Below are 57,083 nucleotides of genomic sequence, written 5' to 3' on the forward strand. Positions count from 1 at the left end.
CGTATGCGTCAAATGCCTGTGCAATGGTGGACAGCAGGGCCGCGCAATCAATCTCGCGCCGGCTTGTGCCGACCTGCAATCGCGCCTGTCCGGGGGCCAGGCCAGGGTCTTCGATGACACGCGGTGCGGAGTTCAGGGTCTGCGGCAGCAGGGATTGCACGGCTTGCGCGCACCTTTCCGGCACCATGATCTGCATCGGTTGTTCGATTTCCATGCGCGCCATCTCGCAAAGCTGTTCGACGATCCGGGCGGCCAGCCCGCGTTCGACCATGTCAGGCAATACGGTCTGAACCAGGCTTTCGAACATCGGTTCCAGAGACAATGTCATCCGGTTAAGCGCCTCGTGATAGGTGAAGGACATATCCTCAAGCGATCCCGCCAGTTCGGCCGAAACGCGGCCGCGGTTTTGTTCCTGCGCCTGCGCGGCATCCTCCCAACCGGCGCCGTACCCGCTTTCGAACGCGGCAAGGCGTTGTTCCTCAAGCGTTTCCTCGTCCAGGTACAGAACGGCTCCGGCGCTGGTTCGGGTGGTGAAATCCTCAAGCAGATGAGCGATGGACATCACACGCGCTCCTCACCTTCTTCAAGCCAACTGCGCAGGATCTCGACCGTTTCTTCCTGCTTGTCGCCGATCATTGCGCGCAACCGATCAACCGGGTCCCCGATGGCACTGACCCCAAGCACGGGAACGGTCCCTTGTTGGGGCAGCGGCGTGAACTCTGCCGTTCCGTCCGCCGCGATTTCACCGGTCAGGACCGACGGGGGCGGAGCCCCCCCCTCCGCAGCTGGCAACAGCGCCGGGACCATCGCAGGTTTCATCAGGATCGGACGGATCACGAACAACGCCAGCACCAGCGACACCAGCGCCAACGCTGCCATCTGGATCAGTGACATGGCGTCCAGATGGATGTTTTGCCAAAGCGAAGAGGAAACCAGCGTGCCTTGTGGCGCGACCGTCGGTAAATCCAGCGATTTCAGAGTGATGACATCCCCGCGCGCGGCGTCAAATCCCACAGCCGAGGCCACCAGCTCTTCAAGTGCGTCGAGTTCCGTCTGCGGCAGCGGTGTGAAGGATTCAGCGCCCGAGGCATCCACCGCCCGCGTTCCGTTGACCAGAACGGCAACCGTCAGGCGTTTGATCGCACCGGGGGCGGTGTGCACCTCCAGCTCGGTTTCGGAAACCTCGTAATTCACCCTCTCACGTGTCTGGGTCGCGGTCGAATTCGATTCGTCCCCCCCCGCGCCATCGCCGTCGGGCAGGTTTGAGGCCACGGTGACATCGGCTGACTGGTTGCGCGCGCTGTCGGAGCGTTCCTCGACATCTGTACTGATCGCCACCCTGCCCTTGGGGTCAAAGCGCCGCTCACGCAGGGATTCCGTCCTGGTTTCGGTATCGACGCTGACCTCGACAACGGCATTCCCCGTACCAACGCGTGCTTCGACCAGACGCAGAACCCGTTCCCGCAACTGCCGGGCTTTGTCATCTGCCGTATCGGCGGCCACGGCGGTGTCCTGCCCGCCAATCACGGACCCGTTCGAATCGATCACAGTCACGCTTTCAGGCGACAGACCACTAACGGCCGAGGCGACAAGAAACCGGATAGCCTTGGCCTGATCGCCGGTGATCTCGCCCCCCGAGGGCACCAGATAGACCGAAGCCGTCGGTGCGACGCTGCGCTGAAACGGATTGGCAGAGCCATTGGCGATATGAACGCGGGCCTGGCTGACATGCGGGCTGCCCACGATTGTACGCGCCAGTTCACCCTCTTTCGCGCGCCAGTAGGCGGCATCAAACATCTGGGAAGTGGTGCCGAAACCGTTCAGAGAATCAAGCAGTTCGTAGCCCTTGGTGCCGTTGGCAGGCAGACCTTCGCTGGCCAAAGTCATCCGCAGCTCGTCCCGCTGTGCGCCCGAAACGTAAATTGATCCGCCCCGAATCTCGTAGGCCACGCCACGCTGATCCAGCGCACGCACGATATCCCCGGCGGCCCCGCTTTCCAGACCCGCGTAAAGCAGGGTCATCGAAGGCGCTGTCGCAAGGCGCGACATTCCGAGGATCCCGAGAAACACCAGTACAACCGCACCGGCAACGACGATTTGTTTACGCCTGTCCAAACTTGCCCAGACAGTTCCGATCTGCTGCACGCTCACCTCCGACTCGCCGACATTCTGCCCGGCGCATCCTCTGTGTGGACGATTGCCCTTAACAATCGGTTAGTCCCTGCGAGGTTATGACAGGACAGATCACAGGAATGAGGACGTCATGACCGACGCAACGGCTGAACAGGCGGAAGCCCCGGAAAAGAAGGGGAAAAAAGGAATGATCGTCGGGGTGATTCTGGCCATCGCCGGTGCCGCCGGTGGGTATTTCCTGACCTCGTCCGGGCTGCTGCCGCTGGGGAACAAGGCCGAGAAGGCGGAAAGCCATGACTTGGAAAAGGAAGAACCGGCCAAGGCATTGGCGGATGTTGCCTTTCTCGATTTGCCGCCGGTGATCGTTTCGGTGAATTCCGGCGGCGCGCGGCATCTGAAGTTTCACGCACAGCTTGAGGTTAACGCCCCGTACATGACTGACGTGGAAAAAATGCGACCGCGAATCATGGATGTCCTGAACGGGTATCTGCGGGCCGTCGAATTGAAGGATCTTGAGGATTCACTGGCGTTGATGCGCATCCGGGGCCACCTGCTGCGCCGCATCGAGATTGTCGTTGGCGAAGGTCGCGTGCGCGACGTGCTGGTGATGGAATTTGTTCTGAACTAGGAGGCGAAATTGGAGCTGATTGCGGATATTTTGCTGGTCGCCGGCGCCATGGGTGCGGGTCTGTATTGTTTTGTGCTGTCGCGCCGTCTCAAGCGTTTTGCCGATCTTGAAAAGGGCGTCGGCGGCGCGGTGGCGGTGCTGTCGACCCAAGCGGAAGAGCTGCGGAAATCACTGGATGATGCGCTCAACGCCTCTGATCAGTCAGGCGACCAGCTTAGGGCGCTGACGGGGCGCGCCGAAACGGTGGCACAGCGGCTGGAACTCATGATGGCGTCAATGCACGACGTCGTGCCCGAAAAAGACGCTGATCCCCAACCTGAGGCAGAGGTTTCAGAGACAAGCACCATCACCGAAGTTCCGGAGAGCGTGAAGCACGAAGGCAAACCCGAGCCGCAGGCCAGCGAAGCCGCTGCGCCCCAAGAACAGGCACGCGCACCTGAGGGGCTGATGTTCTTCCGGCATGACCGCAAGCAAGGCGAGGCGCAGGCATGAGCCGCCCGCGGATCAACACTCCCAACGCGCGGCCCCGCGGAGGGGTGCTTGCCGTGATCTCATTGCTGATGATCGGCTCGGCCGCTATCCGCATCGGGCTGGAAGCCGGACCCGCCTTTGCCAAACCAGCCAAACCTGAGGCGGAACACGATGAACCCGTCCCGTCCGACACCCGTGACATGCAGGTTTTGCTGACAGAGCTTTTGCGCCGGGAAGAGCGTGTCAAACAAAAGGAAGACATGCTGCGCGAGCGGGAAAACGCTCTGGAAATCGCGGGTCAGGCTATCGAGATGCGCATGGCCGCGCTTGAGGAGGCCGAGGAGTCGTTGCGCACCACTCTGGCGCTGGCGGACAGGGCGGCGGAAAACGACCTGACGCGCCTGACCGATGTCTATCAGAACATGAAGCCGAAAGACGCGGCTGCGCTGTTCGAAACCATGGACCCGACCTTTGCCGCCGGGTTTCTGTCACGCATGTCACCGGATGCGGCAGCCGGGGTTCTGGCGGGGCTCAGCCCCGAAGCGGCCTATACGATCAGCGTTGTCATGGCGGGCCGAAACGCCTCGGCCCCTCAGGAATAGTCGCCCGTGTTCCCCGCAGTTGCAACACACATAGCCGGAGATCTCAGATGATTGGAATAGTTGGAATTGTCGTCATTTTCGTGATGGTCTTCGGCGGCTATCTGGCCGCTGGCGGCAAGATGACCATCATTCTAAAGTCGCTTCCGTTTGAGATGATGATGATCGGTGGTGCCGCGGTTGGTGCCTTTTTGATCAGCAACGACATCGGCGGCGTGAAACACACGATCAAGGACATGGGGAAGGTCTTTAAAGGCCCGAAATGGAAGCCCGAGGATTACCGCGACCTGTTGTGCCTGCTGTTTTCCCTCATCCGCATTGCCCGCGCCAATCCGGTAGAGGTGGAACAGCATATCGAAGACCCCGGCAGCTCGGACCTGTTTTCGTCCTACCCCAGAATTCAGGCCGACAAGGAAGCGGTTGATCTGATTTGCGACACGATGCGGTCCGCGGCGATGAATTACGACGATCCGCATCAGGTCGAAGAGGTTCTTGAGAAACGGATGGAAGCGAATTTCCACCATGCCCTGCATTCGAGCCACGCCTTGCAAACCGTGGCCGACGGCCTGCCCGCGCTTGGAATTGTCGCCGCCGTTCTGGGGGTAATCAAGACAATGGGGTCCATTGATCAGCCACCGGAAGTTCTGGGAAAACTGATCGGCGGCGCCCTTGTGGGTACGTTTCTGGGTGTCTTTCTGGCCTACGGTCTGGTTGGTCCCTTTGCGGCCAAGCTGAAATCCGTTGTCGAGGAAGACAACCACTTCTATCAGTTGATCAAGGAAGTTTTGGTTGCAAACTTGCACAACCACAATGCTGCTATGTGCATTGAGGTCGGACGCCAGAACACACCAACGCATAACCGCCCTGATTTCTCTGAGCTTGAGGATGCGTTGAAAGAGCTCAAACGGGCCGCGGCATGAGGCAAACCGCGATACTGGTTGCAGCATTGATCACACTTGCAACGGCCGCAACCTCTGAAGAGGTGACTGTGCGGTCCGGTGAACATGACGGCTACACCCGGCTGGTTTTCACCGTTCCACCGGATACGGGCTGGGTTCTGAGCCAACGCAAGAACGGCGCCAAGCTGGCAATTGACCTGAAGGATGTCACATTTCGGGCGGGTTCGGTGTTCGGGCGGTTGACATCAGATCGGCTGGCCGCGCTGTCGCAGGCGCAACCCGGTAGTGCGCTTGAGCTGGAATTCGGGTGCGACTGCACGGCGTCGGCGTTCCTGTTTCGAAACTCGATGATCGTTTTGGACATTGCACCAGCAATAGCTCTGCCGCCCTTGCTTGCGGAAATCCCTCCGCCGACCCGAAAAAAACCGGCAGCGCCGAAAGCTTCTCCCGCGGAACACAAGCTTCTTTCCCAGCTGGACCTGCCGCTTCTGACCGGGAAGACGCACGGGATCAGGGATCAGTTGTCGACCCGTCTGGTGCAAGGGGCGGATCGTGAGCTGCTGGACCTGAATTTGGCACCTGTCGGACCGCGCCGTTCTGCCTCGTCCGAGTCCGTGACGCTGTTACCCGGATTGACATCGAACATCCGCGTGACCTCGGTTCTGGATGATCTGCAGGACATTCTGAACTCTGGTTTGCAGCAGATCGATAACAACCCGGTTTGTATCTCAACGGCTGAACTCGGGTTCACGACATGGTCCGGGACGCGCCCGTTTCCAGAGCAGGTGTCCGCCTTGCGCACCGCCCTATACAAAGAGTTCGACCGTCTTGACGCGGAAAGCGCGCTGAAGCTGGCAAAGCTCTATGCCTATAACGGCTTTGGGGCCGAGGCGCTGAAGGTTTTGCAGTTATTGCCCCCCCCACCTGATGAGGCTGGACGTGTTGAAGGGATTGCACGGCTGGTGGATGAGCGGCCAGCACAGGTTTCAAATCCATTCAGGGGCCAGCAACGGTGCAACAGCGACGTCGCACTTTGGGCCGTGCTATCTGAGGGAAAGCTGGCACCTGATGCACATCTTGAAGCCATCGAACACAGCTTTGCAAAGCTGCCAGAGCATCTTCGCCGCCACCTTGGCGCGCGACTTTCGGATATCCTGACAGACGCGCAGGAACTGGAGGCCGCGCGAAGAATCATGCGTTCGGTCGACCGGGTTGAACAGAAGCCGTCCCCGAACACCACGCTGGCCCGTGCTGGCGTCGCCGAAGCCGAAGGCGACAGCGCCCTTGAAGAGGCGCTGTTGACCGAAGTCGCGACCTCGGCCGGGGCCAAGTCCGAGGCGCCTTTGGCTTTGGCGCGGCTGGTGGAAAAGCGGTGGTCCGACCGCAAGACTGTGTCTTCAAGGGAACTTGAACTGGCCGCGTCTTACGCGATCGAGTTCCGGCGATCTGAACTGGGCCCGATGATGAACCGCACCCATGCGATTGCCCTGGGTCTGAGCCAGGATTTCGACAGCGCATTCGATGTGATCCAGTCTTTGCCAGACGGTTCGGACAGCAACAGCGCTTTCAACCGTCACCTGCAACTGCTGGCAGAACGCTCAGACGACCTTACCTTTTTGCGTCAGGTCTCATTGGTGCAGCAGTCGGGTCGGGCGGCGGCGCTATCCACGGATACCGTGATTACACTGGCCGAACGCCTGGCCGTGCTTGGCTTTGCCGATCAGGCCGTTGCGCTGGCAAACAGGCCTGAGGATCGGGCCCGGCGGTCAGAGCGTGCCCGTCTGCGCGCCCGTGCGGCGTTGTTGTCGGACCGCCCGCAACAGGCCATGCTTGAGCTGGCCAATGATACCTCGGACGAGGCGCTCGTCCTGCAGGCGCAGGCGTTGGACAAGGTGCAGGACTATGCGGCGGTGGCCGAACTCATGCAGAACCGCGGGCAACAGGAAGAAGCAAACCGATACCTATGGCTGGCCGGGTTACCGGAGGAAAGGATTGGGCCCTCTGACGGAAAGTACGCAAGCCTCAACCAAACCTCCGAGGCCCTTTTGGCCCCGCCGATTCGCGTGTCAGGCAAGCCGTTGGCGGATGCGGGAAGCCTGCTGGAGGACAGTCTGGCAACGCGGCAGAGGATCGTCGAAATGCTGAACACGGTCAGGGTGGAGTGAGGTTTCACAGCCAACCGGTCCAGTTGCCCGGATCGTTGCAGGCGGGTCGGGGCGCGGTTCACGGTTCTGGTGGATCAAAAATCAGCGGTGTCAGGTCTGCATACCGCGCGCTTTTGTCCGGCCAACTAAGTATCACTTGACGGATGCGGTCGGCACGATCTTGTCCAAGCACGGGGGCCGCAAACTGCGTATACTTGGCGATGACATCGTCCCGTGACATGGGGGCCTCGGGGCCGCCGCGGGCATGAATATCCCCGGATTTCAGAACACGGCCATCCGTTGTCGTGATCGTGACGTCTGCCCAGCGCCCTTCGGGAAACCGGGAGCTGTGGTGTTCGCTTTCCGCGACCGTGATGCGGGACATCAGATTGGCGACCGCAGGATCAGACAGGCCAGACCCTGAGATATGTTCAACGCCGATGCGCCCGTAAACGGCCTGAACTGCCACGGCAAATGGCAGGGAATACTGCGCTTGCGAAGTTGTTTCGGGCAGTCCCGCAAAAAGGCAGGCCGCCTGATGAAAGCTGCTGATATGCAAAGTTTCGATCTGCGTGCTGGTCAGGTCATGCGCGATCATGACAGCGCGCACGCCATCAATCGCGGCATGGGCCCAGCGACAGATCGGATAGGGTTTCACGTATTGATGTTCGACCTGCCAAAAGGTTCCCAGATCCTCCCAGTAGGGTGTGACCTCTTCCGCCTCGATTGTGATGGCGGGCGCGCCGGTAAAGCCGCGTTCGGCCAGAACAGCGGCGGACAGCCCCACCATCGCGCCCCAACCCGACCCGTCATGCAGCATTGTGGGGTTGGCAATCTCGCGCATCATCTGGCTGCGTGGACCGTGATATTCGGCAATTCCCATCGCCTGCCGCATCTGGTCGACAGAAAATCCGCGCAGGCGCGCCGCCATCGCAACCACGCCAAGCGCGTTCCAGGCACCGGATGTGTGGTAATCGCTGACACTTGCGTGCAGCGACAGGCCCGCGCGCCCGGCCACCTCGTACCCGGCAACGACCGCCGCCAAAGCCTCGGGTCCGGTCAGATTCGGGCAATGTTCGGCCAGTGCGGCCAGCGCTGGCAACACGACCACCCCGATATGGCCCTTGGTGGGGTTATATCCGTCGTGACCGTCCAGATTGTCGGTTTGCGTGGCGGCAGCATAGGCAGCACCCGCCATGCTGACGGTGCGGCCATCGAACAACATCCGTGCGCCATATGCAGGATCGGTACTGGCATAAAGCAATGCCGCCGTGTCCCGCGCGATCACGCCTGCCTGCATCGGGCCGGATGCGATCAGGATCCCCATCGTGTCGAGCATCATCAGCGCCGCAGCCTCTAGTGCGCTTTCAGGCATGTCCGAGGCCGCACGGGTCAGCGTGAAATCGGCAACCCTGGAAAATGTATTTGTCTGCGGGTTATGCGTCATGAGAGCTCTCCTGTCGGGCGGGGCCGGTACAGGAAAGTCAGCCACAGGTAAGGGCGGGCTTGTACTCTGTTCCCGACGCCAAATGTCGGGAACAGAGGAAAACGAACGAAGAAAAGACCCTAGTAAGGGGCTTCGACGTCATTCATGGAAACGTAGACTGTTTTCATTTCCGAAAAATGGTTGATCGCCAGCTTCGAGTTCTCACGTCCGACACCCGACATCTTCGATCCCCCAAACGGGGCTTCGACCGGGGCAAGGTTATAGGTGTTGATATAACAGGTTCCCGCCTCGAACCCGGCCACAACACGGTGCGCGCGGGTCAGGTCATTGGTGAAGACGCCTGCGGCCAGACCAAATTCGGTGTCATTGGCACGGGCCATGACCTCGGATTCCGTGTCGAAATCCAGCACCGACATGACGGGGCCAAAGATTTCCTCGCGCGCGATGGTCATGTCATCGGTCACATCAGCAAAAACGGTCGGCTGCATGTAGAAACCGCCGCCTTCGATCCGGTTGCCGCCAAAGACCAGCCTTGCGCCCTCGGCCCTGGCTTTGTCGACGTAGCTCAGCGCGATGTTCAACTGGTTTTCGCTGACCATCGGACCAAAGCTGACGTTCTCGTCCATCGGATCGCCGATTTTGGCGTTGGCCAGACGTTCGGACAGGCGTTTCAGGAAGGCATCCTTGATCCCTTTTTGCACAAAGACGCGGGTGCCGTTGGAACAGACCTGGCCCGATGAATAGAAGTTGCCAAGGATCGCGCCGGACACCGCGTTTTCGATGTCGGCATCGTCAAAGACGATCATCGGAGATTTGCCGCCCAGTTCCATGGTCACGTGCTTCATACCGTCAGCCGCCGCGGCATAAACCTTGCGGCCTGTCGGCACCGATCCGGTCAGCGAGACCTTGGCCACACGCGGATCGGTGACCAGCGCGGCCCCCACGTCGCCATAGCCCTGAATCACGTTGTAGACACCTTTGGGTGCGCCGGCCTCGACCAGAATCTCGGCCACTTTCAACGCCGAAAGAGGCGTCGTTTCCGAGGGCTTGAAGACCATCGTGTTGCCGCAGGCCAGCGCCGGGGCACCTTTCCAGCAGGCAATCTGCGTGGGATAGTTCCACGCCCCGATGCCGACGCAAACGCCCAGCGCCTGACGGATGGTGTAGACGAAATCGCCACCGCCCAGCGGAATATGCTCGCCGGTCAGAGAGGCGGCCAACCCGCCGAAATACTCCAGCGCGTCCGCACCCGATGTGGCGTCTGCCACCGTAGTTTCCTGAATCGGTTTGCCGGTGTCATGGGTTTCCAGAACCGACAGGTCATAATTGTGGTCGCGCATGATGTCGGCCGCGCGGCGCAGAATGCGGCCGCGTTCCGTTCCAGTCAGTGCGGCCCAGGCTGCCTGAGCCGTTTTCGCGCTGTTCAGAGCCTTTTCCACAATCGCCGGTGTCGCCGAATGCAGGCGGGCAATCACCTCGCCGGTAGCGGGGTAGATCACGTCAATGGCCGCGCCATCGGTATCCTCGACATAGGCGCCGTCAATGAAATGGCTGGCCTTGGGCTGAAACTTCATACCGTGTCCTTTTCCTAAACACCCGTCCGGACGGGGCATTTGGTCGTTTGGAATCGGCCCTAACGGTTATTGACTAGCCAGTCAATAAAATCATCCAAGCGGCAAGATAACGCCTGCCATCGCTCACAAACCTTGAAATTTTTGGTTTATGTTCTATATATGTTCCACATAGTCAGAGGACAAACCGATGACCCAGCACATGCGCCACGTGGCACTGAACGGGCCAAACAACGACTACCATCTGCTTCCGGTAACAGACCGGCAGATGCGATATGCGCGCGCCATTGCCGAGAAATCAGCGCTTGAGATCCCGGTCGAGGCGCAGCGCGACAGGCGGTTGTTGTCCGACTGGATTTCGGCCCACAAACCGCGCGGCACCTCGCAATTCGACGATTACCCGACGGGCAAGCAGGTGGCATTCGCCGAACGGATCTCACGCAGCAAGCACCGCCCGATCCCGTCCGAGTGTTTTCGGGACAAGAAAATGATGTCCCGCTGGATTGATCACAACAGATAACCCTTACTTAGGGTCTTCTGGCGCATGATTGCGGGTATAAAGCGCAACCGCAGCCGCAACAAACATACCCAGCAGAATGTAACCGGTCACAGCCTCGGACACTGCAAGCCCGCGACACAGGCCGGTCGGGGACATGTCGCCATACCCGACCGTGGTGAAGGTGACATATGAGAAATACAGGACATCCCCCGGACCCTGCGCCCCGACCACACAATTATCGTTGTACCCAAAAGCTCCGTAGACGGCGGCGAACAGGAACGGGACGACCTGGATGAATGACACACCCATCAGGAACAAAAGCCGTCGCGGCGATGTAACCTGGGTCATGTAATACCAGGATTGCGACACCAGCCAGATCAGCAGGCCAACCGACGCGATTGTTCCGATCATGTCACCCGCAGCGGTTTCGTTAAGACGCGATAGCCCGAACCAGGCAAGAAAACTTGTCAGAACCAGCCCCAATGCAGCAATCAGGGTCGATTTCCATTCTTCCAGAGTTGTGGGTTTGCGGTGCATGAACGCCCTCTCAGCCTAGTCTGACGGTGATCATCCGACCTAAAGCAAGGGCCTGCAACCCGCTTTCAGTCCTGCCGCAAATGCGGCTCGCCCCGCTTGCGCGCAAGCACTATCTGTTTTTGCCGTTCACGAAAGCGCATCTTGTCGGCCTCGGAGGTCTCGTCGATGCATTGGTGACAGGACACACCATGTTCATATTCGGGGCGTTTCATATCCTCGGGCAGGATCGGGCGACGGCAGCCATGGCACAGCTTGTGCGGTCCTTCAACAAGGCCGTGCCCTACCGAGACACGATTGTCGAACACAAAACATTCACCCTGCCACGAGCTGTCTTCGGATGGCATCTCTTCAAGATAGCGCAGGATGCCACCTTTGAGGTGATAGACATCATCGACCCCCTGCCCCAGCAGGTAATTGGTGGACTTCTCGCACCGGATGCCGCCGGTGCAGAACATGGCAACGCGCTTGTTGTGAAAGCGGTCCTTGTTCGCCTCCCACCAGGCAGGAAATTCGCGGAAACTGGCTGTTTCAGGGTCTATTGCGCCTTCAAACGTGCCGATCGCCACTTCGTAGTCATTGCGGGTGTCGATCACCACGACATCGTCCGAACGGATCAGATCATTCCAGTCCTGCGGGTCAACATAGTTGCCGACACGGGCGCGCGGATCGACATCCGGCTGACCCATGGTCACGATCTCTTTCTTCAGCCGCACCTTCATCTTGCCGAAAGGCGGATGGTCCGAGGTCGCCTCTTTCCACTCCAGATCCGAGCAACCGGGCAAAGCCCGGATATGTGCCAATACCGCATCGATCCCGGCGCGTGGGCCTGCGATGGTGCCGTTGATACCTTCCTGCGCCAGCAACAGCGTTCCCGTGACGGACTGCGCGCGGCACAGGTCAAGCAACGGTTCGCGCAGTGTGACGGGGTCTGGGAATCGGGTAAAGTGATAGAGGGCAGCGATCGTGTACATATGCGCGATCTACCCCCGCAAACCCGGAGTCGCAAGGGATTGCATTGACGCCCCGGCCCCTGCCCCCTACCGATAAGGCAGTTATACGGAGGCCGCCATGACCCATGCCCTGCTTGTCATCGATGTCCAGAACGATTTCTGCCCGGGCGGTGCCTTGGCAGTGGCCGGAGGAGACGAAATCGTCGCGTCTATCAATACCATGATGGAGGAGTTCGACGCCGTGATCCTGACGCAGGACTGGCATCCGGCGGGGCATTCTTCCTTTGCCAGCTCGCACAAAGGCAAAAACCCGTTCGAGCTGATCGACATGCCTTATGGCCCGCAGGTGCTGTGGCCGGACCATTGCGTTCAGGGCTCAAACGGTGCTGCGTTTCACCCCGAGTTGCGCACCGATGGCGATTTGATCCTGCGCAAGGGGTTTCGCAGTGGCATCGACAGTTATTCCGCGTTCTTCGAAAATGACCATCAGACGCCAACAGGCCTGAAAGGCTATCTTGAGACCCGAGGCATCACCCGTTTGACACTGGTTGGATTGGCGACCGATTTCTGCGTTCACTATTCGGCTGTAGACGCTGCCCGGTTGGGCATTGATGTCACAGTCCGGATGGATGCCTGCCGCGCGATTGACATGGACGGATCACTGGCTGCCGCCGAGCAGGCCATGCGCGACGCCGGTGTTACGCTGGCCTAAGGTGTCGCCCCGGCAGCTGCCAGCAGTTTGATCGTCACAAACAAAACAACGGCCAGCCCAAACGCCAGCCCGATACGCCCCGAAATAGAACGCCGACGGTCCGAAACGGGTTGCTGTTGCTGTGGCGGCTGTTTGCGCACCTGACGCGTACGCACGATCCCGGCCATGGGCTGCGCCATCCGAATGTAATGCAGAAAATCCCACAGGTTGAATTCGCCGCAATACTCCCCCTGAACGCCGCGCGATTTTATGTTCTCAAACAGAGAACGCAGAATCCTGACCCGGTCCACCTGATCTTCGGCCGGAAACACACCGGGCACGATGCCGCTGTTCCGCGACTCGAGGCTGAACCCGGCATCCAGGAAAATCTTGCGGATTTTCGGCGATGTTCCCCGTAGCGCATCTGCTGTTCTGATGTCGCGAAACACCGCACACACCTGGCGTTCCACATCAGAGTCTGACCCCAGCTTCTCCGGGTCAATTTCGTTCAGTGCTACATTAACAATATCAAAATCGTACTCGAGACCCATTCACAAACTCAGTTTCGTCTTTCCATCCCCTTCTCTCACTAACCGGCGAAAACAATGCACAATATGCCCGTATTGTGACGTCATGCTGGCATTGTCACCAAATCAGCGACTCTTGCCATTCCCGTTGTCGATTGATCTAACTACGGAAATCGCAGGAGTTCCCCATGGTCGACATCGCGACCCGCGTCTACAATCATAAATGGAAGATTGACCCGATTGTCCGGTCTTTAATCGACACAGACTTCTACAAACTGCTGATGTGCCAGTCAGTGTTTCGAAACAAGCCCCAAACAAATGTGGTGTTTTCCCTGATCAACCGGTCGAATCACGTGCCTTTGGCCCGTTTGATCGACGAAGGTGAGCTGCGGGAACAGCTGGATCATATCCGCTCGCTTAGTCTCAGCCGGGGGGAAAGCACCTGGCTGCGGGGCAACATGTTCTATGGAAAACGCCAGATGTTCCGTTCCGATTTCATGGAATGGTTCGAGAATATGCGCCTGCCGCCCTACCACCTTGAACGCAAAGGCGATCAGTATGAACTGACCTTCGAAGGCAAATGGCACGAGGTCATGTTGTGGGAAATTCCGGCGCTGGCGGTGCTGATGGAACTGCGCTCGCGCGCGGTGTTGAACGACATGCGCCGGTTTGCGCTACAGGTGCTATATGCCCGCGCGATGACCCGCGTATGGGAAAAGATCGAAAAGCTGAGCACGATCAACGGTCTGGGGATTGCCGATTTCGGCACGCGGCGACGGCATTCCTTCCTGTGGCAGGATTGGTGCGTGCAGGCGATGATCGAAGGGCTTGGCCCCGCGTTTACCGGAACCTCAAACTGCCTGATCGCGATGCGGCGTGAGGTTGAGGCCATCGGCACCAACGCGCATGAGCTGCCGATGGTCTATTCCGCGCTGGCCGACACCGATGCCGAACTGGCACAGGCCCCTTATGACGTTCTCAGCGATTGGCATGACGAACATGACGGCAATCTGCGCATCATTCTGCCCGATACCTACGGCACCAAGGGCTTTCTGGACAACGCACCCGACTGGCTGGCGGGCTGGACCGGTATTCGCATCGACAGCGGTGATCCGGCCACCGCCGCCGAGGTGGCCATCGACTGGTGGAAAGCGCGCGGTGAAGACCCGACCCAGAAACGGATCATTTTCTCGGACGGGTTGGATGTGGACAAAATCCAGGAATTGCATGCGCAGTTTGCTGACCGCACCAAAGTATCCTTTGGCTGGGGTACCTTGCTGACCAACGATTTCCGCGGTCTGGTTCCAAATGACTCGCTGGCACCGTTCTCATTGGTCTGCAAAGCCGTATCCGCCAATGGACGCCCGACGGTAAAGCTGTCGGACAACCCGGAAAAGGCGATGGGCCCGAAGGACCAGATCGAACGCTATAAGCGGGTGTTTGGCGTTGGCGCTCAGGAGGCGATCGAGGTGATTGTCTAAGCCAAGGCACAATATCAAACACTTATCCTCAATTCATATGATGCCGGGACTAAACGACTACAGATTGGCGTCGGCAGGATCGGCGATATGGTTTTCGAGGTATTGCAGCACGATGTTCTCGGTGATGGCGCCGTCGGTGGTTGAGAAATACCCCCAGCCTCAGAACCGGCGTCCACAGTAGCGGCTGCGCAGCGCGGGAATTTCCCGTTGCACCTTGTGAGACGAACGGCCCTTCATCTTGCGCACCAGACCCGAGATGGCAATCTTCGGCGGCACCGACACGAACAAATGCACGGGATCGCTCAACAACACCCCGCGCAAGATGTCGACCTCGTTCTCGTGGCAGACCTGACGGACGATGGCGCGCACCCGCAGGCGCACCGCACCGGTCAGCACCTTATAGCGATACTTGGTCGACCAGACGATATGGTACGGTGATAGAAAACGCAGTGCTTGCCAATATCATAACACGATTCTCCGCACTGAATCGGGCCCGACCGGAAGTCGAAGGGTTTGCGTCAAAGCGTGGATACTGAAACTTGTGGTGCCGCTGAAGGGACTCGAACCCCCGACCCCATCATTACGAATGACGTGCTCTACCAGCTGAGCTACAGCGGCGCCTTGAGTCATCCGAAACTGGTCTCTTCCGGATGAGATGGCTCATTTAAACTGTCAGCCTGAAGCCTGCAAGACCAGTTGTGTCCGTTCGGGCCTTTCCGCTCTTTTCACCAGATGTTGTCGTCGAGGTATTGGGCCAATGATCAATCCATTGGGGCGAGCTTCCAGTTTGTGAAATTTTTGTAACGACGCAAAAGTCGTTTTGACTTCATACCTATAATTCCATAATTCATGAAATATGATAACAGAAGAAATCGATCAACTGGCCATCCTTGGCCACCCACAACGTATCACCGTGTTTCGCATGTTGATGCGACGGTATCCTGACACTGTTCCAGCGGGGGAACTGGCGTCGGAACTGGGGATCAAGTCCAGCACCTTGTCGAACTATCTCAACGCGTTGCAGCGATCCGGGCTGGTCAAGCAGGAACGATCCGGGACGTCACTGCTCTATTCGATTGAGATGAAGAACGTGCAGCACATGTTCGATTTCCTGCTCGTGGATTGCTGCCGTGGCCGACCCGATCTTTGCATGCCCTTGGCCAAAGGGCGCGAAACCATGGCTGACCGAAAGTTCAATGTGTTGTTCATTTGCGTGGGTAATTCTGCCCGGTCGATCTTTGCCGAATCCCTTTTGCGGGATATCGGCGGGGATCGGTTCAATGTGTATTCGGCCGGCATACGACCGTTTTCCGAACTCAACCCGTTTGCAGTTCGGGTTCTGCAAGACAAGGGGCATGATACATCGGCGCTCCGCTCCAAGAATGTATCCGAGTTCTCGCGACCGGGCGCACCTGAAATGGATTTCGTCTTTTCGGTCTGCAATCAGGCTGCGAACGAAGAATGCCCCGCGTGGGAAGGCCAGCCGATCAGCGGTCACTGGGGCATGGCGGATCCGGTCAAGGCAGAAGGCACCGATGCCGAGAAAAGCTTGGCCTTTCAAAACGCGTACGGCGCGCTGAAGCGTCGGGTTCAAGCCTTTACATCGCTGCCGGTTGAAAGCCTGGACCGGATCGCACTGCAATCCGCCGTTGATGAAATCGCGCGGTCGCCACTTGAGGATGCGCCATGACGACTTACGCTGTGAACGGCCTTGGCCGAATGGGGAAACTGGCCCTGAAGCCCTTGTTGGAACGGGGCGCAAAGATTGCCTGGATCAACGATGCCTTCGGCGACTCCCAGATGCACGCGCATCTGTTGGAGTTCGACACGGTACACGGGCGTTGGGATGCAGAATTCAGCTTTGATGCCGACAGCATCACTGTGAATGGAACCCGCCTGCCGTTCATCGGCACGAAAGACCTGAACACCCTGCCGCTGGATGGCGTTGATGTCGTGATCGACTGTACGGGCGTGTTCAAGACCGAGGCCAAGCTGGCCCCATATTTTGATGCCGGGGTAAAGAAAGTCGTCGTCTCTGCCCCGGTCAAAGACGGCCCGACGGCAAATATCGTTGTTGGAGTGAATGAAAGCACATATGACCCCGCGACCCATAAAATTGTGACAGCGGCCTCTTGCACAACGAATTGCCTGGCGCCGGTGGTCAAGGTGATCCACGAGAATCTGGGTATCCGCCACGGGTCGATGACTACGATCCATGACGTGACCAACACGCAAACAATCGTTGATCGGCCCGCAAAGGACTTGCGGCGCGCACGGTCGGCCCTCAACTCACTGATCCCGACGACCACCGGTTCGGCCACCGCCATCACGCTGATCTATCCCGAACTCAAGGGGCGTCTGAATGGTCACGCCGTCAGGGTGCCGCTTTTAAACGCCTCGCTGACCGATTGCGTATTCGAAGTTGAGCGGGCCACCACGGTTGACGAGGTCAACGCCCTCTTCAAAGCGGCGGCTGAGGCTGATCTGAAGGGTATTCTGGGTTATGAGACCCGCCCACTGGTATCCACCGATTACACCAATGACAAACGCTCCTCGATTGTCGATGCGCCCTCGACCATGGTGATAAACGGGACACAGGTGAAAATCTATGCGTGGTACGACAATGAGATGGGCTATGCGCACCGCTTGGTGGATGTGGCGCTGATGGTCGGGTCCTTGCTGTGACCCAGCGGCCCGAAGGACTGTCGGCTTATGTCGCGGTCACGGCGGCTTATTGGGCCTTTATGCTGACTGACGGGGCGCTCAGGATGTTGGTGCTACTGCACTTTCACACCATGGGATTCTCACCTGTTCAGCTGGCCTATCTGTTTGTGCTTTACGAGATTGCTGGGATCGTCACCAACCTGGCCGCAGGCTGGATTGCCGCCCGGTTCGGGTTGACGTCCACCCTTTATGCAGGATTGGGGCTGCAGGTGGTGGCGTTGCTTGCCATGACGCAGCTTGATCCGCACTGGACCGTTACCGCCTCGGTCAGCTTTGTGATGATGGTGCAGGGGGCAAGCGGAGTGGCCAAGGATCTGGCCAAGATGTCGTCGAAATCATCAGTCAAATTACTGGCCCCGGCCGAGGGCGGAGGGCTGTTTCGGTGGGTCGCGGTGCTGACCGGATCAAAAAACGCCGTCAAAGGGCTGGGTTTCCTGTTGGGCGCGGCCATGCTGGCCACGTTGGGATTCATGACGGCAATTCTGGCCATGGCGGCGGTTCTGGCACTGATCCTGTTCGCAGTTATTCTGTTCATGCCAGCGGGCCTGCCGAAGGGGCGAAAAGGGGCGAAATTCTCGGAAATATTATCAAAATCCGCCAATGTGAACTGGCTATCCGCAGCGCGCGTCTTTCTGTTCGGCGCCCGCGATGTCTGGTTCGTGGTCGGCATCCCGATCTATTTCTACGCCGTCCTGTCGGATGGCACCGACGACGGCAACCGTTCCGCGTTCTTCATGATCGGAACATTCATGGCGCTGTGGGTCATCCTCTATGGCGCAGTGCAGGCCTACGCGCCAAAGATCCTTCGTGCGGCGGATCGAACCGAAGGCGATTTGATCCGCGCGGCACGTAATTGGGCGATTGTCCTTTTCTGCGTTCCTGCGGCTCTAACATTGGTCGTATCGCTGTCAAATGGGCCTGAAACCTGGCAGACCATAACGCTTGTGGCTGGGCTGCTGATCTTCGGAGCAATATTTGCGGTGAATTCATCGCTGCATTCCTATCTGATCCTGGCTTTCACCCGGTCCGAACGCGTGACAATGGATGTCGGATTTTATTACATGGCAAATGCAACAGGCCGGCTGATCGGCACGGTTCTGTCCGGCCTGACTTATCAGATCGGAGGATTGCCAATGGTCCTCGGCACCGCGTCCGTAATGTTGGCCCTTGCTGCGCTGACTTCAGGCCAACTGACAGACCAAACCTCCGACGCACTGACGTGACCGTTTTTGAACGATACCTCACAGACTGAATCGCCCTCGCCATGATTGGTGGCGATCTGATCGGCGGGGCTGCGCAAGGTTATAGAAAATCGAACGGCGCGAATTTTACATGTTTCGGCATATGCCTTCGCAATGTTCAGTAAACCATGACGACACCGCTGGCCGCTGAATCCCGGTATCCGATATATTATCCTGTATTTTTGGTGACCCCGGCAGGATTCGAACCTGCAACCTGCCCCTTAGGAGGGGGCTGCTCTATCCAGTTGAGCCACGGGGCCGTGCCAGGCTCTCTGTAACCGGGATTTTCCGGGTTGTCATCGCCTTTGCACAATTGTTGTACACACCGACCTGTTCACGCTACCATCGGACAAAACAACAACGCAGGTGCCTCCCGTGAACAGTGAAACCAAACGCCCGCTTACCCTTCGTGATGTGTCCGAGGCTTCCGGAGTATCCGAGATGACGGTAAGCCGGGTTCTGCGTAACCGGGGGGATGTGTCTGACGCCACCCGCACCCGCGTTCTGGCCGCCGCCAAAGAGCTTGGCTATGTCCCCAACAAGATCGCGGGCGCATTGGCGTCCAGCCGGGTTAATCTGATCGCGGTGATCATCCCTTCGCTTTCGAACATGGTCTTCCCCGAGGTGATGACAGGCATCAACCAGGTGTTGGAAGACACCGAATTGCAGCCCGTGGTCGGGGTAACCGATTATCTGCCTGAGAAAGAGGAAAAAGTGCTGTACGAGATGCTCTCGTGGCGGCCCTCTGGTGTGATCATTGCGGGGCTTGAACATACCGAAGCCGCGCGCGCCATGCTGGATTCGGCGGGTATTCCGGTGGTCGAGATCATGGACACGGATGGCAAGCCGGTGGATGCGATGGTGGGGATCTCACACCGCCGCGCGGGGCGCGAGATGGCGCAGGCAATCCTGAAGGCCGGGTATCAGCATATCGGTTTCATGGGTACCAAGATGCCACTGGATCACCGCGCACGGAAGCGGTTCGAAGGCTTTACCGAAGTTCTTGGCAAGCACGGGATCGAGATAGAGGATCGCGAGTTCTATTCCGGCGGATCGGCCCTGGCCAAAGGGCGCGAGATGACCCAGGCCATGCTGGAACGCTCACCCGAGCTGGATTTTCTGTATTACTCGAACGATATGATCGGGGCCGGTGGCCTGCTGTACCTGCTGGAACAGGGTATCGATATTCCGGGACAGATCGGCCTGGCCGGGTTTAACAATGTCGAGCTTTTGCAAGGCTTGCCCCGAAAACTCGCGACGATGGACGCCTGTCGTCTGGAAATCGGCCGTCAAGCCGCCCAGATCATCGCCGAACGTCTGGAAAATCCTGATACCGAGATCGAGACACGCGTTACTCTGACCCCCACGATCAGTTATGGTGACACGCTGAAACGGCGATGAACACACCCCTGAAAAGGCTCGACAATCGGGCGGCACGGGCGATCTTCATGGACCGCCACGCTTTGGGCGAACAACCCTCGGGTTCGGCCAAAGGTGTCGCGCTTCTGGATCTGATCCAACGGCTTGGGTTTGTTCAGCTTGACAGCATCAACACCGTTGCCCGAGCACATGACATGATCCTGTTCTCGCGCAGGCCCGCCTATCGCAGCGCCAACCTGAAAAGGCTCTATGAAAGGGACAATGCGCTATTCGAGCATTGGACGCACGATGCGGCGGTCATTCCGATGGAGTTCTATCAGCATTGGCATCTGCGCTTTCAGCGGGATGCCGATATGTTGAAGGCGCGGTGGAAGAACTGGCGGCGGGATGGGTTCGAACAGCAGTTTGACACTGTCCTGCAACACATCCGCGACCATGGGGCGGTGTCGTCATCGGATGTTGGCAAGGATGAAAAGAAGGGCTCGGGCGGGTGGTGGGACTGGCACCCATCGAAAACCGCGTTGGAGTATCTGTGGCGCTCGGGTGCCCTGACCGTGGTTGGCCGGGATGGCTTCCAGAAACGCTATGATCTGACAGAGCGCGTGATTGAAACACATCTCTGCCCCGGCAGCACGCCCTGTGATGCCGAGGGGACCGTGGATTGGCTGTGCAACGCCGCACTGGACCGGCTGGGATTTGCAACATCCGGAGAGTTGGCGGCTTTCTGGGACACCGTCAGCGCGGCTGAGGCAAAAGACTGGTGCGCAGCGGCGCTGGAAAGTGGCGACATTGAAGAAATCGAGGTTACCTGTGCCGATGGGCGCTTGCGCAAGACATACGCCCGCCCAGACCTGACGACCGAACTAGTGCAACCACCAGGCCGCATTCGCGTGCTCAGCCCGTTTGATCCCATGCTGCGAGACCGCAACCGGGCCGAGCGGCTGTTCGGCTTTCACTACCGCATCGAGGTTTTCGTCCCCGAGGCCAAACGAACTTATGGATACTACGTTTTTCCGATGCTCGAAGGCGACCGTATGATTGGCCGTATCGATATGAAAGCCCACCGCGATCGTGATCTGCTGCACGTCAAAGCGCTCTGGCCCGAGCGCGGGTTGCGCTGGTCAGATGCCCGTACCCGACGCCTGAACGCCGAGCTGGACCGGGTGCGGCGACTTGCTGGTGTGGAACATGTAACGTTCGCCAAGGACTGGCTGAAAGAACCTATTTAGGGTCTATTCTGCGTCTGACAGAGTCAACTTGACCGGCTCCAGCCCATCAATCTCACCTGTCAGAACATCCCCTGCAACGACTGGGCCAACACCAGCCGGTGTACCGGTCAGGATCAGGTCACCGGGGCGCAGGCGGTAAAAGCCGGACAGGTGCATGACAATCTCGTCGATCTTCCAGATCAGCTCCTCCAGGGTCGCGTTCTGGCGCAACTCTCCGTTTACGCTTAGCTGAATGCGTTTGTCATCCTCCGGGATCCAGTCGGCAGCTGGCGTCAACGGGGCAAAGACCGCTCCGTTTTCGACGTCCTTTCCCAGATCCCAGGGCCGCTGCTTGTTGCGCTCGCGGATTTGCAGATCACGGCGCGTCATATCCAGGGCGCAGCCATAGGCATAAACGGCTTCCCACGCCTGCGCACTGGTGGCGCGAAACACGGGCTTTCCAATGGCCAATGCCAATTCCATCTCATGATGGTAATTCTGGGTCCCGGCAGGATAAGGAACCGTCGCACCCGAGAGTACGGCGTTCGGGGCGGATTTGGTGAAGTAGAAAGGTGCCTCGCGATCCACCTCATTCCCCATTTCTGCGGCATGGGCAGCATAATTTCGACCGACACAGAAGATCCGTCCAATGGGATATCCGGCCGCCGCGCCGACAACGGGGATGGTGATCGGGTCCGGAAGCGAAAACAGGCTGTTTGGCATGATAATCCCTGAAGGTTGCGTAACTTCCATATTACGTCTGCCAAACCCGCCAGCAAGCCCGGAAAACACGCTGTATTTCGCCAATCTCGAGGAGGTGTTTCAGCGTGAAACGGCTCAATTCTGACCTGAATGACTGACGCCGTGTCAAAAATTGGTTTCATCAGTTTTTATGGTCTCACCAGTACACAAACAGGTCGAAACAACTCTTGGCTCAGTCAAAAGCCGGGCTAAATCCTCAGGTAGTCAGGCCCGTGCCGATTTCGGTGCGGCGTCAAAATTCAGAACAGCAGCTTTGGTAAAGCATTCCACCAAAGTGACGTCGGCAAACCATAGGCTGACCCATTTACCGGTCGGCTAAGCCTAAATCAGTTTCGGAGAATATAGGTGCAAGGCCCCTCCCCCAAGGGCCGAAAGACCCTGTTCAGAGCCACATCACAGGCTTTTCATATACTCCGAAGCACAGGCCGGACCGTCAGGTTTGACGTAACCGGTCTTGGGCCAGGCACCAACGACCAGTCCGGGTCTGGCCGCCCCGTCGGAGACTCCCCCTACAGTTTCCGGCGGGGTCACTGCCGAAGACATCTCATGCAGTGCCAATGATCAGGATTCGAGGTCCTTCAACTCGTTCAGCAGATCCAGCAGTAACTCATGCTTGTCCGGTCCAAGCTGAGATCGAATACGTTCCGCCTGGGCCGTGCTTGCAGCCAGATTGGCACGAATGATCTGAACCCCTTTTGTGCTGATCTCAACAACCTGACGTCGTCGGTCTGCCGGATGGCTGCGCCGCGTGATCAGTCCGCGGTTCTCCAGCTTTTGCAGAATGCGCGTCAGGCTTGGCAGCAACAGGCAGGCGCGATCGGCGATGTGGGTCGGCTCTTGCGGGCCTTCTTCATTCAACACCCGCAACACCCGCCACTGCTGTTCCGTGACACCAGCGTCAGCCAGCATTGCTCGAATGGGTCCCATAACCTTTTCCCGCGCCCGCAAAAGCGCAATGGGCAAAGATCGCGACGTCAGAGGGAGATCGTCGGTCATAAGAAAATTATCACCGAAATCCGGGATATAAGCAAGCAACCCGACACGCAGCAGCAGCGCCCACTCCCGTATTCGCACGTTATGCGGGCCGATTTCAGGCTGGACAATTAGGAACGACCGTTGATGATGCGACCGAGGTCCATTTCATGTCCTTCTCACCTGCTCCGGCTCAAATATGAGGTTTCAACATGTCAGCCCCAAAGAATATGTTCAAACAGGCTCTAATAAAGGGCGAACATCAGATTGGTTGCTGGATGAGCTTTGCTGAATCCGTCACCGCCGAGATCATGGGAACCGCGGGTTTCGATTGGCTGGTGATCGATGGTGAACATGCGCCAAATGAGATCCGCTCGATCCGGGATCAACTGACAGCTTTGGCCGGTAGCGCATCTCATCCCGTTGTTCGGGTCCCTGTTGGAGAGACCTGGCTGATCAAGATGGTTCTGGATGCTGGTGCCCAAACAGTACTGGTTCCGATTGTCGAAAGCGCCGCGCAGGCGCAGGATCTGGTCCGTGCCTGCCGTTATCCACCGGACGGGGTGCGGGGTGTTGGCGCAGCGGCATCGCGCGCCACGATGTATGGGTCGACAAGCGACTATATCCAGACCGCAGATCAGGAAATCTGCCTGTTGTTGCAGGTGGAAACCCGCGCCGGAGTGGCCGCGTTGGATGACATTCTTCAAGTCGAAGGTGTGGATGGCGTTTTCATTGGCCCCGCTGATCTGTCAACCGACATGGGGTACAAGGGCAACAGCGCCGCACCCGAGGTGCGTGCGGTCATCGCGGACGCCCTGGCCCGGATCAAGGCCGCAGGCAAAGCGCCGGGCATCCTTGCCACCAATAACGAAGCGCGTCAGGCCTATCTGGACATGGGCGCCCAATTTCTGGCGGTCGGCATTGATGTGATGCTGCTGGCACAGGCGGCACGCGCGCTGGCCGCGCAATGGAAACCTTCCTAGACATTCAAGTGCGCATGGCCGCAGCGGCCTGCGCATAGCCGCCCGAGGCTCCATCAACAAAATGCACATGGTCATCCCGTGTGGCCGAGGGGACGATACATGTCATCATCGCCTCGTCCTGTGCGTGCAAACCGTATCTGATTTTCCCGCGGCGACGCGCCTCTTCAAGCAGGTGTTCGATTTGGCGCAATGTGTCCGGATCGCAGTCGAGCGTCATTTTCAGCCCGTCATCAAACTTTCGGTAATCGGCATTGCTGCTGACCATATGTCTGTAATGGTCCGGCTCAAAGCGTCCCATCCGCAGGCCAGTTTTGAATAATACCGCGATCAACAGGTTCTGAACCAGTAGAACGAGTTTGTGCAAAATCACATGACGCCCGTTGCGCGACACATGTGCGTCGATGTCAAGGCCAGGCGGAGGCCATGTCATGGGCGGACCCTTTTCCGACACCGGATGGCCTGCACGCTCAAGCGCTTCCGACGCAGACAAGACGGATTGCGCAAGATCGGCAAAGTCCCGTTCGGTTGCTGATGGTGTGGGCTGTACGACCAGTGAAACGATTTGACCGTGACGGGCCGGGCTGTTGGACCACCTGCAAGACAGGCCTGTCAGATCCGGCTGTGCACCTGGTACTGCGGGTGTGACCATATTTTGCCCGGCTTTCATCCCGGCCTCGGCCCAGGCCAGACCGCCGCCGGAAAACATGGCGTAATCCACTCCGGCAGAGGGTGCATAGCGCGCAACACGCAGATCCATACCCGCTTTGCGAATATCAGCCACCGATACCAGCGCCGCCCGTAATGGCATGGAGAACTCTTCATCCGCCCAGCGCCGCAAATCCGCCAGCGTAGTCCGGGCGGTTTCAGCTTTTCCGGGCGGGACAGCAAACCCCGCCCCATCGCCGCCAAAGACATATGGAAACAGCGCGCCGTCCATTGCATTGATCATGGCCGAAATTACCGCAGCGCCCACAGTATTGACGGTCTTGTACCGGCCCCGCGCGATTTCGCCTGTTGAATCGACAATGTCAGCAACACCCAGAACCCAATCATCGGGCAGTTTTGAAAACTGCGCAGGGTCTGACAGACGGGTAAAATCGCGCTGCAAGGGAAGGTTTTCGTAAAATGCAGACTGGAGGTCTTTCATGCTCCCCTCGGAATCAATGTTTTGACAAAGATAGCCGGAAGGCGAGCCATGTCCTGACTTTGAAACATAATACACAGGCTTGTGCGTTGCATCACGGCGTGCCAAGCATTTTCCTCGGACGAGCAGGAAAGGGCTGAAGATGCAGGCAGGTTTGGTGGTTTTATGCCTGGGCTATGTGCTCAGCCAATTTTTCCGCGCTTTCCTTGCGGTTCTCAGCCTGGATCTGGAACGTGATATCAGTGCCATGCCCGAAGATTTGGCCTTTGCTTCCGGTCTTTGGTTTATTGTATTCGCCGTCATGCAGATCCCGGTCGGATGGGCGCTGGACAGGATTGGTCCCCGCCTCACGTCCGCCGCGCTGCTTCTGGTGGGCGGGGCAGGTGGAGCGGCGGTTTTTGCAGCCGCAACAACGCCCCTGCACATCAGCATAGCCATGGGCCTGATCGGTGTCGGGTGCTCTCCGGTCCTAATGGCCTCCTACTATATCTTTGCGCGTGAATACCCCCCGGCGCGGTTTGCCACATTGGCCGCCGTGATGTTGGGCGCAGGGTCCGTTGGAAATCTGGTGGCTTCTTATCCAACCGCGCTTGCCGTGGAATGGATGGGGTGGCGCGCAACGATGGTCGGGCTGGCCACAGTGTCCGCCGCAATCGCATTGGGCCTGTGGCTGACTGTTCACGACCCGGCGAAGGTCGAAACAGAACACAAGGGATCCCTGCTGGATCTGCTGAAGGAGCCTGCCCTGTGGCTGATCCTGCCCCTGATGCTGGTTGCTTACGCCCCCTCTGCTGCGCTGCGAGGGCTTTGGGCCGGGCCTTACCTGAACGATGTCTTTGGCTTAAGTGCCACTCAGATCGGCACTGCAACGCTGATCATGGGTGCGGCTATGATTGCGGGCACTTTTGTCTACGGACCGCTGGACCGCGTTTTTGGTACCCGGAAATGGGTGGTTTTCGCTGGCAACGCACTGGGCGCAGCTGCGTTGGGCTTGCTCTGCTTGTGGATCGAGGATGCAACATGGCTGTCTGTCCTGCTGATGGCCGTAATCGGCTTTACCGGTGCCAGCTTTCCGGTCATCATGGCCCATGGTCGGGCCTTTGTGCCTCCGCATCTGGTGGGGCGTGGTGTGACATTGCTGAATCTTTTCGGCATCGGCGGCGTTGGCATTGCTCAATTCGTCACCGGACGTATTCACGCAGCCACCGTGCAAGACGGATCAACGGCACCCTACACCGCAATATTCGGGTTTTTTGCGGTCACCCTTGCCATTGGTTGCGTGATCTATCTATTCAGCCGGGATAGTGTGGATTGACGCAGCCATCAGGAGAGCCTGTTGAAAGACCCCATTGTCATAGCCCCAAATCTAAAACGTAGACTTTCGGGCGTAACAGCGACCATCGCACGGCTGGTTCCGCTGCAGGCGCAATGGATCGACATCGCCGCCACTGGACCGGGTCTGCCCGCCGACACGCCGCACATCCCGCTGGGTCGACTGCCTTTCCTGTCGCGTCGTAAAAGGCGGGTCTGGCACGCACGCCGCAACACCGAGATGTTGCTGGGGCTCATCCTGCGCGATGTGTTCCGGTTAAAGCTCAAAATGCTGTTCACAAGCGCGTCCCAAAGGCCGCACACAGGCTATACCAAATGGCTGATCGGAAAGATGGATGCGGTCGTTGCAACCTCGCGCAAAACCGCAGGGTATCTTGAGCGAGACTCGCAGGTGGTGATGCATGGCATCAACCTAGAAGACTTCGTTCCGCCTTCAGACAAGGTCACCGTCCGTGCTCGGCTGGGGCTGCCGGATGGGGTACTGTTAGGGTGTTACGGCCGTATTCGACACCAAAAAGGCACGGATGCCTTTGTCGACGCCATGATTGACGTGTGCGGGCGGTTCGACACAGTGTCAGGCATCGTCATGGGCCGGGCAACCGAGAAACACACCGCATTTCTGGCCGAACTGAAGGATAAGGTCGCAAAGGCTGGCTTGTCGGATCGCATCCTTTTCAAGCCCGAGGTGACCGTAGATCAGATTGCTGAATGGTATCAGGTTCTGGACCTGTTTGTTGCGCCACAAAGGTGGGAGGGATTTGGTTTGACCCCTCTTGAAGCAATGGCCTGCGCAGTTCCGGTTGTAGCCACAGATGTCGGTGCGTTCTCCGAGATCATTACTGATCCATCCTTTGGCAAGGTGGTGACCCCCGATGATGTTCCCGCCTTGGTCGAGGCGATTGCCCAGATGTTGAAATGCAATGATTCCCTGTCACAAGCGGGTCAGGCATCCCGCACCCATGTCGAGCAGAATTTTGACATTCAGGGCGAAGCAAAGACGCTGGTTGCGCTATATGAACGACTTTTGAACGATTGAACCGCTTGAATTCAGCATCAGTCGTTGAAAACCCCGCTGATAGCCCTTTTTTCTTCGCCGCAACGCGGCTATGAACGCGCGTCCTTAACTTTGGAGACATGAAATGGGCTATCGCGTCGTAGTCGTCGGCGCCACGGGCAACGTGGGCCGCGAAATGCTGAACATTCTGGCTGAACGCCAGTTCCCGGTTGATGAACTTGCCGCCCTGGCAAGCCGTCGCTCGCTGGGTACCGAAGTAAGCTTTGGCGACAAGACCCTTACGACCAAAGATCTGGACACGTTTGATTTCACCGGCTGGGACATGGCGCTGTTTGCCGTGGGTTCCGAGGCGACCAAAGTCTACGCCCCCAAGGCAGCTGCGGCGGGTTGTGTGGTGATCGACAACTCGTCGCTCTATCGCTATGACCCGGACATTCCGCTGATCGTGCCGGAATGTAACCCGCAGGCGATCCACGACTACAAGAACAAGAACATCATCGCCAACCCCAACTGCTCGACAGCGCAGATGGTTGTCGCGCTGAAGCCGCTGCATGACCGCGCCAAGATCAAGCGCGTTGTTGTGTCGACCTATCAGTCAGTTTCGGGTGCCGGCAAAGAGGGCATGGATGAGCTTTGGGATCAAACCAAGGCCGTCTACAACCCTACCACCGAGGTCGCCCCGAAGAAGTTCCAGAAACAGATCGCCTTCAACGTCATTCCGCAGATCGACGTCTTCATGGAAGACGGCTCGACCAAGGAAGAGTGGAAGATGGTTGTCGAGACCAAGAAGATCGTCGATCCTTCGATCAAGGTCACTGCAACCTGCGTCCGCGTTCCGGTCTTCGTCGGCCATTCCGAAGCCGTGAATATCGAGTTCGAAGAGTTTCTGGACGAAGACGAAGCCCGCGATATCCTGCGCGAAGCGCCGGGCATCATGGTGATCGACAAGCGCGAAGCGGGTGGCTACGTCTCGCCCATCGAATGCGCAGGCGACTTTGCCACATTCATCAGCCGCATCCGCCAGGATTCGACTATCGAAAACGGTCTGAACCTGTGGTGCGTCAGCGACAACCTGCGCAAGGGTGCCGCCCTGAACGCGGTTCAGATCGCCGAACTGCTGGGCCGTGAGGTCCTGAAAAAGGGCTGACAATCCAGCCTTTGCAAAAACTAAAAAAGAAACCCGCTGTTTGATCAGCGGGTTTCTTTTTAGAAAGCCAAACTTGCGGAACAAGACTGGCTTTGTGCATCAAGCATTTGGAATGTTGATAATATATTCAAACTACAATATTCAACTTTTCTGATCCGATAAAGCGTTGGACTTACTAAAACACTATCTCGGTTAATTAAATGGTGAACCGCCGTGGCTCGAGCCTTTTTCGATAAGCTAGAAGCAATCTTACGTCCAACTCCCAAAATCCGTATCGAAAATTTCGAGCGCGACCCAAAAGTAAGCTACGTCTCATCTAATAGCCCATTGAGCCAAGGCCCGTTAGGTTCAGAAATCGCTCGAACAGGACGCCTAAACTCGAATGAGTTTGCCGCCTGCATTGAAGAACTCAATCTTCCTCATACTCACCATCGCAAGTATTGGGAGCTGGCTTTCATTTTACAAGCTTTGCGCGAACGCGACCTACTCCAGCCCGGAATCAAGGGCTTGGGTTTCGCAGTTGGTAAGGAAAGAATCCCTGCCTACCTCGCAGCGAAGGGCTGCGAAGTTCTAGCGAGTGATCTGGCTGACAACAACAAGGGTAATGAAGGTTGGGAGACAACTGGCCAATGGAGCGCATCAGTCGAAGATTTACTTTTCTCTGAGATCTGCTCAAAGGAATTATTTAAGAAGAGCGTCAAATTTCGCCCCATTGATATGAACGATATTCCCAGCGATATCTCAGGGTACGACTTTACCTGGTCCACGTGTTCTTTCGAGCACTGCGGTTCTCTCGAACTCGGAGTTCGTTTTTTGGAGAAACAGATGGACTGCCTGCGTCCCGGTGGGGTCGCTGTGCATACAACGGAATTCAACCTATCATCAAACACCCGGACGTCAAAAGGCGGAAAGACCGCAATCTATCGCCTACGTGACATTGAAGATGCTGTGAAACGCCTTCAATCCAAAGGACACAAAGTGGAGCCGTTGGATATTCGCTTAGGCGACGATCCACTTGATTTAACCGTGGACAGGCGCAAAGGGGATCCAAGACAGTACTCTGGCACCAAGCACATGCGATTGCTGATGAAGGGGTACGTTACAACTTCTATAGGCTTGATAATCACTAAGTCTACAAAGCCAGTGCTGCGTTAGTTTAAGAAACGCGCAATGAAATTGTGTTGAATAGACCCGAGAATTTTCGGCACCTCGGGTGGCAACCGTTAATCAGAAAGCAAGAACGACAAAACCTTGCATCTGGGCTCGAAGCGGACCTCCGGTAACTTACACAGACCCACTTTCATCACCCGTACCTCTCTAGTGGAACCTTTAGGCTCATCAGTCCGAACGAAATGTTCAAATACCGGTCCTGAATTCGGAACATTCCCCCGACCAGTTGACAAATTCAGGCGTGCTTGCCAGCTAAGCACGGATCTGAACGCAACGTATGAGACAGAGCAGACAACAGGTGGTGCCCTGCACAGGGCATCAGAGGCAGAGCATGGGAAATTCGACCAAACGCAGAATTGGAAGATACCTGATCTTAGGATGTACAGGCATTCTGGTTGGGCTTATCCTCATCGGGTTTACCGGGCAATTCCTGGCGGTCGGAGATTCCTTTGCGCTTTTCCGCCCACAAGCCGGCGTTCTGCTTTTGCCGTGTGCCGCGATCCTGCTGTATATGCGCGCCAGATACCTTGCTTTGGTCACCCTGGCCTTTGCCGCCGTTGCTGTCGGATCAATCGCAACCAGTTTCGCCGCCCCGCCCAAGGACTGCGACGGTCCGTGTCTGACCCTGTATCAAAAGAACCTTATGAGCCGGGCGTGGCCCCGGTATTCGCTGGCCGACGACATCATTGAATCCGATGCTCAGATCGTGACGTTGCAGGAAGTCTCGAGTCACAACCGTGAATACATGAGCAACCTGTTCGAGCATTACCCCGAAAAGGTGATCTGTGAGTTTCGTCCCGAACAAAACGTTGCCATCCTGACAACTTTGCCGATTGTCGAAGGGTCCGGGTTCTGCCTGAAAGGTTATGGTCTTGTCGGAATACAAGTCGAAGCCCCGGACGGGTCTTTGGTCTGGATCGTATCGATCCACCTGAACTGGCCTTTTCCTTATGACCAATCAACCCAAAGCCGGATCATTGCGGAACGCATTGCGGATCTGGATGGCCCGGTTCTGATAGCCGGGGATTTCAACATGGTTCCTTGGGGTGCAAGCGTCCGGCGGATAGCGGCGGCAGCAGACAACCAGAGTTTTGGGGCCGTCCTGAACACTCATGATCTTGGCAGCTGGCACCTACCGTTGCCAATCGACAACCTTTTGCTCCCGAAGGGAACAACCGGAACAGTCGAACTGCGCCCGTTCATGGGATCCGACCATTTCGGCAAATTCGCGCGGTTTCGTTTGGATTGATCCGCGAGGCCCCCGCTGCCTTGGTGGACATACCAGAACGTATGTCGCGATCCCAAGAAGGGTCTAGGTGTTATTTTCGATCAGCACTTTCAGATTATTCAACCCCCGCTCGTAATCGCCGCCAACCCATTTATCCATCATCACCCCCATCCAGCGGGACATGGGGTTGAGCCCCAGATCGGATTCGAACCCCCAAGTCACATTGGTTGCGTCACCATCGGGTTTCAGAGTGAACGAAGCCGACGCCGTGCCCATCTGCCCAAAGTCCAGATCTGTTTTGACCAGTTGATTTTCCACGCTTTCGACGATTTCCTGCGACCCCGTACCGACCTGTGCGTGATCCGAGCTCCAGTTCAACTTGTTACCGACACCTTCCTCGGGGCCACTGTAGCTTAGTTTCGTCTCCGGATCGCGTGACAGCCAGGGTGACCATTTCTCGGTCGCTTGCATGGAATTCACAAACGGAAAGATCACTGCAGCCGGGGCGTCGATGGTGATGCTGCGGGACACTTCCGCCTTGCCGGGCAACACGTATGAGACGGCGACGAACAGAAAAACAAGAAGGCACAGCCCTGCGAGAATTCGTTTAAGTATCTTCATAGCAAGCTCCAAAATCAAACGTCATGTGTGGAGCATACGAAAAAACGGCCCGGAATCAGAGCCGTATTCCGCATCATTTTTTCACTATGAACTGTCGTCAGACCGGAACGAATTTCTTCTGTATGGGGTCGAAACTCTCTAACCCGCCAGCGCCGATATCGGTCCACAACCCGTGCAGGCTCAGGGTGCCCTGTTCGACCGCTGACGAGATGAACGGGAACGTCATCAGGTTTTCAAGCGACGCAACAACCGACTGGCGTTCCAGCTGTCGGGCTTGTTCGAGGCTGTCTTCGATATCAGCGACAAGTTCGAATTTTGGCTTCAGAATGTCCATCCAGCGGCCGACAAAGCTTTCTTTTGCATCCAGTTGCGGCGCCTGACCCTTGCACATGTCGATACAGCCCTGAACGCCACCGCATTGCGAATGGCCAAGAACCATCAGATGCGCAACCTTGAGAGAAGTGACGGCGTACTCGATTGCTGCGCTGGTACCGTGATGATCGCCGTCCGGCGCATAGGGTGGCACCAGATTGGCGATATTGCGGTGGATAAAGAAATCGCCCTGATCCGCACCGAACATCGAGGTCACATGGACCCGGCTGTCGCAGCAGGAAATCACCATCGCCCGGGGCCGCTGCCCTTCATCTGCCAGCCGCTTGAACCAGACCTGGTTTTCCGAATATGTGGTCGCTTTCCAGCCGTGATACCGCGTGACCAGATAGCTCGGCAAAGGTTTGGCAAATTCCATTACGGTGTCCCCGTTCTTGTCGCTGACCGATCCTCTAAACCGAATTCTAGGAAAATTCGAGCAATTATCCGATTTCTCTGCAAGGTTTTGCAAAGGAATTTGTCACCAGTATCAAACCTGCGCCGTGGGGGCGTCAGAATTAGGGTGAATGTGGTGGAAAAAATAATCACGCTTGAACACAAGGAATCCGTCCGTCTGGATTCGGATCAACTAAGTGGCCTTTACCGTCAACTGGGCGACAAGAACGCGCTGGATGTGCTGTGCCGCACCATCGAAGAACTGGCAGTGCGCCTGTCGAACTGCGAACGCTTTTGGCGTCAGCGCGAATGGGCCGAACTGCGCAAATGCGCAAGGTCCCTGGTCGCGATTTCCGAACAGGTCGGGATGACGGTTCTGGCCAGGGTTGCAGGGGACGTGGCGCAGGCCGTCGATGCCGGTGACGCGGTAGCCGCAGGTGCAACGCTGGGACGTCTGATCCGCGTTGGTGAGCGATCATTGACAGCCGTCTGGGATCAACAGGACCTTTCCGTCTGACAGGGGTTGCGGGCAGAATATGCGCGGCTAGTCTGTGCACAGAAACAATCTGTCGAGGCGCCCATGACACTGTCCTTCGCCCCATCCTCTGACCCTTCCGTACCGCTTCATGTGATCGCGCAGCCGGATTTGGACGGCTGGCTTCTGGATCAGCCCGAGCGCGTGCAGTCCTGGGTCGCAGCAAACGGGTTTTCCGGTGCGCTGGGGCAGGTCCTGCTTGTGCCAGCCACGAACGGCGCAATTGAATTCGCGCTGGCCGGTTACGGAACCGAAGAAAAACGTGTGCGCAAACGGTTCCCCCTTGCCGCGGCGGCCATGGCCCTGCCGGAAGGCACCTACGGCATTGCTTCGGGCATTCCTGCGGATTTATTGGAGATGGAGTGTCTTGGCTGGCTGATGACCGCCTATGCTTTTGATCGATACGCGTCCCAGACCGGAGGGTCAGCGGCATTGATTGTGCCTGATGGCATCAACGCCGCCCGTATCGAGGCCATGGCAAATGCCGAGGCTCTGACGCGCGATCTGGTCAACACGCCCACTTCGGACATGGGACCGGATCAGTTACAGCAAGCGGTCGAGGTTCTGGCGAATGAGTTCGGCGCGTCTTGCAAGGTGATCACCGGCCATGCGCTGCTGGATCAGAATTTTCCCATGATTCACACGGTAGGGCGGGCCGCGGCGCAGGCCCCCCGGCTGATCGAGCTGAACTGGGGCACTAGTGGCCCCAGACTGACACTAGTGGGCAAAGGTGTATGTTTCGACACCGGCGGGCTGAATTTGAAACCGGGCGCTTCCATGGGCCTGATGAAAAAAGACATGGGCGGCGCGGCCAATGTGCTGGGACTTGCCCGGATGATCATGGCGCTGAACCTTCCCCTGCAACTGCAGGTTCTGATCCCGGCCGTTGAAAACGCGGTATCAGGCAATGCCTTTCGCCCCGGTGATATCCTGACCTCACGCAAGGGCCTGACCGTTGAAATCAACAACACCGATGCCGAAGGGCGTCTGGTTCTGGCTGATGCGCTGACTTTGGCGGATGAAGGGAGTCCCGATCTGGTGATCTCGATGGCGACGCTGACCGGTGCGGCGCGCGTGGCCGTGGGCCCTGATCTGGCACCGTTTTACACCGACGACGAAAGCTGCGCCGTGGCCTTGGCACAAGCGGCCAAAACGTCTGCTGATCCGGTCTGGAGAATGCCCTTTCACACACCCTACGAGGCGATGATCGAACCCGGCATTGCCGATCTGGACAATGCCCCCTCGGGCGGGTTTGCCGGGTCTATCACCGCCGCGCTGTTTCTGCGCCGGTTCGTAGGGTCCACCCGCTATATCCATTTTGACATCTACGCGTGGCAACCCAGTAATGAACCCGGCCGCACAAAAGGTGGTCTGGGTCAGGGAACACGCGCAGTGCTGTCGGCCTTACCGGAGGTATTGGGGTTATGACCAAGCACCGCATATCCAAACCGGTCGTCGACCTGTTGCGTGTCCCTGACGGGCCGCGTGACCGGCAATTGCTGCTGGGGGACACGGTTCATGTCAAAGAAAACCACGGCGGGTGGAGCAGGATCGTCGCGGAAAAAGACGGATATGCTGGTTGGCTGGAAACAGACCACCTGTCCGAGGATATGCCTGCGACTCATTGGATCAATGCGCCAGCAACACATGCCTACGCGGCCCGCGATATCAAAAGCTGCGATCTCGTGTCTCTGAGTTTCGGAAGTAAAATCCATGCGACTGCCGAAACGGATCGGTTTGTGCAGACCGAGTTGGGTTTTGTCCCAAAGGTTCACACGGCCCCAATTGCAGAAAAACCGCGTGATCCGGTTGCCGTGGCCGAGCTGTTCCTGGGCACGCCCTATCTGTGGGGCGGCAACAGCCGGTTCGGTATCGATTGTTCAGGGCTTGTTCAGGCCGCGCTGCTGGCCTGTGGTATTCCGTGCCCCGGCGACAGCGGCGATCAGGAACAAGCCTTGGGCGCTGTCCTGTCAGCTGAATCACCTGCGCAGCGCGGGGATTTACTGTTCTGGAAAGGGCACGTGGCCTGGGTTTCGGACGACAACATGATTTTACATGCGAACGCCAGCCATATGGCGGTTGTGTACGAGCCAATGGACCGGGCGATTCAGCGCATTCAGGATCAGGGCGACGGGCCTGTTACAGCGCGAAAAAGGCTCTAATCCGGGTTTACGGCCCGGATGAGCTTGCGTTCCAGCACCCGCAGTACCGCGCGCAGATCATGGCCGCGTTTCAGGATGCGGCCATCCATACCTATGACTGAGTACATCCCCTGCCGGGACTTCAGGCGCGGGTGCTTTTCGACGCGGTAGATCGGGTGCTCAGCGGTGCGACGGAAGATCGAGAACACTGCCATATCGCGCAGGTTTGAGATACCATAGTCTCGCCACTCTCCAGCGGCGACCATCCGTCCATAAACGGACAGGATTTGCGACATCTCATGCCGGTCAAAGGCCACGGGCATCTGCGCTGCGTTTGCCGAAAACCGGTTGGGAGGCTGCATGTTCATACCACCAGCCTTGCCGGAAATCATGTTTGAATCAAGCCTGATGCGCTGTTGCCCGGCTTTTACAACACAAGTGTTACCGTCGACCAACCTGACGGCAGATCAGGATTACCGGCAGCAGGCCGACCGCCAGAATGACCAGCGACGGCACGGCGGCGCCCTCAAGCCTCTCATCCGAGGCAAGCCTGTACGCCTGTACGGCCAGTGTGTCGAAGTTGAACGGGCGCATGATCAGGGTGGCAGGCAATTCCTTCATCACGTCCACAAAGACGATCAACAGCGCGGTCAGCAGCGACGGCGTTAAAATGGGCAGGTGAACGCGCCGCAATGTCCCCAGCGGAGTTTGCCCCAACGACCGGGCCGCGGCATCCATATTGGCATGAACCGTGCTTTGACCCCCCTCATATGCGCTGAGCGCAGCGGCAAGGAATCGCACCATATAAGCGGCGACCAGCAGCCAGATTGAACCGGTAACCAACAACCCAGTCGACACATCGAATGTCTGCCGCATCCAGGCATCCAGCGCGTTGTCAAAGCTGGCGAAAGGTACAATCAAGCCGACTGCGATGACGCCACCGGGCACGGCATATCCCAGCCGCGCCATGTAGGCCGTCGCCGACGACGCGCGCCCGGGTCTCAGACGTTGAAAGAACCCGACACAGATCGCCGCAAAGACAGTGACGACCGCGGCCGTGCCAGCAAGGGTCAGCGAGTTCTGGATGAAACCGATATAGCGCCGCGACAGCAGGTTCTGTTCCGATTCCAAACCCATCTCGACCAGTATGATAACGGGCAGTAGAAACCCGAAGATAACGGGTATCGTACATAACAAGAATGCCGCGACGGCGCGAAGACCGGTCAGATGTTCCGCCGGTTGGGCAGCATGTTTCTTTCCGGCCTGATAGTATTTTGCCTTGCCGCGTTGGGTGCGCTCGGCCACAGCCATGATCAGCGCAAAGACAAGCAGGCACCAGGCCAGCTGCGCCGCCGCCGCTCGGTCGGCCATGGAGAACCAGCTGGTGTAAATCCCGGTCGCAAAGGTCTGCACACCGAAATAAGACACGGTTCCGAAATCGGCGATGGTTTCCATGATGGCCAGTAACACACCACCGGCGATTGCCGGGCGCGCCATCGGCAGCGAGACGCGCCGAAACGCCAGCCATGGATTGTTGCCCAGCGCCCGAGCAGCCAGAAACGCCGAAGCACTTTGTTGCAGGAACGCAGCCCTCGCCAGCAGGTAGACATAAGGGTACAGCACCAGAATCAGCATCACCGCAGCGCCCCCGGTCGACCGGATTTCAGGGAACCAATAGTCGCGCGGCCCCCAACCCGTTACATCCCGCAAAGTGCTTTGAACGATACCCGGATGATCCAGAATAAAGGTGTACGCATAGGCAAGCACATATGCCGGAAAAGCCAAGGGCAAGACCAGCGCGATCTCAAGGATCCTGACACCGGGAAAGCGGGTCATCGTCACCAGCCAGGCAGCGCCCGTGCCGATACTGAACGTACCCGCCGCGACCAGCACCACAAGGATCAGGGTCGTCACAGTATAGCTGGGCAGCACCGTTTCCATCAGGTGCGAGATCGTATCTGTCCCGCCCGTCACTGCCGCCAGAACCACGGCCACCATGGGCAACAGGCATGCGGCAGCCACAAGATAGGCAACTGCGGCCAACAGCCGTGTGCCGCGTACACCGCGATTGCGTGATCCGTTTTCTGAATAGTCGATCTGGGCCATTATCCCGGCTTTTGATTGGCAAAGGCTTAGGGTACGCCTTTAATCGACCAAAATGCTCGGAAACACCAGTGCGTCGGTCAACAAATCTGCGGCACAAACTGCCGCAGACCTGTTATTCACCACTATTCGTAGACGCGCTGATCCTCGATCACCAACCCGTCTTTGGGCAGCGAGCCGGGGGCCACGACTTCGATTGCGCCTTTCAGTTTCAGCACTTCGGCCACCGATCTGGCATATGCCGTATCATCCCCGCCTGTGCTTTCGATCTGGACAGTCATCGAATCCATCTCGCCCTGACGGGTGGCGATGACACGAGCCTTGACGATTTCCTCATGCTTGTCGACCAAAGCGGCAACCTGTTCCGGACGCACGAACATACCTTTGATCTTGGTCGTCTGATCTGCACGCCCCATCCAACCTTTGATCCGGGTGTTCGTGCGACCGCAGGGGGAAATCCCCGGCATCACGGCGGAAAGGTCGCCCGTCGCAAAGCGGATCAGCGGGTAATCGGGGTTGAGAGAGGTCACCACGACCTCACCCACCTCACCCGGTGCCACCGGAGTTCCGGTTCCAGGTGTCACAATCTCGACAATCACGTGCTCGTCGATGATCATCCCGTCGATCGCGGCGCTTTCATAAGCAATATTGCCCAGATCCGCTGTCGCGTAACATTGCAGGCACGAGATACCCCGGTCAGCATATTCCTGTCGCAGAGACGGGAACAAGGCCCCACCGCCAACGGCGGCTTTCGAGAAATGCAGTGAAACGCCCATCTCGTCGGCTTTGTCCAGAATGACCTTCAGGTAATCCGGCGTGCCTGCATAGGCCGTACAGCCAACGTCGCGGGCGGCAGTCACCTGCAACTCGGTTTGTCCGGTTCCTGCGGGCAGAACAGCCGCGCCGACAGCCCGTGCGCCATTTTCAAAGATCATACCGGCTGGGGTTAGGTGATACCCAAAACAGTTCTGGACAATGTCCCCTGCGCCAACACCCGCGGCATTCAGGAAACGGCCCATGCGCCACCAGTCGTGATCAGTGCTGCCCGGCTCATAGATCGGTCCCGGCGACTGGAACACATGATGGAAATGCCGCGCCGGTTTCACTGTAAATCCACCAAACGGGGGGCGTTTGGCCTGTGCTCTGGTCAGATCCGATTTCCGCAGAACCGGCAATGTCGGCAAATCTTCAACTGATTTTATCTTATTAGTGTCTAATTCTGACAGATGCGACGCAAATCCAGGGGCCGACATCGCGCGTTTGATCTGCTCCACTAGTGCCTTGGCCTGGTCCGAGGCGCGTTCGTCTGCCGAGCGTGTTTCGAGTGCGTCGAAATAGGTCATAGCCATATCCTCCATCCGCTCACAGCCACCTTTTGCGACGACGATAGGACCGCACATCGCGAAAGCTTTTGCGGCCTTCGTCGGACATGCCCAGGTAAAACTCTTTCACATCCGGGTTTTCGCGCAGGTCGGCTGCCGGGCCATCCATCACGACACGCCCGGATTCAAGAATGTAACCGTAGTGTGCAAAGCGCAGGGCGACGTTGGTGTTCTGCTCTGCCAGCAGAAAGGACACACCCTCTTTTTCGTTGAGGTCCTTCACGATACTGAAAATCTCTTCGACCAGCTGCGGAGCAAGACCCATTGAGGGTTCGTCCAGCAAAATCGTCTCGGGCCGCGACATCAAGGCCCGCCCCATGGCAACCATCTGTTGTTCCCCACCCGAAGTATAGCCTGCCTGCGACCGGCGGCGTTCCTTGAGCCGGGGAAAATATGCGTAAACCATCTCAAGATCCCGCTGGACCGCAGCCGCCCCGTCTTTGCGGGTGTAGGCGCCGGTCAGCAAGTTTTCTTCGACGGTCAGGTGCTCGAAACAATGGCGGCCTTCCATCACCTGAATGACACCCTTTTCAACCAGATCGGCCGGATCGCTTTCATGCACGTTCTGGCCGCGATACTTGATCGAACCTTTGGTGACTTCTCCGCGTTCGGAATGCAGCAGGTTCGATACGGCCTTGAGCGTGGTTGTCTTGCCCGCGCCATTGCCGCCCAGCAACGCTGTGATGCCGCCCTTTGGAACGCTCAGGCTGACGCCTTTCAACACGAGGATCACGTGGTTGTAGATCACCTCGATATTATTGACCTCAAGCAGGGTTTCCGCCTGCACGTCAGTGGTTTGTGCCGCATCCAGCATCAGCGCGTTTCCTCATGCCTGCCCGTTCCGGGGCTGTTCGTGAGGAGCGGCAGGTGACCCGCCGCTCCGGTTGTCTGAACGCCCCGGATCACATCCGTGGCGCAACATGCCTTACTCGCAACGTGGCGAGATGCTGTTTTCGGTTGCGTAGGCACCGGAATCTTCATCGATCAACGCGCCGATAACTTCGGCATCTGTCGGTTTGAAGTCCTGTACCGGGTTCCAGGCGCCAGTCGCCGCATCCCACTGCACAACACCGACAAGGCCGGGGCCGCCGTGGTTTTCGCAGGAGACCGAGAATTCAGGGCCGAATCCGGACATGCCAAGCGCTTCCATCTTGGCGTTGGTCATTTCCAGTGCTTCCATGCCGTCGCGCATCATCGACGCGTCGATATCAGCGGTTCCGTGCATCGCCTGCGCCGTTTTCACAGCCTCGGCTGCCAGCATGGCGGCGTAAAGACCACGGTTGTACTGAACTGTACCCAGCTGATCGCCGGCACCCGCAGCCTTGCCCGAGTCAACAACGTACTTTTTCAGGTCGTCATAGACAGGATAGTCCATGCCAAGGCCGGTAAAGGTCAGCGCCTTGTAACCGGTCGCTTTTTCGCCAGCAGGCTGAACATCGAATTCCGCGCCAGACCACCAGACACCGATGAAGTTTTCCATCGGGAAACGGATGTTGGCCGCTTCCTGAACCGCAACCTGGTTCATTACGCCCCAGCCCCACATGATGACATAGTCAGGCTTTTCGCGGCGAATTTGCAGCCATTGCGACTTCTGCTCCTGGCCCGGGTGATCTACCGGCAGCAAGGATAGCTCATACCCATGCTTTTCAGCCAGAGTTTCCAGCGTCCGGATCGGTTCCTTGCCGTAAGCAGAGTTGTGATAGACCAGCGCAATCTTCTTGCCGCTCAGGTCACCGCCATTTTCATCCAGCAGATAGTTGATCGCACCGGACGCACCGTTCCAATAGTTGGCCGGATAGTTGAACACGTGGCTGAATACTTTGCCGTTCGCAGCCGAGGTCCGGCCATACCCCATCGTGTGCAGCGGAATGCCGTCTGCGGTCACTTTGGGGATCAGCTGATAGGTGATACCGGTCGACAGCGGCTGATACACCAGCGCGCCTTCACCTTTGGTGGATTCATAGCATTCCACGCCTTTTTCGGTGTTATACCCGGTTTCGCATTCGATCACGTTTGCTGGTACACCGCCGATGCCACCGTCCCGCTCGTTCAGAAGCGTGAAATAGTCGGCGTAACCGTCCGCGAATGGAATACCACCGGCCGCATAGGGCCCGGTTCGATAGCTGAGCGACGGGAACACAAGATCCGCCATCGCGGGTCCTGCCGCCATCAGGGCGCTCAGCGCCACGGTTGCCAGTTTCTTGTTCATCGGGTGTCTCCTCCCTTGATTGATCCGATATTGAGTTCGGGCTTGATCACCCGTCTTTATGATTGGGCCAGCCCTCAATGCGGGAACGGCCAGAGTCTGAGTTTCTCTTTCGCCACGCGCCACAACTGTGCCAGACCGTGGGGTTCCAGGATCAGGAACATGATGATCAGCGCGCCCACGATCACCAGCTGAAGATGGGCAACGATATCGGTCGGCCAACCCAGAAGATCGACGCCAACCAGTTTGAGCAGAACCGGCAGAAGCACGAGGAAGGCCGCCCCGGCAAAAGACCCGAAAATCGAGCCTAATCCGCCGATAATCACCATAAACAGCACCAGGAATGACTTCTGAATGCCGAATGCTTCGCCCACCTCGACCGCGCCGAGATAGACGGCAAAGAACAAGGCCCCTGCGATGCCCACAAAGAACGAGCTGACAGCGAAAGCGCTTATCTTGGCTTTCAACGGGTTCACCCCGATGATTTCGGCGGCGATATCCATGTCGCGGATCGCCATCCATGTCCGCCCGGTCGTGCCGCGGGTCAGGTTGCGCGCAATAATCGCGCTGAAGGTCAGGAAGATCAGGCAGAACAGGTAGGTCGCCCAGGCCGGGGCGTTCGGGCCCGAGATGATGATGCCGAACACGTCACGCTCGGGCGCGTTGATCTGACCCGAGGCCGAGTAGTTGTAAAACCACGGCACCCGGTTGAAGAGCCAGACCAGAAAGAACTGTGCCGCAAGCGTGGCCACCGCCAGATAGAACCCCTTGATCCGCAGGGAAGGCAGGCCGAACAAGACGCCTACAATCGCTGTGATACCACCAGCCAACAGGACATGAATGAACATGCTGACATCTGGAAATGCGGTCATCAACTTGTAGCAGGCATAAGCACCCACCGCCATGAAACCGCCTGTACCAAGGCTGACCTGCCCGCAATAGCCCACGAGTATGTTCAATCCGATCGCCGCGATGGCATAGATCAGAAAGGGCAGCAGCAGGGCGTTTGCCCAATAGTCGTTGATGATGAACGGAATGATCCCGAACGCCACCGCCAGAACGACATAGTACCGGTACCGGTCGAACTTGATCGGGAAAGTCTGGCTGTCATCCACGTAGGAGGTTTTGAAATCTCCGGCCTCACGATAGAACATCTGTTACTTTCCCCATTCTTCCTGCGCCCGGTTTCGGGTCGCGGCGTCCAGCTGGCTGGACCCTTTGGCATATCCGCTCGCCTCAGAGGCGCGCACCAGTTTCAGGTAGGCCAGAACACCCATGATCAGACCGGCAAAGGCCAGGATCGCGGCAATCGTCAACTGGCTGTCAGTCAGGTCATTCGAGGTCAGCGCGATATAGCCAAAGGCCCAGAACCCCGCCCATGCGATTACGTTGATGATGGCGATCAGCTTGGTCATGCGTTACACCCTCTCGATGATCTTCTCGCCGAACAGACCCTGCGGTCTAAACACCAGGAAGATCAGCGCCAGCACATAGGCGAACCAGTTCTCGGTCGCACCGCCGACCAGCGGGCCAACCGAGAATTCGAACAGCTTCTCGCCCACACCGATGATCAGTCCGCCGACGATGGCACCGGGGATCGAAGTGAACCCGCCCAGCATCAACACCGGCAGCGCCTTGAGTGCGATCAGCGACAGCGAGAACTGCACGCCCGATTTGGTGCCCCACATGATCCCCGCGACCAGCGCCACGAACCCGGCCACCGACCAGACCATGACCCAGATGAAGTTGAGCGAGATCCCGACCGAAAGTGCCGCCTGATGGTCATCCGCCACAGCGCGCATGGCCCGCCCCTGCTTTGTGTACTGGCTGAAGGCCACCAGCGCCGCCACCAGAAGCGCCGCAATCACGGTTGCCACGATGTCGAGGTTGTCGATGAAGAAGCCATAGCCGAAGATGTTAAAGGTTACCTCGTCGATCCACAGGTTGATGCCCTGCGGCAGACCCACATCCAGCGTCTTGATCTCGGAGCCCCACATCAGGTCGGCCACACCTTCAAGGAAATAGGCCAGACCGATCGTGGCCATGAACAGGATGATCGGCTCCTGCCCAACCAGATGCCGCATGACAAAGCGCTGCACACACCAGGCCAGCAGAACCATCACGCCCATTGTCAGGATGATCGCCAGCAGGGCGGGGATGGTCCAGCCGAAGTTATAGACATGTGTGCCGAAGGTCGCGTTGATCAAATGCGCGAAAGGCACTTGCCCGTTCATAATCCCGACCAGTGTCATCGCCGCAAACAGGGCCATAACCCCTTGCGCGTAATTGAAAATTCCCGACGCCTTGTAGATCAGCACAAAACCCAGCGCGACCAGCGCATAAAGCACCCCGGCCATCAGACCGTTAAGGATGACCTCCGTGGCAAAGATTAACTGCTCAGGCATATGTGCCTCCCCGGATATCTGCTTTGGTCTCAGTCATGGCTGACCCCCAGATAGGCGTCGATGACTTCCTGATTGTTGCGCACCTCGTCGGGTGTACCGTCACCAATCTTCTTGCCGTAATCCATCACGACCACGCGGTCGCTCAGGTCCATCACCACGCCCATATCGTGTTCGATCAGGGCGATGGTGGTGCCGAATTCGTCATTCACGTCGAGGATAAAGCGGCTCATGTCCTCTTTCTCTTCGACATTCATGCCCGCCATCGGTTCATCCAGCAGCAAGAGCTTTGGCTCTGCTGCCAGTGCGCGAGCCAGTTCGACGCGTTTTTTCAGGCCATAAGGCAAGCGCGCAACGGGCGTCTTGCGGATGTGCTGGATTTCAAGGAAATCGATGATCTTCTCGACCGCCTCACGGTTTTCAACCTCTTCCGCCTCGGCCTTTCCCTTCCACCACGCCTGCTGGAGGATATTGGTCTTCATGTAACCCAATCGTCCGGTCATGACGTTGTCCAGAACACTCATGCCTTCGAACAAGGCGATGTTCTGGAACGTCCGCGCGATCCCCTGCTGCGCCACCTCAAAGGGGCGCATGGGCGGGCGTTTTGATCCGTGGAACCAGACCTCGCCCTCCTGCGGGACATAGAACCCCGAGATAACGTTCAGCATCGACGATTTCCCGGCCCCGTTCGGCCCGATGATGGCGCGAATCTCACCCTCGCGAATATCGAACGAGATATCCTTGATGGCCACGACGCCGCCAAAGCGCAGGGTGATGTTCTTCATCTCCATCACCACGCCGCCGATCTTGCGACCGTCTTCGGTGACATATCCTATGGAGTCCTTCATTACCCTATCCTCCGATCGCTACTGCTCGGATTACGTAGAAACAATCCCGAGAAAATCTCAGGCCGCCGGGGAAAGTGGACCTTTCGCAGGTCGAGAAAACTACTTCGTGATCTGTGGCAAGCGATGCACCGGTATCTTCCCTGAACCGAACGAGGGGCGGTCGCACTTTCCGATACCGGATTCGGCCAAATGAAACACAGCCTTGGGATTGAGTATTGTCACCCAGCCATCGAACTCTATTCTCATTGCACAGCCCCGACGCGACCCGAAGTTGGTTTGAACGGCGTGCCGAAAATCTTCCTTTTTCCGAGTTCCAGCAACAGGAATTTCGACAGAATTCGCACCGAACCGTTCTTCGTCCCACCATATATTGTAGAGATTTGTTAGTTTTTTGACCACATCTGCGTTTATTGACACCTGAGGGTTGGTTAGTACTGTGCAGCCTCGCCTCAACTGCTCGACCGTCTGTCCGCCGAAAACTTCTTCCCTCACGACGAATGCCTGGTCCTTTGAATACCACAGACGACGGGAGCCTCGGACATCGTAATCGAGTTCGGTGTCTGAATTTGACGTGAGCCCGACATTGTTGAACTGAGATGATGTCGCGATGCTCTTCCAGCAACGCCGGATCAGGTCTTCCCAGACCAAATAGTATTCTGGAAGAGCTCCGATAACTTCCGAAGTTTGGCTGTTGCGTAAGATCAGCGTAGGAGCGTTTTCGCCCTCCGAATTGAACGATAACTGAACGTTCCGCGCGTTGAGTTTCGCAATTTGTGCGGCGCCAGTGCCCGGGGCAACCGATGCCTCGCTTTCCTCTGCTTTGCTTACCACTAATTCTCTGCTTGAATTCGCAGTGGGTGGCCGAGATGTGACTCCGAAGCTCAATAGCCCCAGAGAACTCACAATCATCAGTAGGCCAATGATCAAAATCACACGGGGAAGCACTTTGACAAAAACCTCTTAAGAATTTCTCTCTTAAGACAGTAACTTCAAGCAAACTACCGCGAAAGGCGAGTGGGGAATTCAAGACTATCGGCGGGGATATTAAGTTCCGACTACGCATTATCATTCCGCTGCCACCTTGTGCTGCGCAACCGGTACAACTGGCGCATCCACGATTTTCAGCGTCGCGCTGATCGATCCCTTGCGCCCATCTTCATAGGTCACTTCGGTCGTGGTTGACACGCTTTCGGAACCGTCATAAAGCGCCGCGATGATGTCGTGGAACTTCTCTTCGACAAACCCGCGCCGCACTTTCCGGGTGCGCGTCATCTCACCATCATCAGCGTCCAGTTCCTTGTGCAGCACGACAAAGCGATGCACCTGGCAACCGGACAGCATTTCATCAGCTGCTACCGATTTGTTGACCTCTTCCACATGCGCCTTGATCGTCTCTAACACACGCGGATGGCCCGCCAGTTCCTGATAGGAGGCATAGGCCACGTTGTTACGTTCCGCCCAGTTGCCGACCGCTGTCAGGTCAATATTGATGAAGGCCACGCAGCGGTCCTTGCCGTTTCCGAACAGAACGACCTCGAGAATATCGGGGTAGAATTTCAGCTTGTTCTCGACATATTTCGGCGCAAACATGGACCCGTCGGCCATTTTGCCCACGTCCTTGGCGCGGTCGATGATCCGCAGATGGCCGCTGCTTTCCTCGATGAACCCGGCATCACCCGTTGCCACCCAGCCTTCGGCATCTTTGGTCGATGCCGTGGAATCCGGGTTGTTGTAATATTCGACAAACACGCCGGGTGAGCGGTAATGGATCTCGCCCTTGTCGTCGATCCTGATCTCGACATCCGGCGCGGGCACGCCAACCGTGTCGGCCCGAACCTCGCCATCCGGCTGTACGGTGATGAACACGGTTGCTTCGGTCTGGCCATAAAGCTGTTTCAGGTTGATGCCCAAAGATCTATAGAAATCAAAGATTTCCGGTCCGATCGCTTCACCCGCTGTATAGCCAACCCGGAACCGGCCATAACCCAGCGTATCCTTGAGCGGCCCATAGACCAACAGGTTACCCAGCGCGTATTTCATCCGGTCGCCAAAGCCGACGGGTTTGCCATCCAGCAACTTGCCACCCACCTTTTTGGCATGCGCCATGAAGTGATGGAACATGCGCTGCTTCAGCTTGCTCGCATCCTCCATCCGGATCATTACATTGGTCAGCTGGCTTTCAAACACGCGCGGCGGGGCGAAGAAATAGGTCGGCCCGATTTCGCGCAGATCGGTCATCATCGTGTCGGCGCTTTCCGGGCAGTTCACGCAGAACCCGCACCAATAGGCCTGACCGATGGAAAAGATGAAATCCCCGACCCATGCCATCGGAAGGTAGGAAAGGATATCTTCATCGCGGGTCAAATGGTCGAAGATCGCTGAATTCTTGGCGCTTTCGATCACGTTGCGGTTCGACAGAACCACCCCCTTGGGCTTGCCCGTTGTACCCGAGGTATAGAGCATGACGCAGGTGTCGTTATAGGTGATCTCAGAGATGCGCTTGTCCAGCTCTGCATCAAACCGCTGATGTCCTGCCTGACCTTCGGCCATAAGGTCTTCCAGCGCGTTCATCTGGCTGTGGTCGTATTTCCGCATCCCCCGCTTGTCGGTGTAGAGGATGTGCTTGATCTGGTGCACTTTTTCCTGAATCTCGATGACCTTGTCGACCTGTTCCTGATCACCGCAGACGACGTATTTCGCGCCGCAATGTTCCATCACATAGGTCATCTCTTCGGCGACTGCGTCCTGATACAGAGGCACCGGAATTGCACCGACCATCTGTGCCGCGACCATGGTCCAGTAATGCGCTGGCCGGTTGCGTCCGATCACGGCAATGTGGTCACCGCGCTCAACGCCAATTTCAAGAAATCCAAGGGCGAGCGCGCGAATTTCCTTGGCCGCTTCAGCCCAGGTCCAGCATTGCCAGATCCCAAATTCTTTTTCCCGATAGGCCGGGGCATCCCCGAACTGGGTCGCGTTGCGATGTAGAAGCGCCGGAAGGGAGTGCAACCCTTCGGCGCCCGACTGCGTCTGAGCCAATCTTTTTCTCCTCCCCATCCGGCCTCCTCAAAGCCGGAAATGGCGGATCCGGGAAAGCCCCCGGATGCCAGTGCCCCGATTTGGAACACTCGCACGATCAGCGTCAACTTTTTCCTGATGTTTTCTCAATTCTTACGAATTGTAACAGGTGCAGAGGGGTGATGTTACGTTTTGTACAATATGAACATGTCGGGCTATTGAACGGTTATGCGCTGCACAGGTTGTTATGCGGGTTCGACGAACAGGACGAAAATTGCGAAGAGGCACAACCAGAAGAGAGAGCAACTGCGCCATCTATTAATCTCAGAACGACGCGAAAATTGTCTCTGAAATCACAAACCTGCGACAACCACAGCTTCCGTTTTTCGCCACGGATAGCTGGACATTACCAGCTATCTATTCAAAGTGAGGCGACTTACAATTCATTTGAGGACAGAAGGTTGGGACTCAGGCGATTTTTCAGGCGGCATTTTCGCGCGCAAACTCATACTCCAGCGCAAAATCAGGAATACCAAGCAGGTGCCGGGCACCCTCTTTACAACTATGTTTGCGATTTTCCAGCTTTGGATCTAATTCGTGAGTTCGCCGAACCCAATCCGAAAGCAACAGACGGGGTGGTGACCAACTTTCTTGGCGTCAGAATTGAACCACGCGTGATGTCCAGCATCCTGGAACCCCTGGCAGGCAAGGTAGAACCTATTCCCGATCCGGGTAATTGGCATGCAGACATCGCAGAATGGGCGGCAACACTTCTGTCTGTGAAAGAGGCCTCTGGTACTTACCGGATTATTGAACTTGGTTGCGGTTGGGGATGCTGGCTAAATAATATGGGCTTCGTCGCCAAAAAGAGAGGGTTAAGCGTCGACCTGATCGGTATCGAAGGTGACAGCTCTCATCTGGAAAACGCCGAGCGCACGTTTCAACTGAACGGCTTCAACCCAAGTGAGTACCGCCTTGTCAATGGGGTGGCCGCCAGCAAAGAGGGCATCGCGCTTTTCCCAAAATACGAAGAGGCGCACGAAAACTGGGGCGCAGAGCCGATTTTCTATCCGGACGAAAAGGTTCTGGCCGAATCCCGCGCCAAAGGTGACTATACAGAGCTGAATTGTTATACGCTTGAAACCCTGTCTAATGGCGAAGCTGTCGATCTGCTACACATCGATATTCAGGGCTCGGAGCTGGACTTTGTACAGAGCAACTTCGACGGCATAGAAAATCTTGTAAAGCGCGTGTTTATCGGAACGCACTCTCGCTATCTTGAAGGCGCTTTGCAGGAGTTTTTCCTGACAAAGGGATGGACGCTCGAAATGGACCGCCCCGTGATTCACAGGTTGATCGAAGGTCGGCCACAGATCGAAATTGATGGCGTGCTGCTGTTCAAAAACCCGAACCACGACAAGCTACCGCTTCATTGACAGAAATGCGGTTTGCGTCTGGCGTTTGGCGCTATTGGTTTCTTGTGACGGTGCGGGAATGCCGCGCCGTCCGATGACCGTCTGTATTTAGCAGCCGCATCATCTTTTACATTATACAGATATCCAGATTAGCTTTGACCTATAAGTGGTATCCGGTAGCCTTGGGCTTTACCGTACCAAACAGGTCCTGTGTGCAGCAGGGACGCCGGACCGGCAAACAGAATTCGACCTTCGGCAGGTTGGCGCGGTTACTGATACTTAGCTTTTAATGCTGCTTTTTTAAAACGACCAACAGATGTTGAGCGCAACGTGTACAGCAACCCCAAAAGTTTCGTGTTCAAGGGCATTGTCTTATCGCGGTAAACGAGACTTGCCTCATAGGGCTTGTTGGCGTCGCAAAGTTCAATGATTTCACCTGCGGCCAAAAGCATCTCTTCCATCAAGGCTTCGGCGGCTTCCGCCTTGCTTGCCTCATCCTCTGAAATTGTTTTGTCTCTTTGGGACTTTCGGCGGAAATCCACGATGGCAGCAGGCACGTATTCAGTGACCCGATTTCTGAATCGCGTCATGTCAGAGCCATTGGCCTGAGTGCCGTCCGATTTGGTGTAGGAGTTGTAATCACCGTATAGGGCCAGGATCGTGCTCGTCTGGTGAAACAAAAGATCTTGCCGTGCAAAATCGAGCTCAACGTAGCGGTCAATTCGGGCCTGTTCTTCGATCATGACCGTTATCGCAGTCTTCGCATCATCTGCTTTGGCACTATGAACCGCCAAAACAAATAAGGCCAAAATCAAAGCAATCCTGGACCCCCAAAGCTTTCCAACTCGACTTGCAATCATAACGAGGTACTCCTTCACCATTGAGAAAGCACTCGAACACTACCACAAATCGGCAAATAAATCCGCCAAGCCGAAATTCGGGCTGTTAGCGCCTGACGCCTTTTGAGCCCCTACAACCAATCCCGCAGGATCGGGATCAGGGGCACATCCGCGGCCGGCATGGGGTAATTGCGCAGGTCATTTGCGCGGACCCATTTCAGCGCCTGCCCCTCTTTCGACTGCGGGATGCCCTGCCATTTGCGGCAGGCGAACAGCGGCATCAGCAGGTGGAAATCATCATAGCTGTGGCTGGCAAAGGTCAGAGGGGCGAGGCACGAGGCCCATGTGTCGATGCCCAGTTCCTCGTGCAATTCGCGGATCAGGGCGGCCTCGGGGGTTTCGCCGGGCTCGATTTTGCCGCCGGGAAACTCCCAAAGACCGGCCATGGATTTACCCTCGGGGCGTTGGGCCACCAGCACCCGGCCCTCGATGTCGATCAGGGCGACAGCTGAAACCAACACGGTTTTCACGAGCGGTAATCCGCGTTGATCTCGATATATCCGTGGGTCAAATCACAGGTCCAGACGGTGGATTTGCCCGCGCCCAGACCCAGATCAACGGCGATGACCAGATCCTGACCTTTCATATAAGCGGCGGCTGCGTCTTCGCTGTAATCGGGGCTGACCCAGCCTTTTTCGGCCACAAGGATATCGCCGAACGAAATGCTCAGCAAGTCGCGATCCGCCGCGGCACCGGATTTACCGATGGCCATGACGATACGGCCCCAGTTCGGATCTTCACCCGCGATGGCGGTTTTGACCAGCGGAGAGTTGGCGATGGCAAGGCCATGGATCTTGGCGTCAGCGTCTGTTGCGGCCCCTGTCACGCGGATCTCGACGAATTTCGTGGCGCCTTCGCCATCGCGCACCACTTGCTGGGCCAGATCCAGCATCACAGCTTCCAGCGCCTCGGCGAAGGCCGCGTTGCCAGTGGCGTCCACACCCGAAGCGCCGGTGGCGCACAGCAGCAGGCTGTCCGAGGTGGATGTATCGCTGTCCACGGTGATGCAGTTGAACGTCCGGTCTGTCTGCGCGCCCAGCATCGCCTGCAACGCCGATTGTTCGACCCGGGCGTCGGTGAAGATATAGACCAGCATGGTCGCCATATCGGGCGCAATCATGCCGGAACCCTTAGAAATACCCGCAATAGAGACTGTTTTGCCATCAATTTCGACCTGCGCCACGGAACCTTTCGGGAAGGTGTCCGTGGTCATGATCGCGCGTGCGGCGTCTTCGATCGCGTGACGGCTGAGACCCGCCTTCAGCGTTTCAAGCTTGGCAATGATGCGGTCATGCGCCAGCGGTTCACCAATCACGCCGGTTGAGGAGGTAAAGACCCGCTCGACCGGAACACCTGTCGCCTTCGAGACGGCCTGCGTCACCTCGGCCACCGAGGTCTGACCATAATGCCCGGTAAAGGCATTGGCATTGCCCGAGTTCACCAGGATCGCCGCCGGGCCATCGCTGGGCCCGCCGATCTTGTCCTGACAATCCAGAACCGGGGCGGCACGCGTGGCTGAACGGGTAAAGACCCCGGCCACAGATGTGCCCGGGTCCAGCACGGCCAGCATGACATCGGTGCGGCCCTGATATCGCACGCCCGCCGCGACGGTGGCGAACCGCACACCGTCAATTGCAGGCAAATCAGGGAAGGACGCTGGCGCCAGCGGCGAAACCTTGGTGATCTTGGCCACGGGGATTACTCCTGAATCAGGTCCAGCTGGCGCAGGACTTCGGGTCCGGCACCTTCCAGAGCGGGGCGGTCGATCTGTGCCTGCTGTGTCAGTTCATCGATGCGCGCCTGAATGGCGTCCTGCTGAACGGTCTGTGCAAGCTCTTCGCGCACGGCATCCAGCGCGGGCGCTTCGGTTTTGCGCTTGTCGTTCAACTTGACCACATGCCAGCCAAACTGCGTCTGAACAGGGTCGGACACCTGCCCTTTTTCGAGCGCGACCACGGCTGTTTCGAATTCCGGTACCATCTGGCCCTTGCCGAACCAGCCCAGAGCACCGCCATTGGGGCCGGACGGGCCGGTGGAGTGCGCGCGCGCGAGCTCGGCGAAATCGGCGCCGTCATCAAGCTGCGCCTTGAGGTCGTTGGCCTGTTCTTCGGTCTCGACCAGAATGTGGCTGGCATCGAATTCGTCTTCACCCGCGAAATCGTTGTACTGCGCGTCGTAGGCCGCCTGAATGGCCTCGTCCGTGACAACGCTATCGGTCAGGGCTGTGACGGTCTGAACCGCCAGAAGGGAGCGTTCTTCATTTTTCAGCCGCAGCGTGTTCAGTTTGTTCAGCCCATCCTGCTGTTGCCCCAGCAGTTGCTGCTGGATCAGCTGTTCCAGCACGAAGTCGAACAATACGTCATCTTCGGCCTGCTGGTATTGCGGCGGCAGGGCGGCAACGGTTGCGATCACGTGACCCAAAGTGATCTCATCCCCGTTCACACGCGCCACCACGGTGGATGCATCCGGCTGGGTTTCGGCGGCCAGCGGCAGGGCCATCATGGCGGTCAGAGCCAGCGATGGCAGAAAAGTGAGGCCTTTGGGCATTGAATCATCCTATTTCCTTGCCGCGGCAGGGCGCAGCGTTGACACTCTGGAACCTGCCGCTTACATCGCTTTGAAGCCTTGGACAGGGCCGCCTTTCACCCCCCGTATCTATGGGTTGCGCGCAAGGTGGGCAAGCCTGTCAAAAACCAAGACAAGAACAGATCCGCTGGAGTGAACATGCTGGGACTCGGAACGCTCGCCAAAAAGGTGTTCGGAACACCGAACGACCGCAAGATCAAGGCGACCCGCCCCCTGATCGAGAAGATCAACGCGTTGGAACCCGAGTTCGAGAAAATGTCCGATCAGGGCCTGATCGACAAGACAGAAGACCTGCGCAAACGCGCGCTGGATGGCGAAAGTCTTGACGATCTGCTGCCCGAAGCCTTTGCCAACGTGCGCGAAGGTGCCCGCCGCGCGCTGGGGCTGCGCGCCTTTGACGTGCAGCTGATGGGCGGTGTTTTCCTGCATCAGGGCAACATCTCGGAAATGAAGACGGGTGAGGGCAAGACACTGGTCGCGACCCTACCGGCGTATCTGAACGCGCTGACCGGCAAGGGCGTGCATGTGGTCACGGTGAACGAATACCTGGCCAAGCGCGACGCGGAATGGATGGGCAAGGTGTTTGCTGCCGTAGGCATGACCACAGGCGTGATCTGGTCGGGCCAGCCTGACGCGGAAAAACTGGCCGCCTATTCCTGCGACATCACCTATGCCACCAACAACGAGCTGGGTTTTGACTATCTGCGCGACAACATGAAGGCCGATCTGGAGCAGGTTTACCAGAAACACCACAATTTCGCGATTGTGGACGAGGTCGATTCGATCCTGATCGACGAGGCGCGGACGCCGCTGATCATCTCGGGCCCGGCACAGGACCGCTCGGACCTGTATACAGCCATCGATGCGCTGATCCCGAGCCTGACCGACGAACACTACACGTTGGACGAAAAGGCCCGCAACGTGACCTTCACGGATGAGGGCAACGAGTTTCTGGAGCAACAACTGTTGGCTGCCGGTCTGATTCCCGAAGGCCATTCACTGTATGACCCGGAAAGCACGACCGTGGTGCATCACGTGAATCAGGGTCTGCGCGCGCACAAGCTGTTCCAGCGCGACAAGGATTACATCGTGCGCGACGGCAATGTCGTTCTGATCGACGAGTTTACCGGCCGCATGATGCCGGGCCGCCGCCTGTCCGAGGGTCTGCACCAGGCCATCGAAGCCAAGGAAAACGTGCAGATTCAACCCGAGAACGTGACGCTGGCCAGCGTGACCTTCCAGAACTATTTCCGCCTTTACGACAAGCTGGGCGGCATGACCGGGACCGCCCTGACCGAGGCCGAGGAATTTGCCGAGATTTACGGCCTGGGCGTGGTCGAGGTTCCGACCAACAAGCCGATTGCCCGTGTGGACGAGGACGATCAGGTCTATCGCACCGCCATGGAAAAATACGGCGCGATGATCGAAGAAACCAAGAAGGCGCAGGAAACGGGCCAGCCGGTCCTGCTGGGCACGACTTCGATCGAGAAATCGGAACTGCTGAGCCAGATGCTAACCAAGGAAGGCATCGCGCATAATGTTCTGAACGCCCGCCAGCACGAGCAGGAGGCGCAGATCGTTGCCGATGCCGGCCGTCTGGGCGCGGTGACCATCGCCACCAACATGGCCGGTCGCGGCACCGACATTCAGCTGGGTGGCAATGTCGAGATGAAGGTGCTGCAAGCGATTGCGGACAACCCCGAGGCTGATCCGTCAGACCTGCGCGCCGCAGAAGAAGCACGCCACGCGGAAGAAAAAGAAAAGGTTCTGGCCGCAGGGGGCCTTTATGTTATGGCGTCCGAACGCCATGAAAGCCGCCGCATCGACAACCAGCTGCGCGGCCGTTCGGGCCGTCAGGGCGATCCGGGCCGTACCGTGTTCTACCTGAGCCTTGAAGACGACCTGATGCGCATCTTTGGCTCGGAACGGCTGGACAAGGTGCTGACCACGCTGGGCATGAAAGAAGGCGAGGCGATCATTCACCCCTGGGTGAACAAGTCGCTGGAACGCGCGCAGTCCAAGGTCGAGGGCCGCAACTTCGACATGCGCAAGAACGTACTGAAATTCGATGACGTGATGAACGATCAGCGCAAGGTGATCTTTAGCCAGCGCCGCGAGATCATGTCGGCCAATGACCTGTCCGAGATCGTCTCGGATATGCGCGAGCAGGTGATCGACGATCTGATTGACGAATACATGCCGCCGAAATCCTATGCGGATCAGTGGGATACCGATGGTCTGCATGCGGCGATCAAGGACAAGCTGACCATCGATGCCCCGGTTCAGGACTGGGCTGCCGAAGAAGGTGTGGATGACGAGCAGGTGCGCGAGCGCCTGGTCAAGGCCGCAGATGAGATGATGGCCCAGAAGGCGGTTGCCTTTGGTCCCGAAAACATGCGCAACATCGAAAAGCAGGTTCTGTTGCAGACCATCGACAGCAAATGGCGCGAGCATCTGCTGACGTTGGAGCACCTGCGCTCGGTCGTGGGTTTCCGCGGCTATGCCCAGCGCGATCCGCTGAACGAATACAAGAACGAAAGCTTCCAACTGTTCGAATCCATGCTGGACGGTTTGCGGGAAACCGTGACACAGCAATTGTCGCGCGTGCGTCCATTGACCGAAGAAGAGCAAAAGGAAATGCTGGCGCAGATGGCGGCGCAACAAGCACAGGCACAGCAGGCCGTGGACAAGGCCGCGAGTCAGGCCGAGGCCAAGGCCGAAGCTGCGGCGTCAGGCGATGCGCTGCCGGGGTTTGACGAGAGTGATCCGTCAACCTGGGGTAACCCGTCGCGAAACGACCCGTGCCCCTGCGGATCCGGCAAGAAGTTCAAACACTGCCACGGCAGATTGACCTAACGTTAACACCCTCTGATCACAATGAGTCCGTCTCGCGGCCACAAATTGGCCGTGATTGGTGGCGAGAGTGCAAGCTGCTCCTTCAACTGGGGAGGGTGTCTTGTTTGTAGTTCGCAACTACGTAACCATGTGCGGAACGGTCGCTTGTGCCCTGGGCATAGGCTATCTGATGCAGAACGGACCGGCTGCGCAGCAGAACCGCGCGCAGGGCGGTGTCGATGTGGCCTCTGTGGCCGATCAGTCTTCGATTCTGTCGGGACTGGACAGTATCGTTCTGACTTCAGCCACCGTATCAGATGCCGATCCGGTCACTGTTACACCGGCACCCCGCGCTGTACCTGTAGCCCCCAAGACATCGAACTGCCGGATCAGCGCGCACGCAAACGCAGCACCCGGTGCCATGGCGCACCTGTCGCTGAAAGCGCCCTGCCACAAGAACGAGCGGATTGAAATTCACCATAGCGGCCTGACTGTTAGCCAGATGACGGATGCCAGCGGCGCGCTGGACATGGCGATCCCGGCCCTTTCGGAATACGCGATCTTCCTGTTTTCTTTCGAAGATGAAACAGGCACCGTCGCCACCACTCACGTTCCCGAAATCGCCGGTTTTGATCGTGTTGTCTTGCAATGGCAGGGTGATACCGAGTTGCAGATTCATGCGCTGGAATTTGGTGCCAGCTATGGCGCGGATGGCCATGTCTGGGATGACGCATCTGCCGAAGGCGCCGGTAAGGTTATGCGTCTGGGTCAGTCCGGTTCCGGTATGACGCAGAATATCGAAGTGTATTCTTTCCCGGCCAGTACGTCGGATCAATCCGGCACGATTGACCTGACTGTCGAGGCCGAAGTGACCGATGCAAATTGCGGCCACACGCTGAACGTGCAGTCGCTGGAGTTGTTGTCGGACCGCCGCCTGCGGTCGCGCGACATGTCAGTGACCCTGCCGGATTGTTCGCGCGCGGGCGAGTTTCTGGTGTTGAATAATCTGCTCTCAGACCTGACAATCGCGGCAAAGTAATCCGCAGACAGGCTTGAACCTCTTATGACATTTTTCCGTGTGGCGGTGGCTGCGCTGTTTTCCGTGACGGCGGCGACCGGTGCTTTTGGGCAGGACATCACATTGACCTCGCATGATGGCAAGGTCGAAGTGACCGGCAATCTGCTGAGCTTTGACGGTGAGTTCTATCGCGTCGATACGCAATTCGGGACGTTGACCGTGGATGGTTCGGGCGTCACGTGCGAGGGGCCCGCCTGCCCCAACCTGATCGATTTCGTCGCCGAAGTGCAGTTTTCCGGATCATCGGTGATGGCTGAAACGGTGCTGCCCGCCCTGATCATCGGATTTGCCCGTCAGGAAGACCTGACCGCGACCCCCGCCCGCGTGGATGAGGACACCTTTGTTTACGAGCTGCATCAGGCGGGCCGGTCGGCCCCGCTAGCACGGTTTTTCTTTGACGTGGGCACCACGGATCGCGGGTTTAGTGACCTGATCGCGGACCGGGCGGATATTGTGATGGCCCTGCGCGAGATGCGCGAGGCCGAGCGGGAGGCTGCCGAGGTTGCGGGGTTGGGCGATCTGAAGCGCGCCCGTCGGTCGCGGGTCATTGCACTGGATGCCATGGTCCCGGTCGTGGCCCCCGACAGCGTGATGCGGCAGGTTTCTCTGGCAGATATGGCTCGTATTCTGTCCGGAGAGATCAGCAACTGGGCACAGCTGGGTGGGCCGGATGCCCCTATTGCACTGCATGTGCCAGAGGCCGGGTCGGGTCTGGCGCAGGCGGTCGAGGATCAGATTCTGAAAACCGCCGGTGTGGACCTGACCGATACGGCGATCCGCCACAATCGCATACATGACCTGACCGCGGCCGTGGCAAAGGATCCGTTTTCCATCGGGGTCGCCAGCAAGGCATCGGCCCATGGCACCCGCGCTTTGCCGTTGACCGGCGGGTGCGGGCATCCGCTGGCCGCGACCCGCCAGTCGATCAAGACCGAAGATTACCCGCTGAATATGCCTATGTTCCTGTATCTGCCGGAACGTCGCCTGCCCCGGATTGCGCGGCAGTTTCTGGCCTATAGCCAAAGCCCCGAGGCACAGGTGGCGATACGTGACGCAGGATATGTGGATCAATCTGCTGAAACCCTGCCGGTTGGCGTGCAGGGGGACCGGCTTGCCAATGCGGTCGTCACCGGCGGAACTGAGGTCGGACTGGAGGAGTTGCAGCGCATGATCGAAACCTTGCGCCCGCTGTCGCGCCTGTCCCTGTCGGTCCGGTTCGAACCCGGATCGTCCCGCCCGGACGCGCAGTCGCGCGCCAATATTCAGCAACTGGCGCAAATGCTGGACGCGGGTACGTTGCAGGCGCGCAAGGTGGTGTTTGCAGGCTTCAGCGATGGGGACGGGGGTGCCGTTTCAAATGCCCGCA

Annotated in this window: 53 protein-coding genes, 2 tRNA genes and 1 pseudogene (2 of these 56 only partly in view); 26 read left to right on the forward strand and 30 right to left on the reverse strand. The window is 57.7% G+C overall.

All coding sequences use genetic code 11. The annotated features are described in order from the left end of the window. Both ACR0M3_RS04815 and fliF read right to left on the reverse strand, forming a co-directional pair. Window positions 1-562: the 5' portion of a FliH/SctL family protein gene (locus tag ACR0M3_RS04815; RefSeq protein ID WP_480898580.1), read on the reverse strand. The gene continues 35 nt to the left of window position 1, outside the view; the window shows 562 of its 597 coding nt (coding positions 1-562); the start codon lies at window positions 560-562; its stop codon lies beyond the left edge, outside the window. Continuing rightward, window positions 562-2,145 (reverse strand): flagellar basal-body MS-ring/collar protein FliF, encoded by a 1,584-nt coding sequence (gene fliF, locus ACR0M3_RS04820; protein WP_480909872.1) that lies wholly within the window; start codon window positions 2,143-2,145, stop codon window positions 562-564. Before fliF ends, ACR0M3_RS04815 begins: the two co-directional genes overlap by 1 nt. A gap of 118 nt (window positions 2,146-2,263) precedes the next feature. On the opposite strand from fliF, the gene ACR0M3_RS04825 reads away from it, so the two are divergent. Genes ACR0M3_RS04825 through ACR0M3_RS04845 form a run of 5 tightly spaced genes read left to right on the forward strand, consistent with a single transcriptional unit; the run spans window position 2,264 to window position 6,895 of the window. Continuing rightward, window positions 2,264-2,761: a flagellar basal body-associated FliL family protein gene (locus ACR0M3_RS04825; RefSeq protein ID WP_480909873.1), complete on the forward strand. Its 498-nt coding sequence runs from the start codon at window positions 2,264-2,266 to the stop codon at window positions 2,759-2,761. Window positions 2,762-2,770: 9 nt separating this feature from the next. Then, window positions 2,771-3,253, forward strand: a complete 483-nt coding sequence (locus ACR0M3_RS04830; protein ID WP_480474306.1) for a hypothetical protein — start codon at window positions 2,771-2,773, stop codon at window positions 3,251-3,253. Next, complete coding sequence (locus ACR0M3_RS04835; RefSeq protein WP_480484556.1) at window positions 3,250-3,834, forward strand: MotE family protein; 585 nt, start codon at window positions 3,250-3,252, stop codon at window positions 3,832-3,834. Before ACR0M3_RS04830 ends, ACR0M3_RS04835 begins: the two co-directional genes overlap by 4 nt. Window positions 3,835-3,881: 47 nt before the next feature. Continuing rightward, window positions 3,882-4,751 (forward strand): flagellar motor stator protein MotA, encoded by an 870-nt coding sequence (gene motA / locus ACR0M3_RS04840; protein WP_480484555.1) that lies wholly within the window; start codon window positions 3,882-3,884, stop codon window positions 4,749-4,751. Next, entirely contained in the window at window positions 4,748-6,895 is a 2,148-nt protein-coding gene (locus ACR0M3_RS04845) for a hypothetical protein (protein WP_480898586.1), read from the forward strand. Before motA ends, ACR0M3_RS04845 begins: the two co-directional genes overlap by 4 nt. 58 nt (window positions 6,896-6,953) lie before the next feature. Here the strand turns inward: ACR0M3_RS04845 and ACR0M3_RS04850 are convergent, their stop codons facing one another. Both ACR0M3_RS04850 and betB read right to left on the reverse strand, forming a co-directional pair. After that, complete coding sequence (locus ACR0M3_RS04850; protein ID WP_480909874.1) at window positions 6,954-8,321, reverse strand: MmgE/PrpD family protein; 1,368 nt, start codon at window positions 8,319-8,321, stop codon at window positions 6,954-6,956. Window positions 8,322-8,440: 119 nt separating this feature from the next. After that, window positions 8,441-9,895 carry a betaine-aldehyde dehydrogenase gene (gene betB, locus ACR0M3_RS04855; RefSeq protein ID WP_480484552.1) on the reverse strand — a complete coding sequence of 485 codons (1,455 nt, stop codon included), beginning with the start codon at window positions 9,893-9,895 and terminating at the stop codon, window positions 8,441-8,443. A 187-nt stretch (window positions 9,896-10,082) separates the two neighbouring features. Between betB and ACR0M3_RS04860 the strand changes: the two genes are divergently transcribed. Next, entirely contained in the window at window positions 10,083-10,412 is a 330-nt protein-coding gene (locus ACR0M3_RS04860) for a hypothetical protein (RefSeq protein ID WP_480487031.1), read from the forward strand. 3 nt (window positions 10,413-10,415) lie between these two features. Here ACR0M3_RS04860 and ACR0M3_RS04865 read toward each other — a convergent pair whose 3' ends face one another. Beyond that, on the reverse strand, window positions 10,416-10,928 hold the full coding sequence (locus tag ACR0M3_RS04865) for a potassium channel family protein (RefSeq protein ID WP_209505145.1): 513 nt from the start codon (window positions 10,926-10,928) through the stop codon (window positions 10,416-10,418). Between the two features lie 65 nt (window positions 10,929-10,993). Continuing rightward, window positions 10,994-11,899, reverse strand: a complete 906-nt coding sequence (gene trhO, locus ACR0M3_RS04870; RefSeq protein WP_480487027.1) for an oxygen-dependent tRNA uridine(34) hydroxylase TrhO — start codon at window positions 11,897-11,899, stop codon at window positions 10,994-10,996. A 97-nt stretch (window positions 11,900-11,996) separates the two neighbouring features. Between trhO and pncA the strand changes: the two genes are divergently transcribed. Continuing rightward, entirely contained in the window at window positions 11,997-12,590 is a 594-nt protein-coding gene (pncA, locus tag ACR0M3_RS04875) for a bifunctional nicotinamidase/pyrazinamidase (protein ID WP_480559277.1), read from the forward strand. Here pncA and ACR0M3_RS04880 read toward each other — a convergent pair. Continuing rightward, window positions 12,587-13,120, reverse strand: a complete 534-nt coding sequence (locus ACR0M3_RS04880; protein ID WP_480559275.1) for a hypothetical protein — start codon at window positions 13,118-13,120, stop codon at window positions 12,587-12,589. The genes pncA and ACR0M3_RS04880 overlap by 4 nt on opposite strands. Before the next feature lie 164 nt (window positions 13,121-13,284). Between ACR0M3_RS04880 and pncB the strand changes: the two genes are divergently transcribed. Next, window positions 13,285-14,577 carry a nicotinate phosphoribosyltransferase gene (gene pncB, locus ACR0M3_RS04885; RefSeq protein ID WP_480484546.1) on the forward strand — a complete coding sequence of 431 codons (1,293 nt, stop codon included), beginning with the start codon at window positions 13,285-13,287 and terminating at the stop codon, window positions 14,575-14,577. Between the two features lie 57 nt (window positions 14,578-14,634). On the opposite strand, the pseudogene tnpA reads toward pncB, so the two are convergent. Together tnpA and ACR0M3_RS04895 are read right to left on the reverse strand one after the other, a co-directional pair. Further along, window positions 14,635-15,065 (reverse strand): annotated as a pseudogene (gene tnpA, locus ACR0M3_RS04890) (IS200/IS605 family transposase). 54 nt (window positions 15,066-15,119) lie between these two features. Beyond that, window positions 15,120-15,195: transfer RNA gene (locus ACR0M3_RS04895), tRNA-Thr, on the reverse strand. A 238-nt stretch (window positions 15,196-15,433) separates the two neighbouring features. Here ACR0M3_RS04895 and ACR0M3_RS04900 point away from each other — a divergent pair. Genes ACR0M3_RS04900 through arsJ form a run of 3 tightly spaced genes read left to right on the forward strand, consistent with a single transcriptional unit; the run spans window position 15,434 to window position 18,524 of the window. Beyond that, on the forward strand, window positions 15,434-16,267 hold the full coding sequence (locus ACR0M3_RS04900; protein ID WP_480909875.1) for an arsenate reductase/protein-tyrosine-phosphatase family protein: 834 nt from the start codon (window positions 15,434-15,436) through the stop codon (window positions 16,265-16,267). Beyond that, the gene (locus tag ACR0M3_RS04905; RefSeq protein ID WP_480909876.1) at window positions 16,264-17,262 is read left to right on the forward strand and encodes an ArsJ-associated glyceraldehyde-3-phosphate dehydrogenase; all 999 of its coding nucleotides are present in this window, start codon (window positions 16,264-16,266) and stop codon (window positions 17,260-17,262) included. Before ACR0M3_RS04900 ends, ACR0M3_RS04905 begins: the two co-directional genes overlap by 4 nt. Next, on the forward strand, window positions 17,259-18,524 hold the full coding sequence (gene arsJ, locus ACR0M3_RS04910; protein ID WP_480909877.1) for an organoarsenical effux MFS transporter ArsJ: 1,266 nt from the start codon (window positions 17,259-17,261) through the stop codon (window positions 18,522-18,524). The genes ACR0M3_RS04905 and arsJ overlap by 4 nt, the downstream gene beginning before the upstream one ends. 201 nt (window positions 18,525-18,725) lie before the next feature. Here the strand turns inward: arsJ and ACR0M3_RS04915 are convergent. After that, window positions 18,726-18,802 (reverse strand) — tRNA-Arg (locus tag ACR0M3_RS04915). Window positions 18,803-18,917: 115 nt separating this feature from the next. Between ACR0M3_RS04915 and ACR0M3_RS04920 the strand changes: the two genes are divergently transcribed. Continuing rightward, window positions 18,918-19,943 carry a LacI family DNA-binding transcriptional regulator gene (locus tag ACR0M3_RS04920; RefSeq protein ID WP_267366879.1) on the forward strand — a complete coding sequence of 342 codons (1,026 nt, stop codon included), beginning with the start codon at window positions 18,918-18,920 and terminating at the stop codon, window positions 19,941-19,943. Next, window positions 19,940-21,151, forward strand: a complete 1,212-nt coding sequence (locus ACR0M3_RS04925; RefSeq protein WP_480909878.1) for a winged helix-turn-helix domain-containing protein — start codon at window positions 19,940-19,942, stop codon at window positions 21,149-21,151. Before ACR0M3_RS04920 ends, ACR0M3_RS04925 begins: the two co-directional genes overlap by 4 nt. Window positions 21,152-21,154: 3 nt before the next feature. On the opposite strand, the gene ACR0M3_RS04930 is transcribed toward ACR0M3_RS04925, so the two are convergent. After that, a complete protein-coding gene (locus ACR0M3_RS04930; protein ID WP_480831938.1) occupies window positions 21,155-21,853 on the reverse strand; it encodes a fumarylacetoacetate hydrolase family protein in 699 nt (232 codons plus the stop codon). A gap of 600 nt (window positions 21,854-22,453) precedes the next feature. Next, window positions 22,454-22,888, reverse strand: a complete 435-nt coding sequence (gene hpaR / locus ACR0M3_RS04935) for a homoprotocatechuate degradation operon regulator HpaR (protein WP_480482410.1) — start codon at window positions 22,886-22,888, stop codon at window positions 22,454-22,456. Window positions 22,889-23,076: 188 nt separating this feature from the next. On the opposite strand from hpaR, the gene ACR0M3_RS04940 reads away from it, so the two are divergent. Then, window positions 23,077-23,847, forward strand: coding sequence for an HpcH/HpaI aldolase family protein (locus ACR0M3_RS04940; protein WP_480909879.1), 771 nt, complete (start codon window positions 23,077-23,079; stop codon window positions 23,845-23,847). Between the two features lie 4 nt (window positions 23,848-23,851). Here the strand turns inward: ACR0M3_RS04940 and ACR0M3_RS04945 are convergent, their stop codons facing one another. Next, window positions 23,852-24,994, reverse strand: coding sequence for a DUF3095 domain-containing protein (locus ACR0M3_RS04945; protein WP_480909880.1), 1,143 nt, complete (start codon window positions 24,992-24,994; stop codon window positions 23,852-23,854). A 139-nt stretch (window positions 24,995-25,133) separates the two neighbouring features. Between ACR0M3_RS04945 and ACR0M3_RS04950 the strand changes: the two genes are divergently transcribed. The 5 genes from ACR0M3_RS04950 to ACR0M3_RS04970 all read left to right on the forward strand — a co-directional run bounded on the left by ACR0M3_RS04950 (window position 25,134) and on the right by ACR0M3_RS04970 (window position 30,904). Next, window positions 25,134-26,306, forward strand: a complete 1,173-nt coding sequence (locus ACR0M3_RS04950) for an MFS transporter (RefSeq protein WP_480482416.1) — start codon at window positions 25,134-25,136, stop codon at window positions 26,304-26,306. A 21-nt stretch (window positions 26,307-26,327) separates the two neighbouring features. Continuing rightward, window positions 26,328-27,359 (forward strand): glycosyltransferase family 4 protein, encoded by a 1,032-nt coding sequence (locus tag ACR0M3_RS04955; RefSeq protein WP_480909881.1) that lies wholly within the window; start codon window positions 26,328-26,330, stop codon window positions 27,357-27,359. Between the two features lie 103 nt (window positions 27,360-27,462). After that, on the forward strand, window positions 27,463-28,485 hold the full coding sequence (locus ACR0M3_RS04960) for an aspartate-semialdehyde dehydrogenase (protein WP_267367255.1): 1,023 nt from the start codon (window positions 27,463-27,465) through the stop codon (window positions 28,483-28,485). A gap of 213 nt (window positions 28,486-28,698) precedes the next feature. Further along, window positions 28,699-29,640 (forward strand): class I SAM-dependent methyltransferase, encoded by a 942-nt coding sequence (locus ACR0M3_RS04965; protein WP_480482420.1) that lies wholly within the window; start codon window positions 28,699-28,701, stop codon window positions 29,638-29,640. 346 nt (window positions 29,641-29,986) lie between these two features. Further along, the gene (locus ACR0M3_RS04970) at window positions 29,987-30,904 is read left to right on the forward strand and encodes an endonuclease/exonuclease/phosphatase family protein (protein WP_480773074.1); all 918 of its coding nucleotides are present in this window, start codon (window positions 29,987-29,989) and stop codon (window positions 30,902-30,904) included. A 63-nt stretch (window positions 30,905-30,967) separates the two neighbouring features. On the opposite strand, the gene ACR0M3_RS04975 is transcribed toward ACR0M3_RS04970, so the two are convergent. Both ACR0M3_RS04975 and ACR0M3_RS04980 read right to left on the reverse strand, forming a co-directional pair. Next, entirely contained in the window at window positions 30,968-31,504 is a 537-nt protein-coding gene (locus ACR0M3_RS04975; RefSeq protein WP_480482424.1) for an SRPBCC family protein, read from the reverse strand. 97 nt (window positions 31,505-31,601) lie between these two features. After that, complete coding sequence (locus ACR0M3_RS04980; protein WP_267363919.1) at window positions 31,602-32,252, reverse strand: carbonic anhydrase; 651 nt, start codon at window positions 32,250-32,252, stop codon at window positions 31,602-31,604. Window positions 32,253-32,396: 144 nt separating this feature from the next. On the opposite strand from ACR0M3_RS04980, the gene ACR0M3_RS04985 reads away from it, so the two are divergent. The 3 genes from ACR0M3_RS04985 (at window position 32,397) to ACR0M3_RS04995 (ending at window position 34,966) form a co-directional block, all read left to right on the forward strand. Then, window positions 32,397-32,786 carry a hypothetical protein gene (locus ACR0M3_RS04985; protein ID WP_267363938.1) on the forward strand — a complete coding sequence of 130 codons (390 nt, stop codon included), beginning with the start codon at window positions 32,397-32,399 and terminating at the stop codon, window positions 32,784-32,786. Window positions 32,787-32,849: 63 nt separating this feature from the next. Continuing rightward, window positions 32,850-34,232 (forward strand): leucyl aminopeptidase family protein, encoded by a 1,383-nt coding sequence (locus ACR0M3_RS04990; RefSeq protein WP_480482426.1) that lies wholly within the window; start codon window positions 32,850-32,852, stop codon window positions 34,230-34,232. Beyond that, a complete protein-coding gene (locus tag ACR0M3_RS04995; protein WP_480482428.1) occupies window positions 34,229-34,966 on the forward strand; it encodes a C40 family peptidase in 738 nt (245 codons plus the stop codon). The genes ACR0M3_RS04990 and ACR0M3_RS04995 overlap by 4 nt, the downstream gene beginning before the upstream one ends. On the opposite strand, the gene ACR0M3_RS05000 is transcribed toward ACR0M3_RS04995, so the two are convergent. The 11 genes from ACR0M3_RS05000 to ACR0M3_RS05050 all read right to left on the reverse strand — a co-directional run bounded on the left by ACR0M3_RS05000 (window position 34,963) and on the right by ACR0M3_RS05050 (window position 46,925). Beyond that, window positions 34,963-35,313 (reverse strand): DUF2794 domain-containing protein, encoded by a 351-nt coding sequence (locus ACR0M3_RS05000; protein WP_209598949.1) that lies wholly within the window; start codon window positions 35,311-35,313, stop codon window positions 34,963-34,965. The two genes, ACR0M3_RS04995 and ACR0M3_RS05000, sit on opposite strands and share 4 nt — an antisense overlap. Window positions 35,314-35,386: 73 nt before the next feature. Then, the gene (locus ACR0M3_RS05005; RefSeq protein ID WP_480831950.1) at window positions 35,387-37,051 is read right to left on the reverse strand and encodes an ABC transporter permease; all 1,665 of its coding nucleotides are present in this window, start codon (window positions 37,049-37,051) and stop codon (window positions 35,387-35,389) included. Window positions 37,052-37,173: 122 nt separating this feature from the next. Then, the gene (locus tag ACR0M3_RS05010; RefSeq protein WP_480909882.1) at window positions 37,174-38,391 is read right to left on the reverse strand and encodes a phenylacetate--CoA ligase family protein; all 1,218 of its coding nucleotides are present in this window, start codon (window positions 38,389-38,391) and stop codon (window positions 37,174-37,176) included. A gap of 19 nt (window positions 38,392-38,410) precedes the next feature. Further along, window positions 38,411-39,244, reverse strand: coding sequence for an ABC transporter ATP-binding protein (locus ACR0M3_RS05015; RefSeq protein WP_480482435.1), 834 nt, complete (start codon window positions 39,242-39,244; stop codon window positions 38,411-38,413). A 111-nt stretch (window positions 39,245-39,355) separates the two neighbouring features. Then, window positions 39,356-40,639 (reverse strand): ABC transporter substrate-binding protein, encoded by a 1,284-nt coding sequence (locus tag ACR0M3_RS05020; protein ID WP_480474335.1) that lies wholly within the window; start codon window positions 40,637-40,639, stop codon window positions 39,356-39,358. 74 nt (window positions 40,640-40,713) lie between these two features. Continuing rightward, the gene (locus ACR0M3_RS05025; protein ID WP_480482437.1) at window positions 40,714-41,790 is read right to left on the reverse strand and encodes a branched-chain amino acid ABC transporter permease; all 1,077 of its coding nucleotides are present in this window, start codon (window positions 41,788-41,790) and stop codon (window positions 40,714-40,716) included. 3 nt (window positions 41,791-41,793) lie between these two features. After that, complete coding sequence (locus ACR0M3_RS05030) at window positions 41,794-42,051, reverse strand: hypothetical protein (protein ID WP_209506939.1); 258 nt, start codon at window positions 42,049-42,051, stop codon at window positions 41,794-41,796. 3 nt (window positions 42,052-42,054) lie between these two features. Beyond that, window positions 42,055-43,041, reverse strand: a complete 987-nt coding sequence (locus ACR0M3_RS05035; protein ID WP_480559236.1) for a branched-chain amino acid ABC transporter permease — start codon at window positions 43,039-43,041, stop codon at window positions 42,055-42,057. A gap of 29 nt (window positions 43,042-43,070) precedes the next feature. Then, window positions 43,071-43,886, reverse strand: coding sequence for an ABC transporter ATP-binding protein (locus ACR0M3_RS05040; protein ID WP_480909883.1), 816 nt, complete (start codon window positions 43,884-43,886; stop codon window positions 43,071-43,073). A 99-nt stretch (window positions 43,887-43,985) separates the two neighbouring features. Then, window positions 43,986-44,717: a hypothetical protein gene (locus ACR0M3_RS05045; protein WP_480773069.1), complete on the reverse strand. Its 732-nt coding sequence runs from the start codon at window positions 44,715-44,717 to the stop codon at window positions 43,986-43,988. A gap of 234 nt (window positions 44,718-44,951) precedes the next feature. Beyond that, window positions 44,952-46,925, reverse strand: a complete 1,974-nt coding sequence (locus ACR0M3_RS05050; protein ID WP_480909884.1) for an AMP-binding protein — start codon at window positions 46,923-46,925, stop codon at window positions 44,952-44,954. Between the two features lie 161 nt (window positions 46,926-47,086). Between ACR0M3_RS05050 and ACR0M3_RS05055 the strand changes: the two genes are divergently transcribed. Further along, window positions 47,087-48,340 (forward strand): class I SAM-dependent methyltransferase, encoded by a 1,254-nt coding sequence (locus tag ACR0M3_RS05055; protein ID WP_480546051.1) that lies wholly within the window; start codon window positions 47,087-47,089, stop codon window positions 48,338-48,340. Between the two features lie 248 nt (window positions 48,341-48,588). On the opposite strand, the gene ACR0M3_RS05060 is transcribed toward ACR0M3_RS05055, so the two are convergent. The 4 genes from ACR0M3_RS05060 to ACR0M3_RS05075 all read right to left on the reverse strand — a co-directional run bounded on the left by ACR0M3_RS05060 (window position 48,589) and on the right by ACR0M3_RS05075 (window position 51,765). Continuing rightward, complete coding sequence (locus ACR0M3_RS05060) at window positions 48,589-49,179, reverse strand: hypothetical protein (RefSeq protein WP_480826511.1); 591 nt, start codon at window positions 49,177-49,179, stop codon at window positions 48,589-48,591. 110 nt (window positions 49,180-49,289) lie between these two features. After that, on the reverse strand, window positions 49,290-49,688 hold the full coding sequence (gene mutT, locus ACR0M3_RS05065; RefSeq protein ID WP_209506934.1) for an 8-oxo-dGTP diphosphatase MutT: 399 nt from the start codon (window positions 49,686-49,688) through the stop codon (window positions 49,290-49,292). Continuing rightward, entirely contained in the window at window positions 49,685-50,911 is a 1,227-nt protein-coding gene (argJ, locus tag ACR0M3_RS05070) for a bifunctional glutamate N-acetyltransferase/amino-acid acetyltransferase ArgJ (RefSeq protein ID WP_480909885.1), read from the reverse strand. The genes mutT and argJ overlap by 4 nt, the downstream gene beginning before the upstream one ends. Before the next feature lie 5 nt (window positions 50,912-50,916). Further along, a complete protein-coding gene (locus tag ACR0M3_RS05075; protein ID WP_480909886.1) occupies window positions 50,917-51,765 on the reverse strand; it encodes a peptidylprolyl isomerase in 849 nt (282 codons plus the stop codon). A gap of 177 nt (window positions 51,766-51,942) precedes the next feature. Here ACR0M3_RS05075 and secA point away from each other — a divergent pair, with 177 nt between their 5' ends. From secA to ACR0M3_RS05090, 3 genes are all read left to right on the forward strand, one after another. Beyond that, a complete protein-coding gene (secA, locus tag ACR0M3_RS05080; protein ID WP_480909887.1) occupies window positions 51,943-54,660 on the forward strand; it encodes a preprotein translocase subunit SecA in 2,718 nt (905 codons plus the stop codon). A gap of 100 nt (window positions 54,661-54,760) precedes the next feature. Further along, complete coding sequence (locus ACR0M3_RS05085; RefSeq protein WP_480909888.1) at window positions 54,761-55,678, forward strand: hypothetical protein; 918 nt, start codon at window positions 54,761-54,763, stop codon at window positions 55,676-55,678. Window positions 55,679-55,702: 24 nt separating this feature from the next. Further along, window positions 55,703-57,083 carry the 5' portion of a phosphate ABC transporter substrate-binding/OmpA family protein gene (locus tag ACR0M3_RS05090; protein WP_480909889.1) on the forward strand. 176 nt of this gene lie beyond the right edge of the window, so the window shows 1,381 of its 1,557 coding nt (coding positions 1-1,381); its start codon is at window positions 55,703-55,705; the stop codon falls past the right edge of the window.

The sequence above is a fragment of the Ruegeria sp. O5 genome, assembly GCF_056535105.1.

What these genes read in the sequence shown, in the direction of transcription:
- ACR0M3_RS04825 (WP_480909873.1), top strand. Translation starts at nt 2,264, where the DNA reads ATGACCGACGCAACGGCTGAACAGGCGGAAGCCCCGGAAAAGAAGGGG.
- ACR0M3_RS04835 (WP_480484556.1), top strand. Translation starts at nt 3,250, where the DNA reads ATGAGCCGCCCGCGGATCAACACTCCCAACGCGCGGCCCCGCGGAGGG.
- motA (WP_480484555.1), top strand. Translation starts at nt 3,882, where the DNA reads ATGATTGGAATAGTTGGAATTGTCGTCATTTTCGTGATGGTCTTCGGC.
- ACR0M3_RS04845 (WP_480898586.1), top strand. Translation starts at nt 4,748, where the DNA reads ATGAGGCAAACCGCGATACTGGTTGCAGCATTGATCACACTTGCAACG.
- ACR0M3_RS04850 (WP_480909874.1), bottom strand. Translation starts at nt 8,321, where the DNA reads ATGACGCATAACCCGCAGACAAATACATTTTCCAGGGTTGCCGATTTC.
- betB (WP_480484552.1), bottom strand. Translation starts at nt 9,895, where the DNA reads ATGAAGTTTCAGCCCAAGGCCAGCCATTTCATTGACGGCGCCTATGTC.
- ACR0M3_RS04860 (WP_480487031.1), top strand. Translation starts at nt 10,083, where the DNA reads ATGACCCAGCACATGCGCCACGTGGCACTGAACGGGCCAAACAACGAC.
- ACR0M3_RS04865 (WP_209505145.1), bottom strand. Translation starts at nt 10,928, where the DNA reads ATGCACCGCAAACCCACAACTCTGGAAGAATGGAAATCGACCCTGATT.
- trhO (WP_480487027.1), bottom strand. Translation starts at nt 11,899, where the DNA reads ATGTACACGATCGCTGCCCTCTATCACTTTACCCGATTCCCAGACCCC.
- pncA (WP_480559277.1), top strand. Translation starts at nt 11,997, where the DNA reads ATGACCCATGCCCTGCTTGTCATCGATGTCCAGAACGATTTCTGCCCG.
- ACR0M3_RS04880 (WP_480559275.1), bottom strand. Translation starts at nt 13,120, where the DNA reads ATGGGTCTCGAGTACGATTTTGATATTGTTAATGTAGCACTGAACGAA.
- pncB (WP_480484546.1), top strand. Translation starts at nt 13,285, where the DNA reads ATGGTCGACATCGCGACCCGCGTCTACAATCATAAATGGAAGATTGAC.
- ACR0M3_RS04900 (WP_480909875.1), top strand. Translation starts at nt 15,434, where the DNA reads ATGATAACAGAAGAAATCGATCAACTGGCCATCCTTGGCCACCCACAA.
- ACR0M3_RS04905 (WP_480909876.1), top strand. Translation starts at nt 16,264, where the DNA reads ATGACGACTTACGCTGTGAACGGCCTTGGCCGAATGGGGAAACTGGCC.
- ACR0M3_RS04925 (WP_480909878.1), top strand. Translation starts at nt 19,940, where the DNA reads ATGAACACACCCCTGAAAAGGCTCGACAATCGGGCGGCACGGGCGATC.
- ACR0M3_RS04930 (WP_480831938.1), bottom strand. Translation starts at nt 21,853, where the DNA reads ATGCCAAACAGCCTGTTTTCGCTTCCGGACCCGATCACCATCCCCGTT.
- hpaR (WP_480482410.1), bottom strand. Translation starts at nt 22,888, where the DNA reads ATGACCGACGATCTCCCTCTGACGTCGCGATCTTTGCCCATTGCGCTT.
- ACR0M3_RS04940 (WP_480909879.1), top strand. Translation starts at nt 23,077, where the DNA reads ATGTCAGCCCCAAAGAATATGTTCAAACAGGCTCTAATAAAGGGCGAA.
- ACR0M3_RS04945 (WP_480909880.1), bottom strand. Translation starts at nt 24,994, where the DNA reads ATGAAAGACCTCCAGTCTGCATTTTACGAAAACCTTCCCTTGCAGCGC.
- ACR0M3_RS04950 (WP_480482416.1), top strand. Translation starts at nt 25,134, where the DNA reads ATGCAGGCAGGTTTGGTGGTTTTATGCCTGGGCTATGTGCTCAGCCAA.
- ACR0M3_RS04960 (WP_267367255.1), top strand. Translation starts at nt 27,463, where the DNA reads ATGGGCTATCGCGTCGTAGTCGTCGGCGCCACGGGCAACGTGGGCCGC.
- ACR0M3_RS04970 (WP_480773074.1), top strand. Translation starts at nt 29,987, where the DNA reads ATGGGAAATTCGACCAAACGCAGAATTGGAAGATACCTGATCTTAGGA.
- ACR0M3_RS04975 (WP_480482424.1), bottom strand. Translation starts at nt 31,504, where the DNA reads ATGAAGATACTTAAACGAATTCTCGCAGGGCTGTGCCTTCTTGTTTTT.
- ACR0M3_RS04980 (WP_267363919.1), bottom strand. Translation starts at nt 32,252, where the DNA reads ATGGAATTTGCCAAACCTTTGCCGAGCTATCTGGTCACGCGGTATCAC.
- ACR0M3_RS04990 (WP_480482426.1), top strand. Translation starts at nt 32,850, where the DNA reads ATGACACTGTCCTTCGCCCCATCCTCTGACCCTTCCGTACCGCTTCAT.
- ACR0M3_RS04995 (WP_480482428.1), top strand. Translation starts at nt 34,229, where the DNA reads ATGACCAAGCACCGCATATCCAAACCGGTCGTCGACCTGTTGCGTGTC.
- ACR0M3_RS05000 (WP_209598949.1), bottom strand. Translation starts at nt 35,313, where the DNA reads ATGAACATGCAGCCTCCCAACCGGTTTTCGGCAAACGCAGCGCAGATG.
- ACR0M3_RS05005 (WP_480831950.1), bottom strand. Translation starts at nt 37,051, where the DNA reads ATGGCCCAGATCGACTATTCAGAAAACGGATCACGCAATCGCGGTGTA.
- ACR0M3_RS05010 (WP_480909882.1), bottom strand. Translation starts at nt 38,391, where the DNA reads ATGACCTATTTCGACGCACTCGAAACACGCTCGGCAGACGAACGCGCC.
- ACR0M3_RS05015 (WP_480482435.1), bottom strand. Translation starts at nt 39,244, where the DNA reads ATGCTGGATGCGGCACAAACCACTGACGTGCAGGCGGAAACCCTGCTT.
- ACR0M3_RS05020 (WP_480474335.1), bottom strand. Translation starts at nt 40,639, where the DNA reads ATGAACAAGAAACTGGCAACCGTGGCGCTGAGCGCCCTGATGGCGGCA.
- ACR0M3_RS05025 (WP_480482437.1), bottom strand. Translation starts at nt 41,790, where the DNA reads ATGTTCTATCGTGAGGCCGGAGATTTCAAAACCTCCTACGTGGATGAC.
- ACR0M3_RS05030 (WP_209506939.1), bottom strand. Translation starts at nt 42,051, where the DNA reads ATGACCAAGCTGATCGCCATCATCAACGTAATCGCATGGGCGGGGTTC.
- ACR0M3_RS05035 (WP_480559236.1), bottom strand. Translation starts at nt 43,041, where the DNA reads ATGCCTGAGCAGTTAATCTTTGCCACGGAGGTCATCCTTAACGGTCTG.
- ACR0M3_RS05040 (WP_480909883.1), bottom strand. Translation starts at nt 43,886, where the DNA reads ATGAAGGACTCCATAGGATATGTCACCGAAGACGGTCGCAAGATCGGC.
- ACR0M3_RS05055 (WP_480546051.1), top strand. Translation starts at nt 47,087, where the DNA reads ATGTTACGTTTTGTACAATATGAACATGTCGGGCTATTGAACGGTTAT.
- ACR0M3_RS05060 (WP_480826511.1), bottom strand. Translation starts at nt 49,179, where the DNA reads ATGATTGCAAGTCGAGTTGGAAAGCTTTGGGGGTCCAGGATTGCTTTG.
- ACR0M3_RS05075 (WP_480909886.1), bottom strand. Translation starts at nt 51,765, where the DNA reads ATGCCCAAAGGCCTCACTTTTCTGCCATCGCTGGCTCTGACCGCCATG.
- secA (WP_480909887.1), top strand. Translation starts at nt 51,943, where the DNA reads ATGCTGGGACTCGGAACGCTCGCCAAAAAGGTGTTCGGAACACCGAAC.